Origin of the sequence: Streptococcus hepaticus (assembly GCF_043656315.1) — a bacterium.
Classification (GTDB): domain Bacteria; phylum Bacillota; class Bacilli; order Lactobacillales; family Streptococcaceae; genus Streptococcus; species Streptococcus hepaticus.
The window spans coordinates 1-41,915 of the sequence record NZ_JBINIY010000013.1 but is presented as its reverse complement, the minus strand read 5'-3'; the positions used below and the strand labels follow the sequence as shown (position 1 = coordinate 41,915).

The window sequence follows — 41,915 nt, the reverse complement described above, 5'->3', positions numbered from 1 at the left end:
AGCATAGCTGGTGGTTTTCTCATTTTTCTCTCCGAGAAAAACTGGCTGGAAGCCATAAGAAAAAACAACTATCCCTCTAAAGAATAGTTGTTTCAATCTATTTCGTAAAACTACTTAAAAATTAACAGCATCAGGATTAGACTGTACTGTCGCAGCTTCTACTGTGTCTAGTTTCTTTACATCCTCATCAGATAAGGTAAAATCAAACACTTCCAAGTTAGCCTCGATATTTTTAGGTGTAACTGATTTTGGCAATGGGAGAAATCCTTTTTGTAAACTCCAACGAAGAGCCACTTGGGAAACTGATTTACCATTGGCCTCCCCTACTTCTTGGACAACAGAATTGTTAAAAATAGTACCTGTTCCTAGCGGGCTATAGGCTTCCAACAGAATATCATTTGCTTGACAGAAGGTAACAATGTGAAAAGGCAACACTTTTCTGTACAAAATTTATAAAGTGCTTTTTCTAAACGACTAAACGTTTGGACATCGGTGAAGTGGCGACGTATTTTTCTAGACATAATATTCTCCTATTTTCTTTAGTGTAGAACACTTTATAAGACTGTCTAGTTTAGTGTAACCTATTCAAATTAAACTCCAGGAATCCAAGATAGAAGAGGAATTGTATCTTTCTAGCGAGGAGTTACAAGAATGGTTTGAAGCATTTAAGGAAGATTTAGACAATGACAAAATATCGTTGAAGGACTATGTCCTATTTTTTACAACCTTTATTCTAAACGATAGAAAATCCGAATCCTATGCCCTGCATTGGAAAAATATTGATTTAGACAAGGCAGAAATTAATCTGAAAAATGCTCTTGATAAATATAAAAACTTGAAATCTACAAAAGGAAACAAGAAAACAATTTTCTCTATCCCTTATTACCTTGTAACACTCCTATCCCAATGGAAAATACAACAAAAACAAGAGTTAGCACAATTTGATATTATGCAAACTCCTGACCAACTAGTATTTACTTATATCGATACAAAAGGGAATGTCAATAGCCCTTTACACGTTGATTATCTGAACAATAAAATGAACTCAGTAAGGAGACGCCATCCACGCTTAAAGCATGCCACACCACATAAACTAAGGCATACAGGTGCTACACTTGCTAGACAGGCAGGAATGAGCCTAGAAGCCATTTCTGAGGCTCTGACACATAGTGATACTATCACAACAAAAACCTATGTAAACACCTCAAACGTTGTTCCTCTATCTGCTGGTACTCTCGCCTATCAACATATTCAAAATAAATAGGGTAAATTTAGGGCAAACTTTCGTAAAAAGCATAGAAAAAAGCACCCATGAGGTAAACTCTTGAGTGCTCTGAAACGTTGATATAACTGAATATTAACGTTTTGAGAATTGTGATGCCTTGCGGGCTTTTTTGAGACCTGGTTTTGGGTGACCGAAGTCAAATATCTATAAAAGCTTATCAAATCGAGCTTTCAAAAGTCAGTTTCATCAAATTTAAACACTTATAGCCCAATCCTACAAATAATAGATTACCATTAGATTACCAAAACTCAATTTTCGGAGCTTATGTTATTGAGAAACAACATTACTAACAACCTCTACCTTAATAATTTACTTTATCAATAAATGTACACAACTCTCAATCTCAGTAATCAACTGCTCTTGGGTGTTGAAATCATCGAGAGCATTATAAATCTCTCTTATACGATCTGAAAAGTTTAAATTTTTTGCTCTTTCACGTATTTCAGAAATACTTAGCTCAACTCCTTTTTTATCGTATTCAAACCAAATTGGTAAAGTCAATCTTGACATTTTTAAGAAATGTTCTAAGTTTTCTCCTTTAGAATAATGCACGATATTTAACAAAAGAATATTATAATTTAGGTACGTAGTTAAGTTAGAAAAAAATGGAAAAGCATTGAAAGAGTAAGAAGTCAAAAAAATGTCCATAGCTTGACTGAAATAACCGTAGATTATAAATCGTAAAAGTTCTGCATCATTCATATTTTTGGGGAATGTATCTGAATACTCAAGTCGATATTTTTTCAGACGGTCTTTTATTGTTTCTGTAGGATCATCATAATCAAAAAGTAATATCCGTGATAAATATTCATGCACGACTACAGTATCTATATCCTCATACTGGTGTAAATTTTTAAAATCAATACCTTCTATGAAGAAGTTTTCAATAAATGGCATGATATCAATTTTTTCTTTGTTGATAATTGAACTAGAAAATCTTAGCGGTAATACGTAAAAATTTGGAATTCCTTTTTCTAATAAAACTATCAAATCATCAATGCACTCTATAATCCTTTCTTTTAATTTTGTGATGTAATCTTTCATATCATGGATTACATTACTTTTTTCTATTACCTCTAAATAGGATAGTATTGGATCGTCAAATATTTGATAATTTCCCAATGCAAAGAGGATGTTCTTATCTGAGTTGGCAACATTGAATTTTGATACTGCAGTATAAAAATATGTATCCGAATTATTAAAAAGATATTGACTACACATTTCTAACAATTTTTGTTTTCTGAACCAAAAATTTCTAACTTTATCCAAGTTATAAGTTACATTTTCTAAGTCTAAATCATCTTTGACTTTTTTCAACAACTCTAGATACTCACTTTGTGACTGACGAAGTTTACTTAACATAGCCCCTCTCTTTCTATTCATTGGGAATAGGAAATACTTCTTTAATGATGGATAGATGCTTTGTCAAAATCATTACCATATCATGACTAATATCAGGTAATTCTTGTACATTATCTATATCAGGAATTCCATGGAATTGATGCCCAGTTGAAGTGCATTTCAAAACCGAACTCTCTCTAATGGCTCCCCAAAGTCCATGTTCAAATTGAGAATCATAATCATAGTAAAATTTATATAAATCATCTTCCCCTACTTGCTTAAATTTTTGTCTTATATTGCCATTTCCAAAATATCTAGTGTCCATATCTATAAATTCTTTATTTTGAAATTCCGACACTAGCAAATTTAAATATTCAAAATTAATATGAGGATTTGTTAACTCTGGTTGATTCTCTATAAAGCGTTCGGAAACTAATTTATAACCACCAATACCATAATATTGGTATTCCTCCCAAATGTTTTTATGGTTTGCTTCCTCAGCAATTAAATATTTTGTCATAACATAGTTCTCAATGCATGACCTTACTATAGAACGCCCTGAAATCGTATATTGCAAATCATGATTCATCAACTCTAGTAACCGCTTATAAGAATAGGTTAGGATACTAGTTAAAACATAAAGCTTCTCGTTAAAAGGCTCTATATTTTGAAGCATGTCTCTGTAATATTTTAATGCTGAATATACTGTACTTTTTATCTCATTCAAATCTATAGCATTACTTCTATCCATAACAATTGAATATACCTCACAATCAGTTAGTTGACTAATATTATTCCAAAATCTTTTACTATAAAGATAATTCATACCTTCAGACATTGATAAAGCAACCTCCATTGAGCGAATCTGGGAACGAACAATTCTCATTTCTGGATCTGATATATCTAAGTAAGGGTATTTAGTTAATCCGTCTACCATGTGTGACTGCGATTCTACAAATTTAATTTTTCCTTGTAGCATCTTGTAATACAGTAAAAAATATCTTATATCCGTTGATAATTGACTATATTGGTCAGATATTTCATTTAGTACTTTAACAAGTATATCTAGTCTTTGATTAAAAGAGTGACTCTTGCTGTAAAAATTTTTACTCAGAACCTCTTCGCTATCAGGCAAAACTATTGAAAGTGGAGAAAATATTGATAAGTCGAAAGCAGAACTTAATGATTCAACAAGAATTTTCTTCTCATCAATATCTAAATTAAGTATTAAACTCATTGCCGGTAAAGGTAAGATTTTTTCTAAATCTAATGCTTTTGATAAATTAATCAGAGCTAACATCATTTTTTCCATTTGCTCTGTTCGGTTTCCATATTGCAGAGCTAATCCAATCCAAAGATATTCTGGACCTTTTGAATGGATCCAGTCAGATTCTTTATCTAATGGAGTTACTAATTGACTGAACTTAGTTCTAAAGACTCCTTTTTTAAAGTCGTGGTCACTTAATTTACTAAACATAAGATACCTCTCTCAATACAATACCACCTGTACTCTTACTATTATGCTATACTCCAAATATAAAAGATATTCGTTTTTTATTTCATTATTCAACCAACCATAGTTACAAAATATTCTGTTTATGAGTAAGTCACTATTATGCATGTGTTAGTTAACAATTCTTCAGATTTTGTAATAACTATCCCTACTGCTTTTTTATGTTAAACTACTTAACAATATTATCATAAAAAGTAGATACCGATAACTTTATGGTACCTACTTTTTTGTTCCTTACTGTATTCTACTGTATTCTACTGTATTCTACTGTATTCTACTGTATTCTACTGTATTCTACTGTATTCTACTGTATTCTACTGTATTCTTATTACTAATAGTACCCTGACTGTAATCATTTATCAATTAAAAGATAATATTGATTGCGGTCATTTTTACTTGATCCAAACCAAGTGATGATTTCTAAATCACGAAGATGATGCAACATTTTAACAACAAACGAGCGACTTCTTCCCGTCAGCTCAATGGCTTTTGCTGTTGTCATCTTCTCGCCTGAATTATACATGTAGTGAACCAGTAATTGCTCGTCGGCATTGAGGTCTCCAAAATCAGTAAACTGTTTCTCCAAACTATCTCGGGTCCGTAGGTGTCGGCTGACAATATTATTTTCAAGCGTCAGAACAACCTTGTTCCCAGGTTCAGAGTATTTTGGTTCATGGAGAAAGGCTGATTCCATCTCTGAGTAAATCCGTTTAACACCTTCATTCATCTCACGGACCCAACCAAACTCTGTCAGGGTTCTGGCAATCCGAGGATTTCTTGAAAACCGTTCATGCTTAATATTGTCAACGGTGACGATATTTGGCAATTTCCCTGGGCTATGAATTTCCAGTCGGTCATCAAACATGAGCACACGAATATGGTCGCCATAGACAGAATAATCTCGATGGGTGACGGCATTGACGACACCTTCAAACCAAGCAAATTCAGGATACTCAGGCAAAATTTGGAATTGCCCATTGTCATCCAGATATTGGAACTCACGCAGCTGGGTACGAATAAAGTCACGAGCCTTGATAATCAGGATTGGTAGAGCATCATCAAAGGTTACTTCCTTGATGACATTAAAACTACTGCCTGTCCCCATGTCCGTGCCATCAAACCGTTGGAAACGAACACGAGCTTGAGGGAAGAAAGCTGATGGGTATTTACCAAAAAGCAAGATAGCTGCCTTGGTCAATTTTCCATTGACCAGAAAACGCCGAGCTTTGAGAACTTCTTCTGTCGAACGGTCTGAAATATCAAATCGATTTTTGAAATCCTGAACCAGGTCATCATTGATGTCTTCCAAGGTAGCGTCAGCCACAACTTCATCCTCAAAGAAACGTTGTCCTTTATCATAGCTGAGCTGAGTTCGTTGTTCATAACTTAATTTTACCGTTTCATCCCCCTGACGCAGGTAAACTTCATCATTAGGCGCAGCAATCACTCGGTTTGAGGACAATTCAACTGAGACAACCAAAATCACATCGTCTTCACCCTTATGGTTTCGCACAGGGATTTCTTCAAAAGATAAATCCAAGGGAGTGTCACGCATCTCACGGTCAATCTTTTTGAACTCATCAATGGGATAGGCTCTGCCATCTTTGAAGCCAGTGATGATGTTATTCTGCTTGTCGTCCTCAATACCAATGACCAGCTGACCACCATCTGCATTAGCAAAGGCAATCAGGTGTTTAAGCAGTTCAGACGGTTTCTTTCGTGCTGACTTTCTATCCAAATATTGGGTTTCTGGAGAGAATTGGTAGTGGGATAGGGTTTGAATTAAATCCCTTTTGTTTTCCAAGTTTAAGCCTCCTTCTCAATATCAAACAGCACATTTTTGGAACGACTGTCGTCTCCAAATAAATGATAAGTCAGCTTTTTATACTACTGATTTAATGCCTTTGATATTTCTTAAAATGTCAACTATAAAATTTGTCTCTTCTTATATCTAGAAGAAATAATAATGGTTAAATCTCTCCACCAATCCCCTTGAACGTCTCAACCAAGTTAACAATTTTTTCAAATACCGTCTGCTTTTTGGTCCGATATTGTGGATTGAGGGGACTCATCTTAGGAAGTGCTTCATTGAGAGCATTACCATTTTCACTAGCGTACTCTCGTTTGAGTGACATCTGAATATAACGGTTAGCACTCTCGACATTCAACCCTTCTGTCTCAATCAAATTAGCTACTGCTTCTTTTTGTTTTTGACGGGCAAATGTATAAAATTGTTCTAAAATATCTGACTTCTCAGAAAAACTGTCCAAGTCGCTGGCATTGATAAAATCCACAATTAAGCTTTCCTTAGCTCTCTGACCCAGACTAGCACGGATAGTCCGAGTAATTTCTTTAATGAGTTGATCCTTATCAGATACCTTTTGGTTGGTTTCAAAAATCAATTCCAGAATATAGTCCAGATTGATTTCCTGTGATTTCAACAACTCTACTTCAAAGACAACCGCATCCCAATCGATTTCGGAATCGCTATCCTGCTGATTCCGCCTCTCATTGTCATACCAGGACTTGATATCATTGTAAGTAGAGCGATAATCTTGAATCTCACGAATACTTGGGATGTCCATTTTAGAAAGTTCCGCAACGGCTTCGTCGTCCAGATGAAAACGTTCTTTGAACTCTGCCACAGCCTCTGCGTCTGTAACATCTAACTCTTGCAAAGCCTGCAAACTCATGAAATCATCATAGTTCTGCAAGATATTATCCAAACGCAAGAACTGACCAAATAGGGTCACAAATTCTTTCTTATCACTTTCTTTACTAATCGTCGCAGAATCCGGGAATTTTTCCTGTAATTCTTTAACGACTTCCAAATACCCTTTTTGCTCTTGACCAGCCTCAATATAGCCAGTCATGTAGTCGTCGTAAGAGCGCTCCAACAGAATATCAGCCGTCTCAGTCTTCCCAAAAAGCTTAATCGCATCTGTCGTTGCCTTCTCCAAATCACGAAAGGTGACGATATTTCCAAACGTCTTAGTCGCATTGTAAATCCGATTGGTTCGAGAAAAAGCCTGAATAAGTCCATGATAGCGTAGGTTTTTATCCACAAAAAGTGTATTCAAGGTCGGAGCATCAAAACCAGTCAAAAACATACCGACGACAACCAGCAAATCCACTTCTCCAGACTTGACTCGCTTAGCTAAATCACGGTAATAGTTTTGAAACTCATTGCCATTGATACTAAAGTTGGTCTGAAACAGGCGATTATAATCGGAAATCGCTCCACTCAAAAATTCCTTACTACTAATATCTGCCAAGTCAGCAGGGCTGAAAGTCTCGTCATCAATCTCCCCAATCGCAGCTTGCTCCTCATTTGCTGCATAAGAGAAGATGGTTGCAATCTTCAATGGTTTATCTTTTCCAGCTTGTTGGTCTTGCAACTCTTGGTAGTAAGCCTTTGCCGCCTCGACACTTGACACGGCAAACATAGCGTTAAATCCTTTACCGTTTTGCCTATGGGTCTTTTGATTAAAATGTTCTAAAATATAAGCCGAAATCTCTGTAATCCGTGTCGGATGAAGCAGAGCTTTTTTATTTTCAGCAGCAGATAATTTCCCTAAATCTTGCTCAGTTTCCAAGGCCTTAAACTGTGGACGAACATCATTGTAATCCACCTTAAATTTCAAGACTTTATGATCGCGGATAGCATCGGTAATGACGTATGCATGAAGCTCCCGACCGAATACAGAAACAGTGGTATTAGAACCCAGAGCATTCCCCTTACGCGTAATATTTCCATCTTTATCATAGATATCTGGAAGAATCGGCGTTCCTGTAAAACCAAATTGACAATACTTCTTAAACTTCTTCTGCAACCGTTTTTGAGCCTCGCCAAACTGTGAACGGTGGCATTCGTCAAAGATAAAGACCACTTGCTTGTTGTAAATCTCATGCTGCGCTTCGCTCGACATAAAGTTATTGAGCTTTTGAATCGTCGTCACAACAATCTTATTGTCATCTTTTTCGATATTGCGTTTAAGTCCAGCTGTGCTATTTGATCCATTGACTGAGTCAGGAGAAAAACGCTGGTACTCTTTCATGGTCTGGTAGTCCAAGTCTTTCCTATCAACGACAAAGAAAACCTTGTCCACTTTATCCATCTCAGTCGCCAGTCTCGCAGCCTTAAAACTGGTCAAGGTCTTACCAGACCCCGTAGTATGCCAGATATAGCCGCCAGTCTCAGGGCCACTCTTAATGTTACTGTCAATAGCCGAGCGAATCTTCCAAATAATCCGCTCCGTCGCCGCAATCTGATAGGGACGCATGATAAGGAGGGTATCACTGGTATCAAAAACTGAATAATTGATGAGAACGTTTAAGAGTGTCTGCTGACTGAAAAAGGTCGCTGTAAAATCCTTCAAATCCTTGATTGGCTCATTATTTTTTAGTGCCCAATTCATGGTAAAATCAAAAGAATTTTTCTCCCGCTTAGTGGTATTGGCAAAATAGCGAGTATCCGTCCCATTTGAAATGACAAAAATCTGGAGATACTTGAAGAGTGAATTTTCTTCATTAAAACTCTCCTTGCTGTAACGGTGAACCTGATTAAAAGCCTCACGAATAGCCACCCCACGCTTTTTAAGCTCAATTTGTACTAAGGGAAGCCCATTTACCAAAACGGTCACATCATAACGATTGTTTGATGTCCCAACTTGAGTCATTTGGTTAATGACTTGAAGCTTGTTACGACTGATATTCTTCTTATCCCAGAGATAGATATTTTGAATATGCCCATCATCAAAGATAAAGTCGTAGATGTGGTTGTCGTGGAGCTTTCGGGTGCGGTCAATCAAGCTATCACTAGGCTTATTAAGGTACTCCTCTAAAAAGCGTAGCCATTCCGCATCGGTAAAGAGCACACCATTTAAAGTCTGCACCTGCTCACGGAGATTGAGTAAGAGGGCATCTGGCTTTCGCAAGTCTGGTCGATACTCATATCCCTGAGCCTGCAAATCCGCAATCAACTCCCGCTCCAGGTCTGCTTCTGTCTGATAAGTGCTGGGCTGGGCAAGTTTAGTGTATTTATCTAAAACGATGAAGTTGTTGGTTTCGACAATGGGCGTGGTTTGAAAGGTACTTGTCATGGGTGCTCCTTATTGAAATTGTAGGTATTATCAAAACTTTCAAACAGATAAATTAACATCTGCTTCTCTCTAGGATTGAGACTAGAAACTTCTTCTCCCGAATACTGCGAGTGACTTGAAATATCTAAAATTCTTTTGGCATAGCTCAGTTTTGTTTCGTTATCTGCTTCACGCGGTAACAAATCTTTCCAATCCATATACCCTAAAAACGTCGCAGTTTTTTCAAAAAGATTTCTCAAAAAATTAAAATGATATTTTTGAATTCTATTTTCATTTATTGCTGTTCTCAGTTCATTTCTCAAAAACATGTGATAAGAAAATGGTGAATCATTTCTTTGTGCGTGCAGCTCATAGGTACCATCTTCCAATTTTTCTAGTCTAAACTTATTAGCATTTCCAAATTCATTGTGTAAAACATTATAGAATAATGGGTTATGAGTCGTGATTATAAATTGTAATCCTAATTTTTCCTTGTTACTCTCTTTTATTAAGGAAGCTAAATTAGAAGCAACTTCTATCAAATGATTATCATCCAAAGATGAGACAGGATCATCAATAAATACATACTCCAACTGATTAAAATCGGATGTGCTTCTTTCATCGAATTCTGGTATTTTCAGTTCACTAATCACTAGCTCTAATAGCGTGTAAAATATAGACCAAATAAAATTGCTTTCTTCTCCTTTGGATAACTTAATGGATTCTGCAATTTCCTCATTACCACGCTCAATAGTGAAGGTAACACTTCTATCTGAGAAGTTAAAGTTAGGCATCAACTTATCATTTGTGTATTGTTGAAAATTCTTAATAATATTTCCATCTTGTCCTTGATCTATTAGAATCCAATCCATAAAATAGTTGTTCCAAATTTTCAAGGCAATTGCCTCATTATCCCAATAAAACAAGTCTTCTGTAAAAGCATTATAATAGAGAATTTTTTGCCTTGTTAGCTCACCTTCATCAGGTGTAACAAGTTTAGCAAATTCCTTAGATAATCTTGTTTTCCCTGTTCCATTGAAAGCATAAATCAGATGAACTTTCTTATCTGACTCCTTCAGCTCCTGGGCAATATCTCTCAAACTTTTTCCCATAAGGTATCACCTCTTTGTTTAAAATTGCAACAACTGATCCCGCCAATATTCATACTGTTTTTGTCGTTGCTCAATCTCAGCTGGTAGACCCTGGCTGAGGTCTGTTGTTAGGGTATCGAAGCGGTCGAGGATGGCAACGATGCGGTCTTGTTGGTCAAGGGGTGGGAGGATAAACACTAAATTCTCAATAGAGGACTTCGATAGCCGTGGTACGCTTGCTTTTCGAACTTGCGCTTTAACCGTCTCTTGCTTACTCATCAATAAATAATATAGGTAACGCTGACCTATGACCTCAGTATCAAAAGTCCAGACATCATCCGCTGTCCAACATCTGCTACGTGTATAGCCAACTTCACCAGCTGCCCCTGCACTAATCAGAAATGCTGTTTCTGCCTCTCGATTATAATGCTCAAAATAACCTAAGGTTGTTAAGCTATTTTGATAAACGGGATAACCTTCGCTTGGATGCAATTGACTTTTGACCACACGTTTCCCACGCACCACCGTCGCCACAGCCCCCAACTTCACCCGTATCGAGCCGAAAACCCAAGTCAAGAGCCTAATCAGGTCTTGTCTGTACTGTACTGTACTGTCAGTATACACGCCTTCGGCGGTGAAGGTCAAGAGTTTATCTCTAAAGAATTCGTACTGTTTTTGACGAAGTTCAATCTCTTTGGGCAGGCCGATATTGAGGTCGTTACAAACTGTATCGAAATTGTCCAAGACGTGGACAATGCGGGATTGGATGTCAGATGGAACATATGGAATAGGGAAATTTCTGATTTTACCCAAAGCTAAAAAAACTTGACTACCTTTACTCTTATTATCAGCTATATACTTTTTAGCTACTGATGACTGTAAATAGTGAAATAAATATCTAGCTAGGATTCTATCCCTTGTTTTAATCAATCCTACATTTTTTATTGCAAAATCAGGTTCATCAATGATATGTGCAATTTCTCCGACAGTGCCAATCATTGTAAAAAGCAAGTCATCGACATCAACTTTACTTCGTTTATTTATTAACTCAAAATCCTCATCGCTAATGTAATAAGCATTTTCAAATATTACTGAACCACATTTTATATTTTTAGAGGTAATTAAATATTTTCCAAAGTTTTTCTTTTTAGGTGAATCATGTGTACCATCACGTACATCACATACCTCACCCAACGTTTTCCACTGGACAGTGTAAACCTTATTGTTCGCCCCCCCCGAACTATCATTATCAAAGTTCAATAAATAATCTCTAAAATAATTATATTGCTTCTGTCGAAGGGTCAATTCTGCGGTCAATTCTGCGGTCAATTCTGTAACATATTCCGTGAATTTGTCAAGTATTTTGACGATTTCTTTTTGGATTTTCTCATGAGGGATTGGAACTAATGTTGTTTTTGCACTACTCCAGTGTCTTTTATAACTTCCTTCTTTATGATAAAAATTACAGAAACAATAATATAAATACTTAGGTACTATTCCATCTTTGGTTTTAAGGATTTTCAGACCATCAGCACCTTGAACAAATGGAAAATCAATAAATTTAATATGTTCTGAATGGTCTCCAAAAATTACATACTCACTTTGAGGAAGAAATTTATCAGTATCGATATAGCCAGCTATAAAATCTTCTCCTTGATCAACAACTGCAATTGCACCTTCTTTATGATAATCTTTTCGTTTTAATTTTATGGGACTATTAACTGTATCGACACATTTATCAATTTCCCTCAACTCTACTCCGTCAGGACAAAGCTCTTTTATCATTTCATCAATGTAGGTCATATCAGCTCAACTCCTCGACTATCTTATCAATCTCTGCTCGCAAGCGGTCAATATTTTTCACGGTCTCCGCAATTTCTTTATTGAGAACATCAATATCAATTTTCTCACGCGTATCCTCTTTTTCCACGTAGGTAGATACAGAGAGGTTGTAGTCAGCTTCCGCAATTTTTTCTTGGGAAATGAGCTGTGCGAAATAGTCTTCATTGTTCTTGTCCTTAACACTTGCCAGGATTTTCTCGATATGCTTCTCTTCCAAGACATTGTTATTGGTTTCTTTTTTAAATTGCTGGCTAGCGTCAATAAAGAGAACATCTGTTGTCAGCTTATTCTTAGCAAGGATAAGGATACAGGTCGCGATAGATGTCCCGAAAAAGAGATTATCAGGCAACTGGATAACAGCCTCAACAAAGTTTCCGTCTACCAGATACTGACGAATCTTTTGCTCCGCACCACCTCGATAAAAAATCCCAGGGAAGGTGACAATAGCCGCTCTGCCTTTATTAGACAAATAAGAAAGGCTATGCATGATGAAGGCAAAGTCCGCCTTAGACTTGGGTGCCAGAATCCCTGCTGGGGCAAAACGATCATCATTGATCAGCGTCGGGTCGTCACTACCAACCCACTTGATTGAATAAGGCGGGTTGGACACGATAGCATCAAAGGGCTTATCATTGCCATGCTTGGGGTCTAGTAGCGTATTGCCACGCTCAATACTAAACTTGTCGTAGTTGATATTATGGAGGAACATGTTCATCCGCGCCAGGTTGTAGGTGGTCATGTTAATCTCCTGACCGTAAAAACCATCCTCAATGATATGCTCCGTAAATTGTTTTTTAGCTTGAAGTAGAAGAGAACCCGAACCACAAGCAGGGTCATAAATCTTGTTGATTTTATTTTTCTCGTCCTTACCCAGCATGACGATACGAGCTAACAGACGTGACACACTCTGTGGGGTGAAAAACTCGCCACCTGACTTCCCTGCATTGGAAGCGTAGTTTGAAATCAAGTACTCATAAGCGTCCCCAAAAAGGTCAATATGATTGTCCTCAAAATTCCCAAAATCAAGACTAGCAATACCTTCTAGGATAAGGGCTAGGCGTTCATTACGCTCTGGAACAGTACTTCCCAGCTTATTACTTCTGGTGTCCACGTCGTCAAAAAGACCTTTGATATCATGTTCACTGGCATAGCCCGTAGCACTCGCCTCAATGGCATCAAAAATATCCTTGAGCTCCGTATTTAGATTGTCATTACTACGAGCTGTTTTCACAACATTGGAAAAAAGCTGCGCAGGCATAATGAAGTACCCCTTGGTCTTAATCGCATCATCCTTAACCTCAGGTGTGATTGCTTCATCCGGAGTATCCTCATAGTTGAAATCTTCACCACCCTCTATATAGGTCTTAAAATTTTCACTGATAAAACGGTAAAAAAGGATTCCCAAAATGTATTGCTTGAAATCCCAACCATCTACCGCCCCACGGACGTCATCTGCAATCGCCCAAATTTTACGGTGCAATTCTTGCCTCTGCGCTTGTTCTGACATATTCAAACCCTCACTATCTTTAATGACTCTATTATACCATGTTTCCCTTCTTCTTACACGTTTCCTCAAGGGGTTTGGGGCTTTGCCCCAAGTGTTAAAATCCATCACCTAAAGGAGCTGTCTGCTCACTTTTGGTAGTGGATTTTTTGCGATAGTGTGTATACACTATCTGAGCTCGCAAAGACCTAAAATTATGTTTTTGTATCAATTCTAAATTCCCCGTGCCAAACACGGTGGCTGACATTGTCAGACAATCATTTTTTAGAAAGACATAAGAAAACCGCAGATAAATTCCTGCGGTTTCATTTACTTATTTAATGTTTAGTAGACTTCTTTTTCAGGTTAACTGAGAGTCCCTTTTCCAATTCATCCAATAATTGAGTTATCAACTGTCCAAGTTCTATAAAATTCTGTTGTGAAATATTTCCAACCTGAGTTGACAACTTGGCGATCCTATTAATTGATCTGCCAATCTGAATGAATCGCTCTGTCAGTTGCTCATACTCTGGAAAATTAATCGTCCATGATTCAATCTCTTGGTTAAATAATTTCTTTCTGGCAAAAGCGGAAAAGTTTGACTCTTTTTCATTAGCCATTAATGCTAACAATCTTTTATTCTCATCCTCAGTCAAAAAGACTTGCTTCACGATATTTTTAATTCTATTTTTCATTCATCCACTTTTGATAGTAACCTCGCCTTTTTCGTTTTATGGTATTTAAGGAACGATTTTTCATATTTTTCAATCATTTGAACACTGTAAGTCATAGCTCGTAATGCTTGAAGATCCTGAGATTGCTCTGCTATCCTTGCTAACTGATTGATATTATTTTTAATTCGCCTCAAAGAAAATATCAAGTCTTCAAATGAAGTTTCATCAAATACCACAACAATAGGGAATTTCTTAAATAACATTTTCCTAGCATAGTTAGAAAAATTCCTTAAACCTGTATAACTGATAAGGTAGTTTAGCGTTTGATTCTGCGATTTTGTGATATAGAATTTTTTCAGAACTGTTCGATAACGCTCAACCACGATAAATTCTCCTTGTGTATTTTTCTGCCTGAGACACATCATATTCCCTCAAATATTCTACAAGTTCCTGATAATCTTGCAACAGCCCTTCTTCTAAATTTGGGAAGTCATTTTCTCTACTCTGGATAATAATTTCTAATTGATTGACAATTTCTCTAATTGAGAAACTATAATCCAGGGTTTCTTCCTCATACTCTGCTTTTAACCCTTGATACCGTTGTAACTCTTCTTCTGATTTAAAACCAGCGACTAGCATATTCTCCAATTGATAATAAATTGTCATTCTACTCTCCTTATCCCTTTTGGTAAAACTTTCTAGCATTTTCATGAGCAATTACCTTAGCTTCCAATAATCGCTCATCTTTTAGGCGCTCCATAGAGCTCATTAAATAGGCTAATGGTGACTCTACATCATTAGGAATACGATCTATCATTCCCAAGACTTCATCAGAAGTCATATAGCCTTCGCTTAAAAACTGTCCAATCGCCATTTTTTGCTTATGCGTTAGGGTGTAATTATAGGGGTAAATAAAACGATCGTTATATCTATCCGCAATCACTTGCAAAAGGGAATAATACTCTGGTTTGAGATAAGTTGTTGACTGATCTTCTGTCTCTCTAGAACTATTATCTAGTATATTCTTATTCTCTTTCTGATTCTTGTTCTTAATCTGTTGCGTTACTTGATCGTTACTTTCCGTTACAGGTAACGTTTCTGTAACGTTACATTCTATTGATAAACTATCTTGCCCACTTACTAGAGCTTTTTGCTTTTGACGAAAGCGTGTTACCCTTTCTCTAGTTTGCTGACGAATTTTCTCAAGGCCATCAATATTCTGATGTTTTTCCCAGTTAGGAATGGTGACAGCACCATCTACAAAGGCTATCATGCTAAACTGTTCAAAGGTCTTTAAAGCTAACTTGACCGTTGTAGCTTTTCGCCTGAAAACCGTCGTCAACATTTCTTCGGTATAAAAGACTTTATCGCCTAGAGCTAGTACGCCATTATAATTCTGTTTGCCCGCTAAGACTAACAACTTGAACCAAATAACAATCAGGGTATCTCCTTCTGGCATTGATTCAATCAACTGAATCTTTTCATCATCAAAAATATCCGTTGTTATCTTAATCCACCGAACATCACTCATAAATGTTCCTCTTTATCTTTCATATTGCTTCAACCAGCGTGTCACAGCCCGCTTATCGTAGAGAGTTACACCATCTATCACCATAGTTGGCATACCCTCACGTGTCCATTTTTGCAAAGTGGTTGTGGAAACATCTAACCATCTTGCCAAAGCAGCCATTCGCACCATCGGTTTATAGAGCTCTTTATCCTCTAAAGCTCGCTCCACTGCTGTTGCAATCATCTCATCATAGTGAGCTCGTAATTGCTTTTCTAGTGCTTTGGGAAGTTGGACAACCAAAGTTGTTTCTTCTGACATATCATTACTTCATTTCTATTTTTCAATTAAATAAACTCCGAATTTATTTGTTATTCATTTTGAATTATAAACTCTTTTTGAATTTTTGTCAACTATTTTTATTCAAAAAGAATAAAGTGTGGTATAATACTGAAAAGGAGGTAGTTATGACCAATCATATTACAAAGTTAATAGAAGACAGCGGCAAAAAATTAACTGAGATCAGTTCTGCTACAAATATAGCTTATCCTACCTTATCCGGATATAATCAAGGCATACGGACACCTAAAAAAGAAAATGCCCAAAAGCTTGCGGACTACTTTGGTGTTTCAGTAGCCTATATTTTAGGTCTAGATGATGATAAAAACGCACCATCTAATTTGAAAATCGTCGCAGATAGTTTTAAAACATCAGAAATCACCTCTGTAACGCCTTTTAAGAGCGATATGGATAGGCTTAAGAAAAGTATCGAGCTTGGAGAAATTCATCTGTCTATGCCCCTAAATGAGACGTTCTCAGATGAATTTAGACGTGTCTTATCAGGTTACTTGGTTGATTATGAAGAGACATTTATCAAACATTTAATCAAGCACATGAACAGCCAAAATCGTGAATCAGATCTTTGGAAGACCTGGACTCAGACAGAAGAGTATCAAATTAGACGAACAGATCGCGAAAAAAAATAAGCTAACATTTCTCAATTACATAAGCTCCGAAAACTTGAATAATACGGAGGAATGTTATGTCAATTCACAAATACCAATCACTTAAAGGAACAACCTATTTTGTCAAAATTTACCTTGGTCTAAACAACTACGGTAAGAAAAAATATTATACTAAACGAGGGTTCAAGACGCGTAAAGCTGCCAAAGCTCATGAAACTGCTGTTAATCATCAGCTGAATAGTGGAACTTTTGTCCATATTACTGCTCAAACAACCTACACTTACCAAGAGCTTTATCAAAGGTGGTATGAAGCTTATAAAGATACTGTCGAAGCAACTACTGCAGTCAAAACTGCCGACCTCTATCGCCTACATATTCTTCCTGTTTTTGGAGAAAAGAAAATTTCAAAAATCAGTCCTTTAGACTGTCAAACCTTCATCACTGATAAAGCCAAGTCATTCAAGAATATGAAACAAATCAAGTCATATACCTCAAAAATCTTTGAATTTGCCATCAACATGAATTACATTGAACGTAATCCAATGAGCAAGGTGATTTTGCCTAAAATCAAAAAAACTGCCAGTGAAAATTACTGGTCAGTTAGTGAGTTGCAGCAGTTTTTGCAAATCATTTTAGAAAATGAACCTTATAAACATTATGCACTATTTCGATTACTAGCATACAGCGGGTTACGAAAAGGGAGCTCTACGCCCTTAAGTGGGAAGATTTTGATTCTGAGAATCAACTATTAACAGTTAGCAAAAGTTTAGGAGGAATAGATGGCCATGCCATTGAAAAAGGAACTAAAAATACATTCTCTGTGCGCTCTATCTATCTTGATGATGAAACCTGTTCTATCCTCAACAAATGGAAACAGGAAACTAGCAGAGAAAAGTGGCAATTATCAATACAGCCTCTTTCTCTCGACAAAGAATTTATGTTTACATACTGCAACCGAGATGGTGAGATAGAACCTTTACACGCTGACTATATCAACAATATTCTAAAACGTATTATACGTAAGCATAATCTTAAAAAGATTAGCCCACATGGGTTTAGACACACTCACGCAACCTTGATGATTGAAATGGGAATTGACCCAGTCAATACTGCTAAACGCTTAGGCCATGCAAGCAGCCAGATGACTTTAGACACTTATAGCCATGCTACAAAAGCTGGTGAAAAACAGTCAATTACAAAATTTGCAGAGTATCTTAATAAGGCTAAATGAACTAGATTTATTGCTCAGCCTCATATTGACCAAAAACCAAGTCTCGAAAGATTACCAAAAGGATTACCAAAGTACTTTTTTCATCAAAAAAGCACCTTGCGAAAACTTCGCAAAGTGCTCTGAAACGTTGATATAATTGAATATTAACGTTTTGAGAATTGTGATGCCTTGCGGGCTTTTTTGAGACCTGGTTTTTTACGTTCAACCATACGTGCATCACGTGTAAGAAGACCAGCGCGTTTCAATGAATCGCGGAAATCTGGGTCTACTTGAAGAAGCGCACGAGCGATACCATGACGGATCGCACCTGATTGACCACCGTATCCACCACCATTAACGTTAACGATAACGTCGTATGCACCTTCTGTTGAAGTTACTGCAAATGGTTGGTTGATAACAAGACGCAAGTCAGCGTGTGGGATGTACTCTTCTACATCTTTTTTGTTAACTGTGATTTTGCCAGTACCTGGAACCAAACGAACGCGTGCAACAGCGTTTTTACGACGACCAGTACCTGCATATTGTGCTTGTGCCATTATTTAATGCTCCTTTCCTCTTAGATAAGTCCTGAGATGTCAAGTACTTCTGGTTGTTGTGCTGCGTGAGTGTGCTCACCGCCAACGAAGACTTTCAATTTCATACCTTGTGCACGTCCAAGAGTGTTGTGTGGAAGCATGCCTTTAACTGATTTTTCGATCAAACGAACAGCATTTTTAGAACGAAGTTCACCTGCTGAGATTTGTTTCAAGCCACCTGGGTGGTTTGAGTGAGTGTAGTAGATCTTATCAGTTGCTTTTTTACCAGTCAATTTAACTTTTTCAGCATTGATAACGATCACGAAGTCACCTGTATCAGTGTGTGGTGTGAAGGTTGGTTTGTTTTTTCCGCGAAGTACGCTAGCAACTACTGCAGAAAGACGCCCAAGAGGTACATCAGTTGCGTCAACGACATACCATTTACGATCAACTTGGCCTGGTTTAGCCATGAAAGTTGTTTTGTTCATGATTTCTCCTATACGAATTCGTAATATTTGTTTACAAGGGTGATGGGTGTTCCGTCCCATCGAAGGTATTTGGAAGGTTCCGGGGCCTTTCAAATGGGGTAAACAATACCATCTACTATCATACCAAAAAATCATGTCTGTCGTCAAGCGATTTGAGTTTATTTTTTTAGAAAAATGGCAGAGCCGTTCAGCCACATTCTACTCCTCATCAGCTACCCAAAACAAGTCGTCCAAGGTTCTATCCAAGACTTTGCAAATAGCAATACAGAGATTAATTGTCGGGTTATAGTCTCCCTTTTCTACTGCTGCAATCGTTTGACGAGAAACCCCCACCAATTCAGCCAGAGCTTGCTGAGAAAGATCTTTTCCTGCACGCGCAGCCTTGAGTTTGAGATTTTTACTCATCTGCTTCCCTCCTATCACGCCATATCCGAAGACATAAAATCAGCATATTTTGCAAGGGAAATAAGCCCAGTAAGCAAATCATGACAAGTCCACCTTTGGCAAAGGCATTTGCAGGAAAATCTCCTATTTTTATCAAATACAAGGCCACCATGAAAATACACAGATTACATAGTAAAAATTGTCTCGGTGTCAATCCTGCGCTCTTATTAATAGGAAAGTAAGTCCCTGTCCAAATATTGTAACCAATCTGAACACTGAGACCCACGTACATGAGAAACCAAAAATGAAACGCCTGAGAAAAACGAATATTTGCCAACTCTGCCAACATATACAAGACATAGATTGCAGCCAGGAGACTATAAAATGCATATTGATAACCTTTTCCACGCAAGAATTGTTGGTACTCATCGTATTCATTTTTAGGGAAAGCCTCTACTCGACCATCTTTTTTCCGACGATAGAAGAGCACACCAGTGATAGCAACCAGCATAAGAAGTAAAGGTAGGTAGGTCATGACTAGTCCTCCTCTTCTTTTTTATCAAGATATTTACGGCAGACTAGGGAGAAGCCGGTCACCATCAAAGATAGACTTAAAGCCAGCATCATTCCTGTCTCACCATAGGAGAAAAATTCTTTCCAATTAAATTTAGTCATTGCAGGGTCAAATAAGCTAAAGACAGTCATTGCTATCCCATATAGAAAAGCAAATAAACCAAACCATTTTCCAAAGCGACCAAATCGCTTAAAACGATTGTCAACAAGTGGGTGCGCCCCTTTCAATATGGCATAGGACGTCTGAAGACAGATACCTCCCCAAAAGGCAATCGAAATCATAAACCCAGCTGAAACCACATTTGCCAAAAATCTCAGGACAAAGAAGCTTAACCACAAGATAAAAATTGTGAACCAAAACCCATATTTGTAACTCTTTAAGACAAATTGCTGCTGGCGCTCGTCAAAAACTACTCCTTGACTCTCTTTCTTTTTCATTCTTCTCCTCCTTTTTCTGCAATCTTTTTATAGAAGATGACTGCCAATATGGAGGCAAAACCGATCGCAATCAGTAAATTCAAGCCCCCACTTTCTTCCGAAAAAGTTCCATCTAGCAGTCTACTAATACCAAGACCGGCATTCAAGACCATAACCACTGACAGGAGTAGGATATAGGAAGAACCTTTTTGTTGAAAGCCAAAATAAGCATCGTGCAAAATGGCATAGGAGGCATAAACTACTGCTCCAACCATAATGGTTAACATAGCCACTCCTCGTAAGCTCAATTGTTCTGCTACGAAATCAGCTAGTAACATGATGGCAACATTTGTAAATAATATTGCGAAAGTCGCGCATTTATAGCCACGGTTACGATACATTTCTTGCCGTTCATCGTATTTTAACTCTTTTTGAGCTCGACGATAGGCAACTGTAAAGCCAAGTACCAAAGCTACTAACATTCCTAAAGAGAAAAACATAAGTTTGACCTCACCTTCATTTATTTGCTTATATTGTATCTCTCCAATAGATTTTTGTCAACTATGTTTAACATTTTGTTTTGATTATTTTTCAAAATAGACTATTAACCAAGCATCAACTCAATTGAAGAACTGTCTGAAACCATAAAAAAGAAACCTTTTCGGTTTCTTAGCGATTTGTCTGTGCGATAGAAAAAATAGCCAAACAGCCCGTTCCTACGTGAGTCGAGATAACTGGTCCGATATGTTCTATCAAAACTTCCTCTACTTGCGGATGTTCTAAGAGGGCCGTTTTCACATCTTCTGCAGCTGCCCAATCTCCTGTATAAGAGACCATGACACGCGGTTCAGCCAGTTCCATCAAGCTAGAAGTAATCAATTCCTTCACCGCTTTTTTGCGTCCACGAACCTTGCCAAAAGCTTCCAATTTCCCCTCAGCAGTGACCGTAATCAGAGGTTTAATATTCATGAGACCACCAACCATGGCAGACGTCTTGCTCAAACGCCCACCACGCACCAAGTGCTGCAAATCATCTACCATGACATACGAACGCACCCTAGGAGCTAGCTCTGTCAAATAGTTCACCGTCTCTTCCAAAGACATGCCTTGGCTACGCGCCTCAACTGCCTTCATGACCAAAAGCCCTTGTCCCAAAGTCGCTGCTCGCGTATCAAAAACTTCAATCACTGCCTCAGGATAATCTTCTAAAATCATATCACGCGCAATGAGGGCACTCTGATAGGTTCCAGATAAACCTGAAGAAAAGGCTAAATAGAGAATGGGCTGACCTGCTTCCAGTTCGCGACGAAAAGCCGTCTCAAATTGACCAGCATTGATTTGACTAGTGGTTGGTAGACCACCCGCAGCCATTTTTTCCAACAGAACTGGGGCTGTAATACGGTCATCTCCCACTGTTTGGTAAGCAATCCCGTCCAATTCTAAAACCATTCCTAGCTGACTGACACCCTGTTCTTCCAACCATTGTGGTGACAGGTCTGCTGTCGAGTCAGTCATCAACTTAAAGGTCATCTCTCATCTCCTTCATCATTTTTTCTAAAGCTTGTAAATTTCCCTCTGACCAGGGATTTAATCTAGGGGTGTATAATTCTGTTCGGTCTACAAAGAGATTTAATTCCTTTTTCACATTGGAGACACGCTGTTCCAATTCACGTGCAGACACCCGCAAGGCGCCTTGTGAGAAGACCACCCACTGTTCATTGAGGTCACTGGTCGCAACGGATACGGTTAAGTGCGAGGTATTGAGTTCTGCACTCATTCGCTCAATATAAGAGTCAGCTGTCTCATCTTCTTCTGTAAAAATAACCGTTACATTAAATTCATCATAGCGCTGGCGCAAGCCTGGTACATGCTGGGCATCAAAAACACAGATGACTTCAATTTTTTCAAAAGAGGCATAATTGGACAGTTTGTTAAGCAAAATATTCCTTGCCTGGTCCAATTTTCCCTGCTTAAAGGCTTGCTTAGTAGACTGCCAAAAAGCAATCATATTGTAGCCATCTACTAGTAAAATCTTTTCTTTCATCAAATTTTATTTCGAAATACTTCGTACATGAGAACAGCTGCCGCAACGGAAGCATTGAGACTTTGGACATGCCCCTTCATAGGAATGGTAATCATCTCATCAACCTGTTTTTTGATATTAGCCGAAATTCCTTTTCCTTCATTACCAATAATCAGCGCCAACTTGCCAGCTGTATTCCACTTGTAACTTGGTGTGCCATTCATATCTGTCCCGAAAATCCAGAAACCAGCTTCCTTGAGCTTATCGAGGGTTTGGCTGAGATTGGTTACTCGGGCGATTGGGACATGGGCCACCGCACCTGTGGAAGTCTTAGCCACAACGGGCGTCACGCCAACTGCTCGGTGCTTGGGAATGATGATGCCCGCTACCTGAGTGGCATCTGCGGTCCGTAAAATCGAGCCGAAGTTGTGGGGGTCTGTCAGCCCGTCCAAGATGAGAATGAGGGGATTATCTTCCTGCTCTGCCTTTTCCAAAATATCTCCAAGCTCCGCATAGGCGAACTCAGATACCCGCAAGACAAAACCTTGGTGAACTGCACCTTCTGTCATCTCAGACAGAGTTTTCTTAGGGGTCCAAGAGATAGACACCTTCTTCTCCGTCGCCAAGTTCTTAATTTTTTCTACATTTTTTCCGCGCAAATCATCCTGAATATAGAGCTTGTTGCCAGTGTTGGCCTCCAAACTCTCTACCACAGCATGCACGCCATATACGATATCATTATGTTCCATGCTTTCATTATAGCATAGAAGAGAACGTCTTTTCGGATTTATGATACAATATTTTTATCACTTCCAGGAGATTTTTATGCCTATTCTTGACCGTACTATCAAACTGATACTTGCAACCGTCCTTTCTATCTACTTGGCACAATGGTTGGGACTGACCTATGCCACTTCTGCAGGGATTATTGCCATATTGAGCGTCCTTGACACTCGCAAGTCTTCCTTAAAAATGGCTGGTAATCGTCTTTTTTCAACCCTTCTAGCCCTAGCTATTGCCTGGCTGACCTTTTTCCTATTAGGATTTGACTTTTGGACACTGGCTATCTACCTAGCTATCTATGTGCCACTAGCCTATCATTATGGCTGGGAGGCCGGCATTGCCCCTTCAACAGTACTGGTCACCCATCTGCTCTTGGAGAAGGATATTTCTTTGGCTCTTTTGGGAAATGAGCTAGCGCTGTTTTTGATTGGGGCAGGGTTAGCACTTGTCTGCAATATCTACATGCCTTCCCAAAACAAAAAAATCCAAAACTACCATCAACAAGTAGAAGATCTGCTCAAACAAATTCTCCACCGCTTTGAAACATTTTTACAAGACGGCGACGGGCGCAACGATGCCCAACTGATTAACCAACTGGACCAACTGCTACAAGAAGCCTTATTTGTTGTCTATCTGGATCGCCACAACCAGCTCTTCAACCAGACCAACTACCAAGTCCATTACTTTGAAATGCGGGCTAGTCAAAATAAAATCCTCCGCCGCATGGCCAGTAGCATCAATCATTGCCGTTTGGAAGGACGAGAAAGTATTATTTTAGCCAGCCTATTCCAGCGAACGGCCCAGCAACTGAGCCAAGAGAATCCAGCCTACGAACTCTTGGTAGACATTGACCTCTTCCACCAGACCTTCCGTGAGCGGCCACTGCCACAAAGCCGACAAGAGTTTGAAACACGCGCCACCCTCTTCCAACTCCTCCATGATATGGAAGAATTTATCCGCTTGAAGGTCGAATTTTATGAAACTTATCGTGATGACTGGATGTAAAAAAAGGAACTCGAAAGTTCCTTTTTTGTTTTGATTAAACGATTGCTTTGCTTGTTTCGTCGTCGAAGAAGTGTGCTTTGTTAAGGTTGAATGCCAATTTAACATGCTCACCTGGACGGTGGAAGTCACGCGCATCTACACGAGATACGAATTCAGTGTCGCCAACTTTGCTGTAAAGCATTGTTTCTGCACCAAGCAATTCAGATACGACAACTTCTGCTGTAATCACGCTATCTGGGTATGTTTCCAATTCCAAAGCTGAAGCTTTGATGTCTTCTGGACGGATACCAAGTGTGAATGATTTACCATTGTAACCTTTGTCTTCCAATTGTTTGCGACGACCTTCTGGCAATTTCACTGAGAAGCTTGAGCCGCTTGACAAAACGCCATCTTGCAAAGTAACTGGGAAGAAGTTCATAGCTGGGCTACCGATGAAGCTTGCTACGAATTTATTAACTGGTGAGTTGTAGAGTTCTTCTGGTGAACCGATTTGTTCGATACGACCGATAGTACCTGTACCAGCTTCGTTTTTAGTTGCTGACATGATAACGATACGGTCAGCCAAAGTCATAGCTTCTGTTTGGTCGTGGGTTACATAGATAGTAGTTGCCCCGATACGACGGTGGATTTTAGCAATTTCAGTACGCATAGATACACGAAGTTTTGCATCCAAGTTTGACAAAGGCTCATCCATCAAGAATACTTTTGCATCACGGACAATCGCACGACCCATGGCAACACGTTGACGTTGACCACCTGAAAGGTCAGCTGGTTTACGTTGCAAGAATTCAGTCAAACCAAGGATTTCAGCTGCTTCTTCAACACGTTTTTTGATTTCATCTTTGCTGTATTTACGCAATTTAAGACCAAAGGCCATGTTATCGTAAACAGTCATGTGTGGGTAAAGAGCGTAGTTTTGGAAAACCATGGCAATATCACGATCTTTAGGTGCCACATCATTCATGAGAACATCGTCGATGTATGCTTCACCTTCTGTGATGTCTTCAAGACCCGCAATCATACGAAGAGTAGTTGATTTACCACAACCTGAAGGACCTACGAATACGATAAATTCCTTGTCTTTGATGTCCAAGTTGAAGTTTTCTACTGAATAGTGCTCGCTGTTTGGATATTTTTTGTAAATGTTTTTAAGATTAAGTTGAACCATGTCAAAACTCCTTTTAATTTCTATGGTTTTATTGTAAATGAAAACGCTTTACAATACTATGGCAGACTGACCAATTCTTGAAAGCGTTTTTGTGCAAGTTGACGAAATCAAAAGCACCTGTCTAAACATGCGCTTCGTCGCTATTCAAAATAGGACTCGTGCAAGAGCAATTCCAAGACCTTAGCCTCTCTCAAACATTGACGAATCATAGGGGCTATCCGCCACGGAACGATTTTTTGCAATGGCCTGATGCGGATATACAAAGACAAGGCGATAACCTTCCTCGCTCTCATAACTATCTAAATTTTGAGCAAAATAAACTCCTGCGCTTGGCAAAGATAGTCAAAATTATCCTGAATAAAACACTGGTCTTGATCATGAAGACTCCGCAAAATCCGATGAACATAGCCATACACTTCTACGGTTTCTTCTTGAATGACCAGACCCGTTTCTTCCAGAGTTTCCCGCTTCAAGGCTTGGAGGATACTTTCCCCTTCTTCAATGCCACCATCAGGAAACTTATAATAATCGTACTTGGTACTTGGCACTATGCACCATAGCAACTTTTCCATCAGAAATGATAATACTTCTAGCAGAATTCCGTACATAGGTACGAGTACAGTCTTGGTAATCTTTCTTATCCATTTCAAACAGCAGTCTCATCATCAGCCTCCATTTTTCCTAAAACAACTCATGCAAAATCAAACTATAACAGAGAGTTAAATCTGTCAATTCCTTGAGTTGAAGTCCTGTCAGTTCATGCCATTTGTCCAGTCGATATTGGAGGGTATTGCGATGAAGATAGAGCTTTTGAGCAGCCTTGGTCACCACAGCTGACTCTTCCCACAAAGCAAGAATAATATCCTTCAACTGGTCCTGCTCTGCAATCAACTTACTCAACTCTTGCGCCAAAATTGGAGACATTTCTCCCTTGCTCTGCGCCCAAAGATAAAGTTTACTGAAAGTCAATACCGTACTTTGGTTGAAGTCTTCTTGCCACTTGTTAAAAAGATTTCGTTCCGCTTGAAAGAGGGCAGGCCAATTTTCCTGTGCAGAATAGTGCCAGATTTGTCCTAGGAAAAAGGATAAACGGACATTAAAGTCGATTTCTAAAGCCTGGATACTCTCCGTCAAAATCTCTCTGGTATCCATTTCCTGTCCTTGATGAAGAACAAAGATCAATTCGCCAGGTGACAGACGAAAATGGCTGACTGCATTAGGTAAAAGGTCCACCATCATATCCAGCCAATCAGCAGAATCCTCTTTCCAAACACGAACATGCAGAAATTGGACCTTGTCTAAAAATTGGGGAATATTTCCCTTTCTAGCCAGTAGGTAATCTGACCAGGGACTGGACGGATAGGGATTTTCTGGCATGACAAGCAGAGTCAAGATAGCCTGTTCTCGGTCTGTCAACTGAGCAGTTTCAAGTTCCAACCACTTACCGTCAGGCAGAGACAGATAAGAGTGCTCTGCTAGGTTCTTCTTTTCCTTTACCAGTTTTGCCCCAGGAAACAAGTTCTCCAAGTCTATCATAGGTATTCCTTTCCAGATTAGTTTTCCTTACGGTCTTCCACTTGGGCGATACACCAGGCTATCAGCTCCTCCAGACGCTCGGTCTGCTCGGTCATATGGAGGTAGCCCATGACCGCTTCAAAGCCCGTCGACATCTTGTAAGTGATGACGTCCGTATTTTTAGCCTTGGTGTGGCTGCTAGCATTGCGCCCGCGTTTGTAGATTTCTTCCTCTTTTTCGGTCAAAAGCTGCGCTTCCAACATAGCATTGACTAGCATTGCCTGTGCCTTGGCTGACACATACTTTGTCGCCAAGCGGTGCAATTGATTGGGCTTGGTCTGCCCTTGAAAAATCAAGTGACGTCTGATATAGAGCGAATAAACGGCGTCCCCTTCGAAAGCAAGGGCAATACCGTTGATAAGATTGACATCTAACTTAGTCACGCGTCCACCTCACGCCATCTTTGGTATCCAAGAGTTTGATGCCCTGCGCAGCTAATTGATCACGGATAGCATCTGCCTTCGCAAAATCACGATTGGCACGCGCTTCTTGGCGTTCAGCGATCAATTTTTCAATCTCCGCATCCAACACTTCTTCCGCAAATACAATCCCAAAAACTTCTAAAATAGCCGCAAATTGTGCTTTGATCTCTGCACTGTAATTGCCAGAATTTATCCATTTTGCCATTTCAAAAACAACGGTAATCCCGTTTGCCGTATTGAAATCCTCATCCATGGCTGCCACAAATTTCTCTTGCAAGGCTTGGAAAGCTGCTTCATCAACTCCCTCAGAAAATGGCTGTTCATAGGCATTTTTCAGATATTTGAGATTGATTTCTGCGTCATGAATGGCTTTTTCAGTAAAGTTAATGGGCTTGCGGTAGTGCTGGGTTGCTAGGAAAAAGCGTAAAATCTGTCCGTCAATGGTTTTCAGAGCATCATGAACTGTCACAAAATTGCCCAGCGACTTAGACATTTTTTCATTATCCACATTAACAAAGCCATTGTGCATCCAGTAATTAACAAATTTATGACCTGTCTTGGCTTCCGATTGGGCGATTTCATTGGTATGATGTGGGAATTCCAAATCCGCACCACCACCGTGAATATCAATCGTATCACCCAAAATTTCTGTCGCCATCACCGAGCACTCGATGTGCCAACCAGGACGACCTCGCCCCCAAGGACTTTCCCATGACACTTCACCTGCCTTGGCTGATTTCCAAAGGGCAAAGTCCAGGGGATTTTCCTTACGAGCTGTTTCCTCATCCGTCCGCCCGCTGGCCCCCATAACCAAATCTTCCAGAGACTTATTGGCTAACTTGGCGTAATCCTGTGATTTTTCAACGCGGAAGTAAACATCGCCCTGTGCTTCATAAGCAAAACCTTTGTCAATCAAATCCCCTACAAAACGGATAATATCATCCATGAAGTCAATCACACGCGGATTGCGAGTCGCAGGCTTAATGCCCAAAGCCGCCGTATCTTCCATGAAAGCTGCAATATACTTGTCCGAAAAATCCTTGGTAGACATGCCAGCTTCTACAGCACCCTTGATAATCTTATCATCTACATCCGTAAAGTTGGAAATGTAGGTCACATCAAAACCACGGTATTCAAAATAACGACGAATGGTATCAAAAGCCACCGCTGAACGACCATTTCCCACGTGAATATAATTGTAAACCGTTGGTCCGCAAACGTACATCTTGACCTTATTTTCCTCAATAGGGACAAAATCTCGCAGACTCCGCGTCATGGTATCATAAATTTTAATCATCTTATTTCCTTTTTTTGTAAAATTTCAGGTACATGGTACATGCCCAAGTAATAGCCAAGAGCCCTGCCAAAACTGCCAACATGTAGTCCTGCTCCATGGCATGATGAATGGATAAGAAGGTTCCTAAAAGGACAATAATTCCCATACCGTAGGGACTTTTACTTAAATTTTTCATCTTTTCTCCTCAGATTTTCATAGTTGTTTCGGTCATTTTTATAAGTCTTATAGACTCTTCGACTGGTCTCAAATAATGTAATCGCAATACAAATTCCTGTAAAGAAATCCCCCTTTAACATATCTTTGACAGCATAAAAGCCCATCATGACTGCACATACGATATAGAGGGGCAGTAACAGAGTCCTAAGCTTACTATTCATTCCAATTCTCCTGCAATTTTCAGTGCAATATCAAAGAAGGTCAGCAAGTCTTCTTCCTCGTGTCCTGTCCGTTTGTCCCAGCCATTTTCGTGGTCTACATAGTCCGAGGTGTAAAAGAAGTGATAGACCTCTTTTTGGCGAAATTGGGCCCAAGCCGCAACCGATGCCACTCCATGTCCACTACCTGACAGCCCATAGCCTTGCGCCGATCTACCTTGGCAGGTGTTTCACGGAAAAAAGCATCTGTCGTCCAAGCCTTGGTCTGCACATGCGCAATCCCGTGCTTGTGTAAAATCTGCGCAAATTTCTTCAAATATTCAGGGGTATAACCAATCTCATCTGAAGCAGGGGCATAGTGATAGGAAATCCCCTCATCACGAACAGAAGATGTCGGTAGAATAATCTTATTGGTCTCCAAACTTCCGTCCAAGACACCACAGGTCCCAAAGATAATAAAATTCTTGAAGCCCGTAGCCTGCAATTCTTCCAGACTACCAATCAGGGCTGCTCCACCAAGTAACGCCTTGAAAACCGCTACCTTCTGACCATCCTTTTCATAGATATACCAAGGTTGTTTGCCGTTGATATTGGACTTATAGCCACCATAGCGAACATAGTCTAAACTACTAATTTTATCAAATAGTTTCCCAGAAAAAGGGAGAATAATGGTATCACAAATTTCTTTCGCAACCGCATCTGAATACTCTGGTTCAATGACCGCTGGCCCATCTTCAAATTCTTCTAAAATCATAGGCGAGCCTTTCTACAAGTGGGAGGAATCCATACTGGCATAACGGGCTTCTTCCAACTTGGAAGTATAGTAGCGCTCCTTGCGCTCTTCCTCAATCTGATGATTAACCAGCTCATCCTTTTTCCCATGAACACGGACCACCTTGGCTGGAATGCCTACAACTGTGACTTGTGGCGGTACGTCTGCCACCACAACTGCAGAAGCCCCAACCTTAGCTCCCTCACCAATCTCAATGGGACCGATAACCTGAGCATGGGCAGAGACCAAGACACCTTTTCGGATTGTCGGATGCCGCTTGCCAACATCTTTTCCAGTTCCTCCCAGCGTCACGCCATGATAGAGCAGAACACCCTCTTCGATTACTGCGGTTTCTCCAATAACAAGACCGGCTCCGTGGTCAATGAAAACTCCACTAGCAATCTCAGCGCCTGGATGAATTTCAATCTGGGTCCAAAAACGCCAAAACTGGCTATGCATCCGCGCCAACAGTTTGAGATTGTGTTTCCATAAGAAATGAGAAAGGCGGTGGGCAGCCAAAGCTTTGACACCTGGATAGGTCAAAAGCACCTCCAGCGTCGTACGCGCAGCCGGATCATTTTCTTTGACAATATTGATTGTATCTTTCCACCAACCCATTTTCTCACCTCATTTATAAAGAGAGAAGGCTAAGGTTTACGCCCTGCCTTTTCTCTTTTTATTTTTCTACTTTGTGGATTTTGAATTCACTAAAGCCTTTTTCTTCTTTTTTGTCATGTGAGAGACGTAGGCGGTCTTGTTTGTCACCACGGTCACGTTTCTCACGTTTTTCTTCTGTATAGCCTTCTGGTTTTGGAAGAAGAACTTTCATAGACGCATCAACACGGCCTTTTTCATCAATTTTCATGACCTTAACATCTACTTCATCACCTATCTCAACCAAATCTTCTACACGGTTTGTGCGCGCCCAAGCCATTTCAGAGATGTGTACAAGAGCATCTGTCTTGTCAAAGAGGTTGACAAAGGCACCAAATTTCTCGATACGAACAACTTTTGCCTTGTAAATTTCACCGACCTTGGCTTCACGCACCAAGCCAGCAATGATTTCTTTAGCACGTTCAATGGCATCACGGTCACTAGAGTAGATAGATACATTTCCTTCTTCATCGATGTCAATCTTAACGCCAGTTTCTGCGATAATCTTGTCGATGGTTTCGCCACCTTTACCGATGACAATCTTAATCTTGTCTACATCAATCTTAATCGTATCAATCTTCGGTGCAGTTGGTGCCAAATCAGGACGAACCGCTGGAATCGTTGCTTCAATCAAGTCAAGGATTTCAAAACGAGCTTTCTTGGCTTGAGCAAGGGCTTCTTCCAAGATTTGTGGTGTAATTCCGTCAATCTTGATATCCATTTGAAGAGCTGTAATCCCGTCACGCGTACCGGCAACCTTGAAGTCCATATCGCCAAAGTGATCTTCCAAACCTTGGATATCTGTAAGGACTGTGTAGTTGGTACCATCTGAAATCAGACCCATGGCAATACCAGCAACAGGAGCCTTGATTGGCACACCACCAGCCATAAGGGCAAGTGTGCCCGCACAGATAGAAGCCTGTGAAGATGAACCATTTGATTCCAATACTTCTGCTACTAAGCGGATAGCATATGGGAATTCTTCCAAGCTTGGCAAGACTTGTTCGAGAGCACGTTCACCAAGAGCACCGTGACCAATTTCGCGACGACCTGGCGCACCGTAACGACCAGTTGAACCCACTGAATATTGTGGGAAGTTGTAATGGTGCAAGAAGCGTTTTTTGTACTCATCGTCCAAACCATCGATGATTTGCGTTTCACCCATTGGTGCCAAAGTCAATACTGACAAGGCTTGAGTTTGTCCACGTGTGAAAAGACCTGAACCATGAACTTGTGGCAAGAAGTCTACTTCTGCATCAAGCGGACGAATTTCATCTACACGACGACCGTCAGGACGAACCTTGTCCTCTGTAATCAAACGACGCACTTCCGTGTGTTCCATGATTTCCAAGATTTCAGCTACATCACGCATAATGCGGTCGTGCTCTTCATGATCGGCATAACGTTCTTCGTAAACGGCTGTGACCATATCACGGACTGCATTTGTTGCGTCTTCACGCGCCAATTTTTCTTCCACTTGAACAGCTTTTTGAAGATCAGTATTGTAAGCAGCTACGATTTCGGCCTGCAATTCTGGGTCAACTTGCAAGAGTTCTACATCTGCTTTTTCTTTCCCAACAGCTGCTACGATTTGGTTTTGGAATTCCAAGAGTTCTTGAATGGCTGCATGACCTTTCAAGAGGGCTTCCAACATGATGTCTTCTGACAATTCTTTGGCACCTGATTCTACCATGTTGATAGCTTCCTTGTTACCAGCGACAGTCAATTCCAAAAAGGAAGCAGCTTGTTCTTCTTGAGTTGGGTTGATGATAAATTCACCGTTGACATAGCCAACTTGAACGCCAGCGATTGGACCGTTAAATGGAATATCTGAAATAGCAAGTGCCAATGATGAACCAAACATAGCTGCCATTGGTGCTGAAGCGTCAGCATCGTAAGAAAGAACCGTGTTGATGACTTGCACTTCATTGCGGAAACCTTCTGCAAACATTGGACGGATTGGACGGTCAATCAAACGAGCTGTTAAGGTCGCATCTGTTGACGGACGACCTTCACGTTTCATCCAACCACCTGGGAATTTACCAGCGGCATACATTTTTTCTTCGTAGTTGACTTGCAATGGGAAGAAATCACCAGTTGCCATTTTTTTAGACATAACAGCAGCTGTGAGGACAGTTGAGTCACCGTAACGTACGACAACAGCACCATTTGCTTGCTTGGCAACTTGACCAGTTTCTACAACTAATTTCTTACCAGCAAAGACCGTTTCAAAAACTTGTTTTGACATGAATTTTCTCCAAAATTTTATTTTACGGGTTTTTACAAAGTTCAAGAAAGAAACCTTCTTTCCTCAGCTTTGCAACAACCACGTATAAGCACTATTTTATCATATTTTAGGCTTAAAAGGAAAAGTTAAAAAACTTTTTGACAAGAAAATCCACTTCTGCTATACTACTAAAAAATCTAGGAGGTGACGGATGGAAAACTTATTACTTGTTGCACCAAGTTTGGACTTTGCAGATCAAATCTCTGCTTACAAATCTGCTTTTGCTGGAGAACACCTCCACGGAGGCAGTCGTTTGCAGGAAATGGACTCTCTAACTGACTGGTTAGCACATTTGGAAAGAGAATCCTCCTACGCCACCTGCCGTCCCAATCGCTCGCCGTCTTCCACTTTTCTCTGTATTCGGGAGTCGGACCAAAAAATGGTGGGCATTGTCAACATCCGCCACGATATCAAGCAGGAATTTCTACTCCATATCGCAGGACATATTGGCTATTCTATTCACCCTGATGAACGTCGAAAAGGCTACGCGACAGAACAACTGCGCCTAGCCTTGGAAGAATGCCGAAAATTTGGCTTAGAACGCGTCCTTGTCACAGCAGCTGACTGGAATATCGGTTCACAGAAGACCATTCTCGCTAACGGCGGTGTCTACGAAGATAGCCGACTGGACGAAAGCGACGGCGACCTAATGCTGCGTTATTGGATTGATATAAAATAAACCGTTGGAAATTCTATTCCAACGGTTTATTTTATATCATTTTATATTGATTTGTTCGTATTTGCGAATCTTTGCGAATCATTTTTTCAACGTAAGTTTTAATAACTTGTGGTTCACGCATAAACACTACTATATATGGTGCTTCTGGGCTTTTTCCTGTTTTCTTTTTAAAGGCTGCAAATTCATCCAGGCCCCACTTACGTACTTGTTGCACATCAAATTTCTCATTAAAAGCAACTCCGCTATATGGATAAGCTGATACAGGAGCAGACATTTCTTGTTTAAATTGTTCTGTCTTGACAGCATTCTTCACTTCCGTCAATTTTTTGAATGCTTCTACTTTTTTATTTTCCACCTCTGATACAAGTTTCGCTGAGGCAATAGTTGCATAGAGTTCCGTTACTTGAGGCAATTTCTTCAAAGCTACTTCTCGCTCTTCATTAGTTGCAAAACGCAAACTTACAATTTCACCGTACACGATAGTGTACTCTTTATTCATTGGATCCAAAGCAGCTACTTTAGCAAGGTCTAATTCACGTTCATCTTTATCAGCAATCACAATTTCGTTTTTCTTTTCTTCTGCATGTGATGTTGCAGTTGTCATCACTGTTGCTGACAAGATCCCGAGTGCACATAAGCTAGCAATAATTAAATTTTTTTCATTTTTTGATTCCTTTTCTTTAATCGTTATCTCCTAATGTCATTAGATAACTTCTACAGTCTACCACATTCTGTCCACAAAAAAGTATCTGTCTGCATTCTTTAGTAATCTTAATAATGGAAGAAATTCTTCCATATTGTGTTAATTTATCCTGTTCAGAACAAACTAAAAAAGAGAATGTTTTTTCATATCCTTTGATAATTTGAATTATTTCACTCTAAAACTAGTATTGTCAACAAAATATTTATAAACCAAATATAAAATTTTTAACATAAAGAAAAAATAAATACCAGCATAAAGTAATACAAAATGAGGCCGTTTCCATATAAATCGTCTTAATTTTTGCCTGAGAGTCGTTTAGAATGCAAATGTCTCTTGTGAAGCAAGCGGTTTGTAGCCGAGTTTCAAAACAGAGGCGCTCGTTATTCATATCATAAACATACATAAGGAGAGGATTGTGAAAAAGCACCACCAAGCCTGCCACTACCTCGGCATTCGCTCTGGTGAGGATTCCGTAAAGAATTTGAACAGACTCTTTACTAGCTGCCCTTTACGTTTGCAAACAATTATCGAACATTCTTAGAGGAACTCCAAACTTTCTCCTCTAGGAAACACACAGACTGGTAGATAGACGCTACCAAATCAACGTATACCAATTATTTTTAAGGAGAATTTCTATGCTAAACATCACTTCATTAACATCTGCAAAAACTACTAAAGCACTCATACTTGCAGGTCTTGCTTCCCTTTCACTAATGGCAGCTTCAACTGCTTTAGCAGACAGCTACTTCCCAGAATATAATGATACTAACGTTAACTACCAAAGTCGTATTGCTGGTTTCTTGGCAACTCGTGGTGAGGGGGCCTTGGAAGACCTTCAAGAATTGGACGTACAATCTTACCAGTTCCACATTCCAACATTCGATGCATTTGCTGAAAAAATATCTTTTAAAACCTATACTCCGCAAGACAATCCACGCTATCCAAGTCGCCTCGGAGGATATATCGCAACTCGTGGTGAAGAAGCGCTTGAAGATCTTAATGAAGATTTCGCCACTTACACACCTAGCGACAAATCACATTACCCAAGCCGTTTGGGAAGCTACATTGCTTCTCGTGGATACGAAGCCTTGAATAATGTAGAATTGTTCCAAGAACTTGAACGCCTTTCAAATTCAAAGTAAGAAAATAGCCAGTTTACAAAGCTATTTCCACACACCTTTCTCATATATAACTCATCAATAAAAAAATGACTCCCGCCATCTAGTATGTAGTGGGAGTTTTTTAGACGACAAAAAAGACTTGGAAGAGCTCCAAGTCTTTGGGAATCGCCAGATTAACGACGAAGTCCAAGTGAGTTGATTAATTCGCGGTAACGGTTAACGTCTGTACGGCGAAGGTAAGCCAACAAGTTACGACGACGACCGATTTTTTTCATCAAACCACGGTATGTAGCGTGGTCTTTTTTGTGTTGTTTGATGTGGTCGTTCAAGTGGTTGATTTCCCAAGTAAGTACAGCTACTTGTACTTCAACTGAACCAGTGTCGCCTTCATGACGAGCGTATTGCGCCATGATTTCATTTTTTTTCTCTTTTGAGATTGCCATGAGTATTTCTCCTTTGTATTTGAGCTGCATCCGAGTGGCAGGTTGGCATATCCCGCGACCAAGACGAGCTAGATTTGTCCTTCTGGACCTCATTTATTCTATCAAGGATTGTCTTTTTTGTCAACTGATTTGAAAACTAGCTGAGTAGCTCTGCTATTTTCAAAAAAAGCCAGCCGAAGCTGACTTTCTGCTTGTATATCACATTTACTCAGCCTTTTCTGCTTTTGGCAAGATAAGATTGAGGATAATACCTACAATGGCTGAGAGGGCTGTACCTGAAAGGGTGATGGCACCGATGTTGAGAACTGCTCCACCAAGACCCAATACCAGCATTGAGCTTGCAATAATCAGGTTGCGGACTTGACCGAAATCAACTTGGCGCTCAATCAAGACCTTAAGACCGTTGCTGGCGATAACGCCGTAGAGGAGGATAGACATACCACCTAAAACTGCACTCGGAATCGTTGAGATAAGAGCTGTAAATTTACCCAAGAATGAGAAGGCAATGGCAATCAAGGCTGCATTACGGATAACGGATACTGATGCGATGCGAGTCATACCGATAACCCCTGTATTTTCACCATAAGTCGTGTTAGCAGGTCCACCGATAAAGGCAGATACAGCAGTCGCCACACCATCACCAATCAATGTACGGCTGAGGCCTGGATCTTTCAAGAACTGGCGGCCGCAGATTTGGCTGAGAACGGTGTGGTCACCGATATGCTCAGCTACTGTTACAACAGCAATTGGTAAGATAGCAATCATTTCTGGACCGAAGTAGAAATTGTACGACTTGAAGGCACCTGTTTCAAATGGTAGGTAGAAACCTGGTAATTCAAACCAAGCTGCTTCCAAAACGGGTGTGAAGTCAACCAAACCAAGACAGAGGGCAATCACGTAACCACCGATGATGGCAATCAAGAAAGGAACAATCTTGGCAAAGCCTTTCCCTTTGGTATTGACAAAAGCCGCAATCAAGAAGGTAGCAATAGCCGCAACGACATTTCTCCAGTCACCGTCTGCGACAAAGCCTGCTGAAGTCACCGCAGAGTTGGCAAGACCGAGACCAATGACAATAATCATCGGACCGATGACAATCGGTGGCAAGAGGGTATCAATCCACTTAGTACCGATAACTTTAACAAGTGCAGCAATCGAGACATAAATCAAGCCGACAAAGAGAATACCTGTCTGCGCAGCTGACACATCGCCTCCCATTTCCTTGATAGCAAGTGCCATGGCTGAGATGTAGGCAAAGGATGAACCCAAGTAAACCGGAACTTTAAACTGGGTTGCCACTTGGTAAATCAAGGTTCCGACACCTGATGCAAAGAGAGCCACGGAAACTGGCATACCGAGAATCAGTGGCACCAAGATTGTCGCTCCGAACATAGCGAACACGTGCTGGAAACTCAACAAAATCCCTTGAAGCGGTGCTGGTTTCTCATGGACATCAAACAAAAGATTGGCTTTTGTACTCATAAATCTCCCATTCCGGGTACACAAAAAGACCCAGACTTTCTAAATATACATAGTCATAGGCCCTTAATAATTTTTCCTGTTGTCTTTCTCACCTCACGGGATGAGTTTAAAAACCTACGCTTTTGGTATTGTAACATAAGCCCTTACTTTTGGCAAGGAATTTTGTAAATTTTTATTTTTTAGGAAAATGGCAGAGCGGGGAGCTGAACTGCTTATTATTACTCCATTTCTTCTTCCAACTCTTTTTACACACGCGCTAACTTTAAACGAAGATTTTTCATGCCATAGCCGTCCTCCTGTGCATTTTTATAATTTTATTACACACTATATTTTCTATTTTGAAATATATATCTTGCATTTTATTTAATTTTTTTAACAAAAAAAGAAGACAATATTGCCTTCGTAATATACGTACATATTCAGGTATTGCTCTCCCTACTCCACACTCTTAATCCGTTTCTTAATCTTCTGGCTAAACTCAATCATTCTCCGCTTTTCCTCCGGCCAGATTTTGGTCACGCGGTCAACAGCAATTATGAAGATGATTACCGCAGCATAGTCCTTGGCTTTTTCAATCAGACCAACACTTTCAGCAACTACTAAAAGTAGATAGAATGTGAATAAAATAGTTCGTTTGGGTAACGCCATCAAAAACTCAATCCCTGCCTTATAGCCCAGATAAATCTGCCGATTAAGCCCTTTGGCCTTTTCCAAACGACGATTGAGAAAGGCACGAATCCGCTTGTAAAACCAATCCGAAGTTAGAAAAAGTGATTGGGCACCAATTACAATCAAAGAAACATTATTGGCATGTTCTTCCTTAAGCCCTAGCGCTCTAGTCACAACATAGGTCCAATCACCATTATCAATACAGATAAAAATAGTAAAGTAAACAACCGCTCCCGCTACTATAACAAGGGGAAGGGCACGGATATATTTCAACATATAATAACCTCTCTTGGACAAATCTTAGAACCTATATTCATAAACAAAGTGTTCTTATGCAAGACATCGTTTTTGCTCATCAAGGCAATTTTTTGAAGGAATACTTGACTCTATCATCATTTAGTTTCACTTTATTGCTTCGACGAGTAAAAAGCTCCTGTGGCTGTTTTCGCCTACCACCTAATTGGTCAGGAATCTCCTTTCCTTATCTCCACCTTCAAACACTCCAATGGAAGCGATGAACTGTGAACACAGGTTCTTATATATATTGTAATATGTTATACCAAGTACGGTCAAGCAGGGGCTAGAATTTCAGATACGACAACTGTACATCCTTAGCATTTTTTACTTACCCCAAAAAGAAAAAGACCTCCAATCGGGAGCAAGTCTTTTCTATTTTATCTACAATTCCACACCAAAGACTTCTAATTGCTTTAATTCGGCAGCAGTCAACCTGCGGTATTCTCCAAGCGCTAATTTTGGATTTAAGCGAAGAGGCCCCATGGTCAATCGTTGCAAGTCTGTCACCGTCTTTCCACAGGCCTGCACCATGCGTTTGACCTGGTGAAATTTTCCTTCTCGGATGGTGATGTCAACGAGCGAGGTCTGCTTAGCTTCATCTGTAGAGAGGATGGTCAACTGGGCTGGCTGACAGGTAAAATCTTTCAGTTCAATTCCTGCCGCAAATCGTTCGACATCCTCTTGGGTCATGATCCCGTCAACCTGTGCACGGTAGAGTTTATCAACATGCTTTTTCGGAGAAAGCATGGCATGAGCCAGCTGACCGTTGTTGGTCAAGAGGAGCAAGCCATGGGTATCGATGTCCAAGCGTCCAACTGGAAAAACTTCCTTCTGGCGAGCTGTATTATCTAGCAGGTCCAAGACAGTCCGATGGTGGTCATCCTCGGTGGCTGATATGACACCCTTGGGCTTGTTCAATAGATAGTAAACAAAAGTTTCATGACTCAAGACCTGACCCGCTACAGCAATCTGGTCCATCTTTTCATCAATCTGCTGTTTTGGGGAGGTTTCTACTTGGCCGTTGACTGTGACTTGCTTGCTTTTCAGAAGTTTCTTGACTTCTGTCCGACTACCAACACCGCAATCCACTAAAAATTTATCTAATCGCATACTAGTTTTTTTCTCCATTTTTACAAAATCATAATGCCCACCATTTGTTGCTTGGACATAGGTAGCTACTTCTGAAAATCCTACATGGGCATACAATTTTCTGGCACGCTCATTGAAAGCTGCTACAGATAAGACTAGCTTTTGACAGTTTGAAACATTCGCCTTGATATGGTTTTCAATGGTCTGATAGAAAACTGCTCCATGACCTTGTCCTGTCCAGCTCGGTTTCATCCCGAGACCTAACTCTACTTGATTTTCTGAAATCTCTAGACAAAAATAGCCCATTAGCTCACCATTTCGGATGACAGCGAAATAACGATCTCCACGCGCTTCAGGCGAAATCAACTCCGCATAATCTTCTGCATCAGCCCGTGCATCATAAAAATCGAAAGGAGCTGGATAGGTCCAGTCAGCAATCTCCAAGGCCAACTCCTGGTCCAAGGGCATGACGTAAAAATAATCCATCCGTCGAAAGCTCTTGACCAGATTCTTAATCCGACGACCTTGCACACCAATCTTATCCGTCTGGTAAACATAGTCGACATAGCCCCGTTGATAAGCAGGAATCATCTTCTTAAAAATGACCTGAACATCTTCAGGAAAGCGGAGCAACAATTGTCCAACACGATTATTTTCTAGCATACCATTCTCCATTTCTGTCCTCATTATAACAAAAAGATAGAAGATTTTCTCTCCTATCTTTTAATTTTCTTACTTTTCTCATTTTTTGAAAAATAGCAGAGCTCCTAAGAGGAGGCAAGTCAGACCCAAAAAGCTAAATATCCAGAGCCCGCTAGTCGAAACCATTCCCAATAGTTTCAAAACATAGGGGGACAATGCCGAACCAAAATTACAGCCTAACAAGACCAAGGCAGTCGCCGAATTGAGCAAGCCAGCCGGCACTTCTACCGATAAACCATGGAAAATCGCTGTTAGGATAATAGAGTAGAAAAATCCCGTGCCGATTGCTGATAGGCCAATGAGAAGCAAGGTCGGTGAAACAGCTAGTCCCAATAAAGACAGGCCCAAACCAGCCAGACCAGCTCCTAACAAGCGCCCTTGAAAACGAGCCAAAAGTGGCGCAAAACCCAAACCCGAAACAATTCCAATCAACTGCTGCCCACTCAAAATCACACTGGCATCAGAAGATGTTCCCAGATGTAAGCCTGTTACCAAAAGTGGCACCCGCAAGCTGATTGCCGAGTTTATGGTAATAGTCCAAGCACAAATCAAAGCCATGGCTAGAGCCAGCCGCAAGATGACTGGGCTGAGCTTCTCAGTTAGCCCCTCTTCATCCAACTCAGCCTTTTCAATCTCCACCTTGGGAACAAAAAACAAATAGGCACATAAGATGACGAGGGCAAATCCATAAATTAGAAAGGCCGCATTCCATTGGATTTTAATGGCTTGTCCTACCAACAAGGTTAGAAAGGCTGACCCTACCACTTCAGCTGAGCCACGTAAGCCCAACATCCGCACCCGCTCTTGCCCCGAAAAACGCTCACTAATAATAGAAATAGCCTTAGCATTGATCATACCAGTTCCCACACCGAAAAACATACGTGAAATCAAAATCGGTAAATAATAGGGAACAAAAAACGGCACCAATCCCGCCACTGTCATGGTCAATAGGCCTGTCACAATTATCTGGCGCTCACTAAAGAAACGCGTTAAAAGCCCATTTGCTAACAGTGTCAAAATAACAAAAAAGGAGGGCAGGGAGATCAATAATTCTACCTGATCAGGCAAGTAACCCTTAAAATAATCCAACATGAGTGGTAAGGCTGAAGAAATCGAATAGGACGAAATCAACATGAAGGACAGGGATAAAAGGCTCAGTTTTTCGAGACGACATGACATGGTTTTTCCTTACTAGTTTTAGTTTTTACTAGTATACCATACTTAACTCAAAAGATGGACAAACTTTCATTCTAGCGCCATTCGTGGTATACTTAGGAAAAAGATAAGGAGAAGATATGACTGCAATTGAAAATTTGATAAAAGCTAGCCACTTGATTGATATGGATGATATTATTCGCGAAGGCCATCCAATCCTACGTGCAGTAGCTGAGGAGGTTTCCTTCCCCCTTTCAGATGAACATATCATCTTGGGTGAAAAAATGATGCAATTCCTCAAGCATTCGCAGGATCCTGTGATGGCTGAAAAAATGGGCTTGCGCGGAGGTGTTGGACTAGCAGCACCGCAGATTGACGTTTCCCGTCGTATCATTGCGGTACTGGTTCCAAATCCTGAAGACGAAAATGGCAACCCACCGAAACAAGCCTATGCTCTCCAGGAAGTGATGTACAATCCTAAAATTGTGTCCCACTCTGTCCAAGAAGCGGCGGTTGAAGGCGGCGAAGGCTGTTTATCAGTTGACCGCGAAGTACCCGGCTACGTTGTCCGCCATGCGCGTGTTACGGTAGAATACTTTGACAAGACAGGTCAAAAACACAAAATCAAACTCAAAGGATTTAACGCTATCGTCGTTCAACATGAAATCGACCACATCAATGGGATTATGTTCTACGACCGCATTGATCCGCAGCATCCCCTAGTCATCAAAGAGGGACTCTTGATCATCGAGTCATAACCACCCGTGAAAACGGGTGGCTTGTACACCGGCTGTAAGCCGTTAGTCTCCAGCAGCGTCTCAAGAC

Annotated in this window: 42 protein-coding genes and 5 pseudogenes; 7 read left to right on the top strand and 40 right to left on the bottom strand. The window is 40.2% G+C overall.

The window, feature by feature from the left end; all coding sequences use genetic code 11:
• Window positions 1-114: 114 nt before the first annotated feature.
• Window positions 115-420, bottom strand: a pseudogene (locus tag ACHUFA_RS09155) (aldo/keto reductase); the annotation flags it as partial.
• 166 nt (window positions 421-586) lie between these two features.
• On the opposite strand from ACHUFA_RS09155, the pseudogene ACHUFA_RS09150 reads away from it, so the two are divergent.
• Window positions 587-1,264 (top strand): annotated as a pseudogene (locus ACHUFA_RS09150) (site-specific integrase); the annotation flags it as partial.
• A gap of 330 nt (window positions 1,265-1,594) precedes the next feature.
• On the opposite strand, the gene ACHUFA_RS09145 reads toward ACHUFA_RS09150, so the two are convergent.
• From ACHUFA_RS09145 to ACHUFA_RS09090, 12 genes are all read right to left on the bottom strand, one after another.
• On the bottom strand, window positions 1,595-2,647 hold the full coding sequence (locus ACHUFA_RS09145) for a hypothetical protein (RefSeq protein ID WP_222350175.1): 1,053 nt from the start codon (window positions 2,645-2,647) through the stop codon (window positions 1,595-1,597).
• Between the two features lie 13 nt (window positions 2,648-2,660).
• The gene (locus ACHUFA_RS09140) at window positions 2,661-4,103 is read right to left on the bottom strand and encodes a DUF5677 domain-containing protein (protein WP_222350174.1); all 1,443 of its coding nucleotides are present in this window, start codon (window positions 4,101-4,103) and stop codon (window positions 2,661-2,663) included.
• Window positions 4,104-4,491: 388 nt separating this feature from the next.
• Complete coding sequence (locus tag ACHUFA_RS09135; protein ID WP_394405654.1) at window positions 4,492-5,943, bottom strand: ATP-binding protein; 1,452 nt, start codon at window positions 5,941-5,943, stop codon at window positions 4,492-4,494.
• A gap of 166 nt (window positions 5,944-6,109) precedes the next feature.
• Window positions 6,110-9,241 carry a type I restriction endonuclease subunit R gene (locus ACHUFA_RS09130; RefSeq protein WP_394405652.1) on the bottom strand — a complete coding sequence of 1,044 codons (3,132 nt, stop codon included), beginning with the start codon at window positions 9,239-9,241 and terminating at the stop codon, window positions 6,110-6,112.
• Window positions 9,238-10,332: an AAA family ATPase gene (locus tag ACHUFA_RS09125; RefSeq protein ID WP_394405650.1), complete on the bottom strand. Its 1,095-nt coding sequence runs from the start codon at window positions 10,330-10,332 to the stop codon at window positions 9,238-9,240. Before ACHUFA_RS09125 ends, ACHUFA_RS09130 begins: the two co-directional genes overlap by 4 nt.
• Window positions 10,333-10,350: 18 nt before the next feature.
• Window positions 10,351-12,114: a restriction endonuclease subunit S gene (locus ACHUFA_RS09120; RefSeq protein WP_394405648.1), complete on the bottom strand. Its 1,764-nt coding sequence runs from the start codon at window positions 12,112-12,114 to the stop codon at window positions 10,351-10,353.
• Window position 12,115: 1 nt separating this feature from the next.
• Window positions 12,116-13,660, bottom strand: a complete 1,545-nt coding sequence (locus tag ACHUFA_RS09115; protein WP_044681309.1) for a type I restriction-modification system subunit M — start codon at window positions 13,658-13,660, stop codon at window positions 12,116-12,118.
• Between the two features lie 314 nt (window positions 13,661-13,974).
• A complete protein-coding gene (locus tag ACHUFA_RS09110; protein WP_000797245.1) occupies window positions 13,975-14,331 on the bottom strand; it encodes a hypothetical protein in 357 nt (118 codons plus the stop codon).
• Window positions 14,328-14,693 (bottom strand): plasmid mobilization protein, encoded by a 366-nt coding sequence (locus tag ACHUFA_RS09105; protein ID WP_018166603.1) that lies wholly within the window; start codon window positions 14,691-14,693, stop codon window positions 14,328-14,330. The genes ACHUFA_RS09110 and ACHUFA_RS09105 overlap by 4 nt, the downstream gene beginning before the upstream one ends.
• Window positions 14,686-14,976, bottom strand: a complete 291-nt coding sequence (locus ACHUFA_RS09100) for a DUF5962 family protein (protein WP_000158582.1) — start codon at window positions 14,974-14,976, stop codon at window positions 14,686-14,688. Before ACHUFA_RS09100 ends, ACHUFA_RS09105 begins: the two co-directional genes overlap by 8 nt.
• A 10-nt stretch (window positions 14,977-14,986) precedes the next feature.
• Window positions 14,987-15,841: a phage replisome organizer N-terminal domain-containing protein gene (locus ACHUFA_RS09095; protein WP_394405645.1), complete on the bottom strand. Its 855-nt coding sequence runs from the start codon at window positions 15,839-15,841 to the stop codon at window positions 14,987-14,989.
• Between the two features lie 12 nt (window positions 15,842-15,853).
• Window positions 15,854-16,138 (bottom strand): DNA-binding protein, encoded by a 285-nt coding sequence (locus ACHUFA_RS09090; RefSeq protein ID WP_065957486.1) that lies wholly within the window; start codon window positions 16,136-16,138, stop codon window positions 15,854-15,856.
• Between the two features lie 146 nt (window positions 16,139-16,284).
• Here ACHUFA_RS09090 and ACHUFA_RS09085 point away from each other — a divergent pair, with 146 nt between their 5' ends.
• Window positions 16,285-16,803 (top strand): helix-turn-helix domain-containing protein, encoded by a 519-nt coding sequence (locus ACHUFA_RS09085; protein WP_222350119.1) that lies wholly within the window; start codon window positions 16,285-16,287, stop codon window positions 16,801-16,803.
• Between the two features lie 56 nt (window positions 16,804-16,859).
• Window positions 16,860-18,013 (top strand): annotated as a pseudogene (locus ACHUFA_RS09080) (site-specific integrase).
• Window positions 18,014-18,156: 143 nt separating this feature from the next.
• Here the strand turns inward: ACHUFA_RS09080 and rpsI are convergent.
• From rpsI to rlmB, 9 genes are all read right to left on the bottom strand, one after another.
• Entirely contained in the window at window positions 18,157-18,549 is a 393-nt protein-coding gene (gene rpsI, locus ACHUFA_RS09075) for a 30S ribosomal protein S9 (RefSeq protein ID WP_222347807.1), read from the bottom strand.
• 20 nt (window positions 18,550-18,569) lie between these two features.
• Window positions 18,570-19,016 (bottom strand): 50S ribosomal protein L13, encoded by a 447-nt coding sequence (gene rplM / locus ACHUFA_RS09070; protein WP_222347806.1) that lies wholly within the window; start codon window positions 19,014-19,016, stop codon window positions 18,570-18,572.
• Window positions 19,017-19,214: 198 nt separating this feature from the next.
• Window positions 19,215-19,421 (bottom strand): helix-turn-helix transcriptional regulator, encoded by a 207-nt coding sequence (locus ACHUFA_RS09065; protein WP_222347805.1) that lies wholly within the window; start codon window positions 19,419-19,421, stop codon window positions 19,215-19,217.
• Entirely contained in the window at window positions 19,414-19,935 is a 522-nt protein-coding gene (locus ACHUFA_RS09060) for a hypothetical protein (protein ID WP_394405642.1), read from the bottom strand. Before ACHUFA_RS09060 ends, ACHUFA_RS09065 begins: the two co-directional genes overlap by 8 nt.
• A gap of 2 nt (window positions 19,936-19,937) precedes the next feature.
• The gene (locus ACHUFA_RS09055; RefSeq protein WP_222347803.1) at window positions 19,938-20,411 is read right to left on the bottom strand and encodes a hypothetical protein; all 474 of its coding nucleotides are present in this window, start codon (window positions 20,409-20,411) and stop codon (window positions 19,938-19,940) included.
• Window positions 20,408-20,890 carry a hypothetical protein gene (locus tag ACHUFA_RS09050; RefSeq protein WP_394405640.1) on the bottom strand — a complete coding sequence of 161 codons (483 nt, stop codon included), beginning with the start codon at window positions 20,888-20,890 and terminating at the stop codon, window positions 20,408-20,410. The genes ACHUFA_RS09055 and ACHUFA_RS09050 overlap by 4 nt, the downstream gene beginning before the upstream one ends.
• Window positions 20,891-21,059: 169 nt before the next feature.
• A complete protein-coding gene (locus tag ACHUFA_RS09045) occupies window positions 21,060-21,920 on the bottom strand; it encodes a DegV family protein (protein ID WP_222347801.1) in 861 nt (286 codons plus the stop codon).
• On the bottom strand, window positions 21,910-22,434 hold the full coding sequence (locus ACHUFA_RS09040) for an NYN domain-containing protein (RefSeq protein WP_222347800.1): 525 nt from the start codon (window positions 22,432-22,434) through the stop codon (window positions 21,910-21,912). The genes ACHUFA_RS09045 and ACHUFA_RS09040 overlap by 11 nt, the downstream gene beginning before the upstream one ends.
• Window positions 22,434-23,162 carry a 23S rRNA (guanosine(2251)-2'-O)-methyltransferase RlmB gene (gene rlmB, locus ACHUFA_RS09035; protein ID WP_222347799.1) on the bottom strand — a complete coding sequence of 243 codons (729 nt, stop codon included), beginning with the start codon at window positions 23,160-23,162 and terminating at the stop codon, window positions 22,434-22,436. Before rlmB ends, ACHUFA_RS09040 begins: the two co-directional genes overlap by 1 nt.
• A gap of 76 nt (window positions 23,163-23,238) precedes the next feature.
• Between rlmB and ACHUFA_RS09030 the strand changes: the two genes are divergently transcribed.
• Window positions 23,239-24,201 (top strand): aromatic acid exporter family protein, encoded by a 963-nt coding sequence (locus ACHUFA_RS09030; protein ID WP_222347798.1) that lies wholly within the window; start codon window positions 23,239-23,241, stop codon window positions 24,199-24,201.
• A gap of 34 nt (window positions 24,202-24,235) precedes the next feature.
• Here ACHUFA_RS09030 and ACHUFA_RS09025 read toward each other — a convergent pair whose 3' ends face one another.
• From ACHUFA_RS09025 to pnp, 11 genes and pseudogenes are all read right to left on the bottom strand, one after another.
• Window positions 24,236-25,369, bottom strand: a complete 1,134-nt coding sequence (locus tag ACHUFA_RS09025) for an ABC transporter ATP-binding protein (protein ID WP_222347797.1) — start codon at window positions 25,367-25,369, stop codon at window positions 24,236-24,238.
• A gap of 299 nt (window positions 25,370-25,668) precedes the next feature.
• Entirely contained in the window at window positions 25,669-25,917 is a 249-nt protein-coding gene (locus tag ACHUFA_RS09020) for an NUDIX hydrolase (protein ID WP_394405637.1), read from the bottom strand.
• Window positions 25,889-26,032, bottom strand: coding sequence for a hypothetical protein (locus ACHUFA_RS09015; RefSeq protein WP_222347795.1), 144 nt, complete (start codon window positions 26,030-26,032; stop codon window positions 25,889-25,891). The genes ACHUFA_RS09020 and ACHUFA_RS09015 overlap by 29 nt, the downstream gene beginning before the upstream one ends.
• Window positions 26,033-26,050: 18 nt before the next feature.
• Entirely contained in the window at window positions 26,051-26,905 is an 855-nt protein-coding gene (locus ACHUFA_RS09010) for a helix-turn-helix domain-containing protein (RefSeq protein WP_222347794.1), read from the bottom strand.
• A 17-nt stretch (window positions 26,906-26,922) separates the two neighbouring features.
• Window positions 26,923-27,327, bottom strand: a complete 405-nt coding sequence (locus ACHUFA_RS09005; RefSeq protein WP_394405635.1) for a Mini-ribonuclease 3 — start codon at window positions 27,325-27,327, stop codon at window positions 26,923-26,925.
• Window positions 27,320-28,663, bottom strand: coding sequence for a cysteine--tRNA ligase (cysS, locus tag ACHUFA_RS09000; RefSeq protein WP_222347792.1), 1,344 nt, complete (start codon window positions 28,661-28,663; stop codon window positions 27,320-27,322). Before cysS ends, ACHUFA_RS09005 begins: the two co-directional genes overlap by 8 nt.
• Before the next feature lies 1 nt (window position 28,664).
• Window positions 28,665-28,838 carry a hypothetical protein gene (locus tag ACHUFA_RS08995; RefSeq protein WP_394405633.1) on the bottom strand — a complete coding sequence of 58 codons (174 nt, stop codon included), beginning with the start codon at window positions 28,836-28,838 and terminating at the stop codon, window positions 28,665-28,667.
• Window positions 28,822-29,040 carry a hypothetical protein gene (locus ACHUFA_RS08990; protein ID WP_222347790.1) on the bottom strand — a complete coding sequence of 73 codons (219 nt, stop codon included), beginning with the start codon at window positions 29,038-29,040 and terminating at the stop codon, window positions 28,822-28,824. The genes ACHUFA_RS08995 and ACHUFA_RS08990 overlap by 17 nt, the downstream gene beginning before the upstream one ends.
• Window positions 29,037-29,791, bottom strand: a pseudogene (locus ACHUFA_RS08985) (nucleoside phosphorylase). Before ACHUFA_RS08985 ends, ACHUFA_RS08990 begins: the two are co-directional and overlap by 4 nt.
• Before the next feature lie 12 nt (window positions 29,792-29,803).
• The gene (gene cysE, locus ACHUFA_RS08980) at window positions 29,804-30,427 is read right to left on the bottom strand and encodes a serine O-acetyltransferase (protein WP_222347789.1); all 624 of its coding nucleotides are present in this window, start codon (window positions 30,425-30,427) and stop codon (window positions 29,804-29,806) included.
• Between the two features lie 58 nt (window positions 30,428-30,485).
• Window positions 30,486-32,711 carry a polyribonucleotide nucleotidyltransferase gene (gene pnp, locus ACHUFA_RS08975; protein WP_394405631.1) on the bottom strand — a complete coding sequence of 742 codons (2,226 nt, stop codon included), beginning with the start codon at window positions 32,709-32,711 and terminating at the stop codon, window positions 30,486-30,488.
• A 190-nt stretch (window positions 32,712-32,901) separates the two neighbouring features.
• Between pnp and ACHUFA_RS08970 the strand changes: the two genes are divergently transcribed.
• On the top strand, window positions 32,902-33,429 hold the full coding sequence (locus ACHUFA_RS08970) for a GNAT family N-acetyltransferase (RefSeq protein ID WP_394405629.1): 528 nt from the start codon (window positions 32,902-32,904) through the stop codon (window positions 33,427-33,429).
• Window positions 33,430-33,460: 31 nt separating this feature from the next.
• On the opposite strand, the gene ACHUFA_RS08965 is transcribed toward ACHUFA_RS08970, so the two are convergent.
• Entirely contained in the window at window positions 33,461-34,033 is a 573-nt protein-coding gene (locus ACHUFA_RS08965) for a hypothetical protein (RefSeq protein ID WP_394405627.1), read from the bottom strand.
• A 734-nt stretch (window positions 34,034-34,767) separates the two neighbouring features.
• Between ACHUFA_RS08965 and ACHUFA_RS08960 the strand changes: the two genes are divergently transcribed.
• Window positions 34,768-35,274 (top strand): hypothetical protein, encoded by a 507-nt coding sequence (locus ACHUFA_RS08960; RefSeq protein WP_394405625.1) that lies wholly within the window; start codon window positions 34,768-34,770, stop codon window positions 35,272-35,274.
• Window positions 35,275-35,426: 152 nt separating this feature from the next.
• Here ACHUFA_RS08960 and rpsO read toward each other — a convergent pair whose 3' ends face one another.
• The 6 genes and pseudogenes from rpsO to ACHUFA_RS08930 all read right to left on the bottom strand — a co-directional run bounded on the left by rpsO (window position 35,427) and on the right by ACHUFA_RS08930 (window position 41,114).
• Complete coding sequence (rpsO, locus tag ACHUFA_RS08955) at window positions 35,427-35,696, bottom strand: 30S ribosomal protein S15 (RefSeq protein ID WP_024391455.1); 270 nt, start codon at window positions 35,694-35,696, stop codon at window positions 35,427-35,429.
• 204 nt (window positions 35,697-35,900) lie between these two features.
• On the bottom strand, window positions 35,901-37,178 hold the full coding sequence (locus ACHUFA_RS08950) for a uracil-xanthine permease family protein (RefSeq protein WP_222347783.1): 1,278 nt from the start codon (window positions 37,176-37,178) through the stop codon (window positions 35,901-35,903).
• Window positions 37,179-37,613: 435 nt separating this feature from the next.
• On the bottom strand, window positions 37,614-38,123 hold the full coding sequence (locus ACHUFA_RS08945; RefSeq protein ID WP_002942154.1) for a hypothetical protein: 510 nt from the start codon (window positions 38,121-38,123) through the stop codon (window positions 37,614-37,616).
• 402 nt (window positions 38,124-38,525) lie between these two features.
• A complete protein-coding gene (locus ACHUFA_RS08940; RefSeq protein ID WP_394405656.1) occupies window positions 38,526-39,254 on the bottom strand; it encodes a pseudouridine synthase in 729 nt (242 codons plus the stop codon).
• Window positions 39,255-39,341: 87 nt separating this feature from the next.
• Window positions 39,342-39,701, bottom strand: a pseudogene (locus ACHUFA_RS08935) (GNAT family N-acetyltransferase); the annotation flags it as partial.
• A 273-nt stretch (window positions 39,702-39,974) separates the two neighbouring features.
• Window positions 39,975-41,114, bottom strand: a complete 1,140-nt coding sequence (locus ACHUFA_RS08930; protein WP_394405621.1) for an MFS transporter — start codon at window positions 41,112-41,114, stop codon at window positions 39,975-39,977.
• 116 nt (window positions 41,115-41,230) lie between these two features.
• On the opposite strand from ACHUFA_RS08930, the gene def reads away from it, so the two are divergent.
• Window positions 41,231-41,848: a peptide deformylase gene (gene def, locus ACHUFA_RS08925; protein WP_394405619.1), complete on the top strand. Its 618-nt coding sequence runs from the start codon at window positions 41,231-41,233 to the stop codon at window positions 41,846-41,848.
• Window positions 41,849-41,915 lie beyond the last annotated feature (67 nt).

What these genes read in the sequence shown, in the direction of transcription:
- ACHUFA_RS09145 (WP_222350175.1), bottom strand. Translation starts at nt 2,647, where the DNA reads ATGTTAAGTAAACTTCGTCAGTCACAAAGTGAGTATCTAGAGTTGTTG.
- ACHUFA_RS09140 (WP_222350174.1), bottom strand. Translation starts at nt 4,103, where the DNA reads ATGTTTAGTAAATTAAGTGACCACGACTTTAAAAAAGGAGTCTTTAGA.
- ACHUFA_RS09130 (WP_394405652.1), bottom strand. Translation starts at nt 9,241, where the DNA reads ATGACAAGTACCTTTCAAACCACGCCCATTGTCGAAACCAACAACTTC.
- ACHUFA_RS09125 (WP_394405650.1), bottom strand. Translation starts at nt 10,332, where the DNA reads ATGGGAAAAAGTTTGAGAGATATTGCCCAGGAGCTGAAGGAGTCAGAT.
- ACHUFA_RS09120 (WP_394405648.1), bottom strand. Translation starts at nt 12,114, where the DNA reads ATGACCTACATTGATGAAATGATAAAAGAGCTTTGTCCTGACGGAGTA.
- ACHUFA_RS09115 (WP_044681309.1), bottom strand. Translation starts at nt 13,660, where the DNA reads ATGTCAGAACAAGCGCAGAGGCAAGAATTGCACCGTAAAATTTGGGCG.
- ACHUFA_RS09110 (WP_000797245.1), bottom strand. Translation starts at nt 14,331, where the DNA reads ATGAAAAATAGAATTAAAAATATCGTGAAGCAAGTCTTTTTGACTGAG.
- ACHUFA_RS09100 (WP_000158582.1), bottom strand. Translation starts at nt 14,976, where the DNA reads ATGACAATTTATTATCAATTGGAGAATATGCTAGTCGCTGGTTTTAAA.
- ACHUFA_RS09095 (WP_394405645.1), bottom strand. Translation starts at nt 15,841, where the DNA reads ATGAGTGATGTTCGGTGGATTAAGATAACAACGGATATTTTTGATGAT.
- ACHUFA_RS09090 (WP_065957486.1), bottom strand. Translation starts at nt 16,138, where the DNA reads ATGTCAGAAGAAACAACTTTGGTTGTCCAACTTCCCAAAGCACTAGAA.
- ACHUFA_RS09085 (WP_222350119.1), top strand. Translation starts at nt 16,285, where the DNA reads ATGACCAATCATATTACAAAGTTAATAGAAGACAGCGGCAAAAAATTA.
- rpsI (WP_222347807.1), bottom strand. Translation starts at nt 18,549, where the DNA reads ATGGCACAAGCACAATATGCAGGTACTGGTCGTCGTAAAAACGCTGTT.
- rplM (WP_222347806.1), bottom strand. Translation starts at nt 19,016, where the DNA reads ATGAACAAAACAACTTTCATGGCTAAACCAGGCCAAGTTGATCGTAAA.
- ACHUFA_RS09065 (WP_222347805.1), bottom strand. Translation starts at nt 19,421, where the DNA reads ATGAGTAAAAATCTCAAACTCAAGGCTGCGCGTGCAGGAAAAGATCTT.
- ACHUFA_RS09060 (WP_394405642.1), bottom strand. Translation starts at nt 19,935, where the DNA reads ATGACCTACCTACCTTTACTTCTTATGCTGGTTGCTATCACTGGTGTG.
- ACHUFA_RS09055 (WP_222347803.1), bottom strand. Translation starts at nt 20,411, where the DNA reads ATGAAAAAGAAAGAGAGTCAAGGAGTAGTTTTTGACGAGCGCCAGCAG.
- ACHUFA_RS09050 (WP_394405640.1), bottom strand. Translation starts at nt 20,890, where the DNA reads ATGTTTTTCTCTTTAGGAATGTTAGTAGCTTTGGTACTTGGCTTTACA.
- ACHUFA_RS09045 (WP_222347801.1), bottom strand. Translation starts at nt 21,920, where the DNA reads ATGACCTTTAAGTTGATGACTGACTCGACAGCAGACCTGTCACCACAA.
- ACHUFA_RS09040 (WP_222347800.1), bottom strand. Translation starts at nt 22,434, where the DNA reads ATGAAAGAAAAGATTTTACTAGTAGATGGCTACAATATGATTGCTTTT.
- rlmB (WP_222347799.1), bottom strand. Translation starts at nt 23,162, where the DNA reads ATGGAACATAATGATATCGTATATGGCGTGCATGCTGTGGTAGAGAGT.
- ACHUFA_RS09030 (WP_222347798.1), top strand. Translation starts at nt 23,239, where the DNA reads ATGCCTATTCTTGACCGTACTATCAAACTGATACTTGCAACCGTCCTT.
- ACHUFA_RS09025 (WP_222347797.1), bottom strand. Translation starts at nt 25,369, where the DNA reads ATGGTTCAACTTAATCTTAAAAACATTTACAAAAAATATCCAAACAGC.
- ACHUFA_RS09015 (WP_222347795.1), bottom strand. Translation starts at nt 26,032, where the DNA reads ATGAGACTGCTGTTTGAAATGGATAAGAAAGATTACCAAGACTGTACT.
- ACHUFA_RS09010 (WP_222347794.1), bottom strand. Translation starts at nt 26,905, where the DNA reads ATGATAGACTTGGAGAACTTGTTTCCTGGGGCAAAACTGGTAAAGGAA.
- cysS (WP_222347792.1), bottom strand. Translation starts at nt 28,663, where the DNA reads ATGATTAAAATTTATGATACCATGACGCGGAGTCTGCGAGATTTTGTC.
- ACHUFA_RS08995 (WP_394405633.1), bottom strand. Translation starts at nt 28,838, where the DNA reads ATGAAAAATTTAAGTAAAAGTCCCTACGGTATGGGAATTATTGTCCTT.
- ACHUFA_RS08990 (WP_222347790.1), bottom strand. Translation starts at nt 29,040, where the DNA reads ATGAATAGTAAGCTTAGGACTCTGTTACTGCCCCTCTATATCGTATGT.
- cysE (WP_222347789.1), bottom strand. Translation starts at nt 30,427, where the DNA reads ATGGGTTGGTGGAAAGATACAATCAATATTGTCAAAGAAAATGATCCG.
- pnp (WP_394405631.1), bottom strand. Translation starts at nt 32,711, where the DNA reads ATGTCAAAACAAGTTTTTGAAACGGTCTTTGCTGGTAAGAAATTAGTT.
- ACHUFA_RS08970 (WP_394405629.1), top strand. Translation starts at nt 32,902, where the DNA reads ATGGAAAACTTATTACTTGTTGCACCAAGTTTGGACTTTGCAGATCAA.
- ACHUFA_RS08965 (WP_394405627.1), bottom strand. Translation starts at nt 34,033, where the DNA reads ATGACAACTGCAACATCACATGCAGAAGAAAAGAAAAACGAAATTGTG.
- ACHUFA_RS08960 (WP_394405625.1), top strand. Translation starts at nt 34,768, where the DNA reads ATGCTAAACATCACTTCATTAACATCTGCAAAAACTACTAAAGCACTC.
- rpsO (WP_024391455.1), bottom strand. Translation starts at nt 35,696, where the DNA reads ATGGCAATCTCAAAAGAGAAAAAAAATGAAATCATGGCGCAATACGCT.
- ACHUFA_RS08950 (WP_222347783.1), bottom strand. Translation starts at nt 37,178, where the DNA reads ATGAGTACAAAAGCCAATCTTTTGTTTGATGTCCATGAGAAACCAGCA.
- ACHUFA_RS08945 (WP_002942154.1), bottom strand. Translation starts at nt 38,123, where the DNA reads ATGTTGAAATATATCCGTGCCCTTCCCCTTGTTATAGTAGCGGGAGCG.
- ACHUFA_RS08940 (WP_394405656.1), bottom strand. Translation starts at nt 39,254, where the DNA reads ATGCGATTAGATAAATTTTTAGTGGATTGCGGTGTTGGTAGTCGGACA.
- ACHUFA_RS08930 (WP_394405621.1), bottom strand. Translation starts at nt 41,114, where the DNA reads ATGTCATGTCGTCTCGAAAAACTGAGCCTTTTATCCCTGTCCTTCATG.
- def (WP_394405619.1), top strand. Translation starts at nt 41,231, where the DNA reads ATGACTGCAATTGAAAATTTGATAAAAGCTAGCCACTTGATTGATATG.